General features: G+C 75.7%; 47 protein-coding genes (1 of these 47 only partly in view). 13 read left to right on the forward strand and 34 right to left on the reverse strand.

Annotated elements, in window-relative coordinates:
* Window positions 1-118 precede the first annotated feature (118 nt).
* The gene (locus ABT263_RS13665; protein WP_352290677.1) at window positions 119-1,006 is read left to right on the forward strand and encodes an NAD-dependent protein deacetylase; all 888 of its coding nucleotides are present in this window, start codon (window positions 119-121) and stop codon (window positions 1,004-1,006) included.
* A 22-nt stretch (window positions 1,007-1,028) separates the two neighbouring features.
* On the opposite strand, the gene ABT263_RS13670 is transcribed toward ABT263_RS13665, so the two are convergent.
* Both ABT263_RS13670 and ABT263_RS13675 read right to left on the reverse strand, forming a co-directional pair.
* Window positions 1,029-2,426, reverse strand: a complete 1,398-nt coding sequence (locus tag ABT263_RS13670) for a M20/M25/M40 family metallo-hydrolase (protein ID WP_352290678.1) — start codon at window positions 2,424-2,426, stop codon at window positions 1,029-1,031.
* A 220-nt stretch (window positions 2,427-2,646) separates the two neighbouring features.
* On the reverse strand, window positions 2,647-3,558 hold the full coding sequence (locus tag ABT263_RS13675) for a glutaminase (RefSeq protein ID WP_352290766.1): 912 nt from the start codon (window positions 3,556-3,558) through the stop codon (window positions 2,647-2,649).
* 111 nt (window positions 3,559-3,669) lie between these two features.
* Between ABT263_RS13675 and ABT263_RS13680 the strand changes: the two genes are divergently transcribed.
* On the forward strand, window positions 3,670-4,506 hold the full coding sequence (locus ABT263_RS13680) for a DUF1963 domain-containing protein (RefSeq protein WP_352290679.1): 837 nt from the start codon (window positions 3,670-3,672) through the stop codon (window positions 4,504-4,506).
* A gap of 40 nt (window positions 4,507-4,546) precedes the next feature.
* Here ABT263_RS13680 and ABT263_RS13685 read toward each other — a convergent pair whose 3' ends face one another.
* The 8 genes from ABT263_RS13685 to ABT263_RS13720 form a co-directional block, all read right to left on the reverse strand.
* Complete coding sequence (locus tag ABT263_RS13685; RefSeq protein WP_352290680.1) at window positions 4,547-5,554, reverse strand: LLM class flavin-dependent oxidoreductase; 1,008 nt, start codon at window positions 5,552-5,554, stop codon at window positions 4,547-4,549.
* Between the two features lie 116 nt (window positions 5,555-5,670).
* Entirely contained in the window at window positions 5,671-7,122 is a 1,452-nt protein-coding gene (locus ABT263_RS13690) for a GH1 family beta-glucosidase (RefSeq protein ID WP_352290681.1), read from the reverse strand.
* A gap of 27 nt (window positions 7,123-7,149) precedes the next feature.
* Entirely contained in the window at window positions 7,150-7,986 is an 837-nt protein-coding gene (locus ABT263_RS13695; RefSeq protein WP_352290767.1) for a carbohydrate ABC transporter permease, read from the reverse strand.
* A 5-nt stretch (window positions 7,987-7,991) separates the two neighbouring features.
* Window positions 7,992-8,933, reverse strand: coding sequence for a carbohydrate ABC transporter permease (locus ABT263_RS13700; RefSeq protein WP_352290682.1), 942 nt, complete (start codon window positions 8,931-8,933; stop codon window positions 7,992-7,994).
* A 24-nt stretch (window positions 8,934-8,957) separates the two neighbouring features.
* A complete protein-coding gene (locus tag ABT263_RS13705; protein WP_352290683.1) occupies window positions 8,958-10,244 on the reverse strand; it encodes an ABC transporter substrate-binding protein in 1,287 nt (428 codons plus the stop codon).
* Between the two features lie 343 nt (window positions 10,245-10,587).
* Window positions 10,588-11,688, reverse strand: a complete 1,101-nt coding sequence (locus ABT263_RS13710) for a LacI family DNA-binding transcriptional regulator (protein ID WP_352290684.1) — start codon at window positions 11,686-11,688, stop codon at window positions 10,588-10,590.
* 144 nt (window positions 11,689-11,832) lie between these two features.
* Window positions 11,833-13,305, reverse strand: a complete 1,473-nt coding sequence (locus ABT263_RS13715) for a glycoside hydrolase family 16 protein (RefSeq protein ID WP_352290685.1) — start codon at window positions 13,303-13,305, stop codon at window positions 11,833-11,835.
* A 92-nt stretch (window positions 13,306-13,397) separates the two neighbouring features.
* On the reverse strand, window positions 13,398-14,936 hold the full coding sequence (locus tag ABT263_RS13720) for a glycoside hydrolase family 64 protein (protein WP_352290686.1): 1,539 nt from the start codon (window positions 14,934-14,936) through the stop codon (window positions 13,398-13,400).
* A 221-nt stretch (window positions 14,937-15,157) separates the two neighbouring features.
* Between ABT263_RS13720 and ABT263_RS13725 the strand changes: the two genes are divergently transcribed.
* On the forward strand, window positions 15,158-15,520 hold the full coding sequence (locus ABT263_RS13725; protein WP_352290687.1) for a DUF1304 domain-containing protein: 363 nt from the start codon (window positions 15,158-15,160) through the stop codon (window positions 15,518-15,520).
* Complete coding sequence (locus tag ABT263_RS13730) at window positions 15,517-16,071, forward strand: TetR/AcrR family transcriptional regulator (protein ID WP_352290688.1); 555 nt, start codon at window positions 15,517-15,519, stop codon at window positions 16,069-16,071. The genes ABT263_RS13725 and ABT263_RS13730 overlap by 4 nt, the downstream gene beginning before the upstream one ends.
* Before the next feature lie 71 nt (window positions 16,072-16,142).
* Here ABT263_RS13730 and ABT263_RS13735 read toward each other — a convergent pair whose 3' ends face one another.
* The gene (locus ABT263_RS13735) at window positions 16,143-17,102 is read right to left on the reverse strand and encodes a JmjC domain-containing protein (RefSeq protein ID WP_352290689.1); all 960 of its coding nucleotides are present in this window, start codon (window positions 17,100-17,102) and stop codon (window positions 16,143-16,145) included.
* Window positions 17,103-17,242: 140 nt separating this feature from the next.
* Window positions 17,243-17,434, reverse strand: a complete 192-nt coding sequence (locus ABT263_RS13740; RefSeq protein WP_329491456.1) for a hypothetical protein — start codon at window positions 17,432-17,434, stop codon at window positions 17,243-17,245.
* Between the two features lie 275 nt (window positions 17,435-17,709).
* Here ABT263_RS13740 and ABT263_RS13745 point away from each other — a divergent pair, with 275 nt between their 5' ends.
* Window positions 17,710-19,527, forward strand: coding sequence for an AfsR/SARP family transcriptional regulator (locus tag ABT263_RS13745; RefSeq protein ID WP_352290690.1), 1,818 nt, complete (start codon window positions 17,710-17,712; stop codon window positions 19,525-19,527).
* Window positions 19,528-19,627: 100 nt separating this feature from the next.
* Here the strand turns inward: ABT263_RS13745 and ABT263_RS13750 are convergent, their stop codons facing one another.
* The 4 genes from ABT263_RS13750 to ABT263_RS13765 are packed head-to-tail and all read right to left on the reverse strand — an operon-like array spanning window position 19,628 to window position 24,579.
* Complete coding sequence (locus tag ABT263_RS13750; protein ID WP_380390319.1) at window positions 19,628-20,290, reverse strand: GAF domain-containing protein; 663 nt, start codon at window positions 20,288-20,290, stop codon at window positions 19,628-19,630.
* A 5-nt stretch (window positions 20,291-20,295) separates the two neighbouring features.
* On the reverse strand, window positions 20,296-21,222 hold the full coding sequence (locus ABT263_RS13755) for a S8 family peptidase (RefSeq protein WP_352290691.1): 927 nt from the start codon (window positions 21,220-21,222) through the stop codon (window positions 20,296-20,298).
* Window positions 21,219-24,374 carry an adenylate/guanylate cyclase domain-containing protein gene (locus ABT263_RS13760; RefSeq protein ID WP_352290692.1) on the reverse strand — a complete coding sequence of 1,052 codons (3,156 nt, stop codon included), beginning with the start codon at window positions 24,372-24,374 and terminating at the stop codon, window positions 21,219-21,221. Before ABT263_RS13760 ends, ABT263_RS13755 begins: the two co-directional genes overlap by 4 nt.
* Window positions 24,375-24,390: 16 nt before the next feature.
* Window positions 24,391-24,579, reverse strand: coding sequence for a hypothetical protein (locus ABT263_RS13765; RefSeq protein ID WP_352290693.1), 189 nt, complete (start codon window positions 24,577-24,579; stop codon window positions 24,391-24,393).
* 274 nt (window positions 24,580-24,853) lie between these two features.
* Here ABT263_RS13765 and ABT263_RS13770 point away from each other — a divergent pair, with 274 nt between their 5' ends.
* The 3 genes from ABT263_RS13770 to ABT263_RS13780 are packed head-to-tail and all read left to right on the forward strand — an operon-like array spanning window position 24,854 to window position 29,560.
* A complete protein-coding gene (locus ABT263_RS13770; RefSeq protein ID WP_352290694.1) occupies window positions 24,854-26,038 on the forward strand; it encodes a radical SAM protein in 1,185 nt (394 codons plus the stop codon).
* A 17-nt stretch (window positions 26,039-26,055) separates the two neighbouring features.
* Window positions 26,056-27,498: an MFS transporter gene (locus tag ABT263_RS13775; protein WP_352290695.1), complete on the forward strand. Its 1,443-nt coding sequence runs from the start codon at window positions 26,056-26,058 to the stop codon at window positions 27,496-27,498.
* Window positions 27,491-29,560, forward strand: coding sequence for a prolyl oligopeptidase family serine peptidase (locus tag ABT263_RS13780; protein WP_352290696.1), 2,070 nt, complete (start codon window positions 27,491-27,493; stop codon window positions 29,558-29,560). The genes ABT263_RS13775 and ABT263_RS13780 overlap by 8 nt, the downstream gene beginning before the upstream one ends.
* Before the next feature lie 380 nt (window positions 29,561-29,940).
* Here ABT263_RS13780 and ABT263_RS13785 read toward each other — a convergent pair whose 3' ends face one another.
* Together ABT263_RS13785 and ABT263_RS13790 are read right to left on the reverse strand one after the other, a co-directional pair.
* The gene (locus ABT263_RS13785; protein ID WP_329491448.1) at window positions 29,941-30,333 is read right to left on the reverse strand and encodes a guanyl-specific ribonuclease; all 393 of its coding nucleotides are present in this window, start codon (window positions 30,331-30,333) and stop codon (window positions 29,941-29,943) included.
* Between the two features lie 226 nt (window positions 30,334-30,559).
* A complete protein-coding gene (locus ABT263_RS13790) occupies window positions 30,560-31,480 on the reverse strand; it encodes a LysR family transcriptional regulator (RefSeq protein WP_352290697.1) in 921 nt (306 codons plus the stop codon).
* An 87-nt stretch (window positions 31,481-31,567) separates the two neighbouring features.
* Here ABT263_RS13790 and ABT263_RS13795 point away from each other — a divergent pair, with 87 nt between their 5' ends.
* A complete protein-coding gene (locus ABT263_RS13795; protein ID WP_352290698.1) occupies window positions 31,568-32,515 on the forward strand; it encodes an NAD-dependent epimerase/dehydratase family protein in 948 nt (315 codons plus the stop codon).
* A 1-nt stretch (window position 32,516) separates the two neighbouring features.
* Window positions 32,517-33,443 (forward strand): aldo/keto reductase, encoded by a 927-nt coding sequence (locus ABT263_RS13800; RefSeq protein WP_352290699.1) that lies wholly within the window; start codon window positions 32,517-32,519, stop codon window positions 33,441-33,443.
* A gap of 78 nt (window positions 33,444-33,521) precedes the next feature.
* Here the strand turns inward: ABT263_RS13800 and ABT263_RS13805 are convergent, their stop codons facing one another.
* The 5 genes from ABT263_RS13805 to ABT263_RS13825 form a co-directional block, all read right to left on the reverse strand.
* The gene (locus ABT263_RS13805) at window positions 33,522-35,942 is read right to left on the reverse strand and encodes a PKD domain-containing protein (RefSeq protein WP_352290700.1); all 2,421 of its coding nucleotides are present in this window, start codon (window positions 35,940-35,942) and stop codon (window positions 33,522-33,524) included.
* Between the two features lie 157 nt (window positions 35,943-36,099).
* Window positions 36,100-36,336 (reverse strand): hypothetical protein, encoded by a 237-nt coding sequence (locus tag ABT263_RS13810; RefSeq protein ID WP_352290701.1) that lies wholly within the window; start codon window positions 36,334-36,336, stop codon window positions 36,100-36,102.
* Between the two features lie 150 nt (window positions 36,337-36,486).
* Window positions 36,487-36,789, reverse strand: a complete 303-nt coding sequence (locus ABT263_RS13815; RefSeq protein WP_352290702.1) for a hypothetical protein — start codon at window positions 36,787-36,789, stop codon at window positions 36,487-36,489.
* A 47-nt stretch (window positions 36,790-36,836) separates the two neighbouring features.
* The gene (locus ABT263_RS13820) at window positions 36,837-37,724 is read right to left on the reverse strand and encodes a carbohydrate kinase family protein (RefSeq protein ID WP_352290703.1); all 888 of its coding nucleotides are present in this window, start codon (window positions 37,722-37,724) and stop codon (window positions 36,837-36,839) included.
* Window positions 37,725-37,729: 5 nt separating this feature from the next.
* A complete protein-coding gene (locus tag ABT263_RS13825; protein ID WP_352290704.1) occupies window positions 37,730-38,656 on the reverse strand; it encodes a pseudouridine-5'-phosphate glycosidase in 927 nt (308 codons plus the stop codon).
* Window positions 38,657-38,771: 115 nt separating this feature from the next.
* Here ABT263_RS13825 and ABT263_RS13830 point away from each other — a divergent pair, with 115 nt between their 5' ends.
* Both ABT263_RS13830 and ABT263_RS13835 read left to right on the forward strand, forming a co-directional pair.
* Entirely contained in the window at window positions 38,772-39,674 is a 903-nt protein-coding gene (locus ABT263_RS13830) for a LysR family transcriptional regulator (protein ID WP_352290705.1), read from the forward strand.
* Between the two features lie 241 nt (window positions 39,675-39,915).
* Window positions 39,916-40,212, forward strand: a complete 297-nt coding sequence (locus ABT263_RS13835) for a hypothetical protein (RefSeq protein WP_352290706.1) — start codon at window positions 39,916-39,918, stop codon at window positions 40,210-40,212.
* An 84-nt stretch (window positions 40,213-40,296) separates the two neighbouring features.
* On the opposite strand, the gene ABT263_RS13840 is transcribed toward ABT263_RS13835, so the two are convergent.
* A complete protein-coding gene (locus ABT263_RS13840; RefSeq protein ID WP_352290707.1) occupies window positions 40,297-41,949 on the reverse strand; it encodes a phospholipase D-like domain-containing protein in 1,653 nt (550 codons plus the stop codon).
* A 340-nt stretch (window positions 41,950-42,289) separates the two neighbouring features.
* Between ABT263_RS13840 and ABT263_RS13845 the strand changes: the two genes are divergently transcribed.
* The gene (locus ABT263_RS13845) at window positions 42,290-43,135 is read left to right on the forward strand and encodes a DMT family transporter (RefSeq protein WP_352290708.1); all 846 of its coding nucleotides are present in this window, start codon (window positions 42,290-42,292) and stop codon (window positions 43,133-43,135) included.
* 77 nt (window positions 43,136-43,212) lie between these two features.
* On the opposite strand, the gene pgm is transcribed toward ABT263_RS13845, so the two are convergent.
* The 10 genes from pgm to ABT263_RS13895 form a co-directional block, all read right to left on the reverse strand.
* A complete protein-coding gene (gene pgm, locus ABT263_RS13850; RefSeq protein WP_352290709.1) occupies window positions 43,213-44,862 on the reverse strand; it encodes a phosphoglucomutase (alpha-D-glucose-1,6-bisphosphate-dependent) in 1,650 nt (549 codons plus the stop codon).
* 250 nt (window positions 44,863-45,112) lie between these two features.
* A complete protein-coding gene (locus ABT263_RS13855; protein ID WP_352290710.1) occupies window positions 45,113-45,760 on the reverse strand; it encodes a hypothetical protein in 648 nt (215 codons plus the stop codon).
* Entirely contained in the window at window positions 45,757-47,331 is a 1,575-nt protein-coding gene (locus tag ABT263_RS13860; protein WP_352290711.1) for a DUF58 domain-containing protein, read from the reverse strand. Before ABT263_RS13860 ends, ABT263_RS13855 begins: the two co-directional genes overlap by 4 nt.
* Window positions 47,328-48,425 carry an AAA family ATPase gene (locus tag ABT263_RS13865; protein ID WP_352290712.1) on the reverse strand — a complete coding sequence of 366 codons (1,098 nt, stop codon included), beginning with the start codon at window positions 48,423-48,425 and terminating at the stop codon, window positions 47,328-47,330. Before ABT263_RS13865 ends, ABT263_RS13860 begins: the two co-directional genes overlap by 4 nt.
* A 97-nt stretch (window positions 48,426-48,522) precedes the next feature.
* Window positions 48,523-49,140, reverse strand: coding sequence for a hypothetical protein (locus ABT263_RS13870; protein WP_352290713.1), 618 nt, complete (start codon window positions 49,138-49,140; stop codon window positions 48,523-48,525).
* A complete protein-coding gene (locus tag ABT263_RS13875; RefSeq protein ID WP_352290714.1) occupies window positions 49,137-50,207 on the reverse strand; it encodes a DUF4129 domain-containing protein in 1,071 nt (356 codons plus the stop codon). Before ABT263_RS13875 ends, ABT263_RS13870 begins: the two co-directional genes overlap by 4 nt.
* 141 nt (window positions 50,208-50,348) lie before the next feature.
* Window positions 50,349-50,768 carry a GNAT family N-acetyltransferase gene (locus tag ABT263_RS13880; RefSeq protein WP_352290715.1) on the reverse strand — a complete coding sequence of 140 codons (420 nt, stop codon included), beginning with the start codon at window positions 50,766-50,768 and terminating at the stop codon, window positions 50,349-50,351.
* An 86-nt stretch (window positions 50,769-50,854) separates the two neighbouring features.
* Entirely contained in the window at window positions 50,855-51,910 is a 1,056-nt protein-coding gene (locus ABT263_RS13885) for a phosphatidylinositol-specific phospholipase C domain-containing protein (RefSeq protein ID WP_352290716.1), read from the reverse strand.
* 185 nt (window positions 51,911-52,095) lie between these two features.
* Entirely contained in the window at window positions 52,096-53,316 is a 1,221-nt protein-coding gene (locus ABT263_RS13890) for a tetratricopeptide repeat protein (protein ID WP_352290717.1), read from the reverse strand.
* A gap of 58 nt (window positions 53,317-53,374) precedes the next feature.
* A protein-coding gene (locus tag ABT263_RS13895) for a CHAT domain-containing protein (protein ID WP_352290718.1) crosses the window boundary here: on the reverse strand, window positions 53,375-56,343 show its 3' portion. The gene runs 580 nt beyond the window's last position; the window shows 2,969 of its 3,549 coding nt (coding positions 581-3,549); its start codon lies off the right edge, out of view; its stop codon occupies window positions 53,375-53,377.

Genomic DNA, 56,343 nt, shown 5'->3' on the forward strand with positions numbered 1-56,343 from the left:
GGGCGGGGCCGGCGCGCGGGGGGGGGGCCCGCCCCCCCCCGCCCCCCGGGCCGGGGCGGGGGGGGGGGGGGGGGGGGGCGCCCCCCCCCCCCCCGGGCCGCGTCGCTAGGCTGTGGGCATGCCCCTGGATCCGCTGCCCGAGCCGCCGGCGGTCGGCGCGGCCGACCCGACGGACGACGCCCTGGGCGAGGTCGCCCGGCTGCTGGCCGGCCGGGGCGTGGCGGTGCTGACCGGTGCGGGGCTGTCCACCGAGTCGGGCATCCCCGACTACCGGGGCCCGACCGGGAGCCTGCGCCGCCGGACGCCGATGACCTACCAGGAGTTCGTCGGGAGCCCCGAGGCCCGGCGCCGCTACTGGGCGCGCAGCCACGCCGGGTGGCGCTCGATCGCCGGGGCCCGCCCCAACGCCGGGCACCTGGCCGTCGAGGAGCTGCGCCGCCGCGGCCTGGTGTCGGCGGTGATCACCCAGAACGTGGACGGCCTGCACCGGGCGGCCGGCACCGTGGACGCGGTGGAACTGCACGGCGGGCTCGACCGGGTGGTCTGCCTCGGCTGCGGGCGGGGCAGCGCGCGCGAGGACCTCGACCGGCGCCTGCGCGCGCTGAACGGCGCCTTCCCGGAGGACGGCGCCCTGCGCAACGCCGACGGGGACGTCGAGCTGCCCGACGCCCTGGTGGCGTCCTTCCGCGTGGTGGCCTGCGGGGCGTGCGGCGGGATCCTCAAGCCCGATGTGGTCTTCTTCGGCGAGAGCGTGCCCGCGCCGCGCGTCCGGCACTGTTTCAACCTGGTCGACGGGGCGCGCGGGCTGCTCGTCCTCGGCTCGTCGCTGGCGGTCATGTCCGGGCTGCGCTTCGTACGGCACGCCGCCCGGGCCGGGAAGCCCGTCGCGATCGTGAACCAGGGCCCGACGCGCGGCGACGACCGCGCCGACGTCCTGGTCGACCTCCCGCTCGGACCGGCCCTGACGGCGCTGACCGAGCGGCTCGCCGCCGCGCCGCCGGCCTGAGGGACCGCCCGGGCGCCCGGCGTCAGCAGTGGCGCAGGAAGCGGTCCAGGACGCGCGTGCCGAACTCCAGGGCCTCCACCGGGACCCGTTCGTCGACCCCGTGGAACAGGGCGGCGAAGTCCAGTCCCGGGGGCAGCCGGAGCGGGGCGAAGCCGAAGGTGCGGATGCCCAGGCGCTGGAACGACTTGGCGTCGGTGGCGGCGGACAGCATGTAGGGCAGCACCCGGGAGCCCGGGTCCTCGGCCGCCAGCGACAGCGCCATGGCGTCGACCAGCCGGCCCTCGAAGGCCGTCTCGACGGCCGGCAGGCTGTTCCACTCCTGCTCGATGCCGGGCCCCAGGAGCGCGGCGACCTCGGCCCGGAAGGCCTCCTCCCGGCCCGGGATCACCCGCGCGTCGATCTCCGCGCGGGCGGTGGAGGGCACCACGTTGGCCTTGTGGCCGGCATCGAAGCGGGTGGTGTTGGCGGTGTCGCGCAGGCTGGCCCCGATCAGCCGGGCCGCGTGCCCGAACCGGGCCAGCGCCGCCTCGGGGTCGCTCTCGTCGAACGGCACCCCGGTGATCTCCGCGGCCCCTTCGAGCAGTTCGCGCACCGCGGGGGTGAGGACGACGGGGAACCGGTGCGACTCCAGCCGGGTGACGGCGGCGGCGAGCCTGGCGATCGGGTTGTCGTCGTGCAGCAGCGAGGCGTGGCCGGCCGTGCCCCGCGCCTTGAGGCGCAGCCAGACCGCCCCCTTCTCCGCCGTCCCGATCAGGTAGGCCCGCGTGGCGTCACCGAAGCTGACGGAGAATCCGCCGACCTCGCCGACCGCCTCGGTCACGCCCTCGAAGAGGTCCGGCCGGTGGTCGACCAGCCACCGGGCGCCCTGGAAGCCGCCCGCCTCCTCGTCGGAGACGAAGGCGAAGACCAGGTCGCGCGGCGGCAGGACGCCGTCGCGCCGGTGACCGCGGGCCACGGCCAGCATCATGGCCACCATGCCCTTCATGTCGACCGCGCCCCGGCCCCACAGGTAGCCGTCGGCGACCTCCCCCGAGAACGGGTGCACGCGCCATTCGGCCGGGTCCGCCGGGACGACGTCCAGGTGGCCGTGGATCAGCAGGGCGCCGCGCTCCCGGTCCGCCCCGGGCAGCCGGACGACGACGTTGCCCCGGCCCGGGGCGCCGGCCTCGACGTAGGTGACGTCGTAGCCGACCTCGGCCAGCTTGGCCGCCACGTACTCGGCCGCCGGGCGTTCGGTGCCCACCCCGCCCGCGTCCGCGGTGTTGGTGGTGTCGAACCTGATCAGGTCGCTCGCCAGGGCGACCACCTCGTCCCACGGCCGCGGCGACGAACCGCCGGGGCCGGTCGGCGCGTTCGCTGGCGGGCCGTCAGGCGCGCCGTGGGCGGGCGGCGGGGAGGGCGAGGTGGTGCGCGGCGCCATGCTGGGGCTTCCTCCCTGCTGGGCGGGCGAGCGGGCGGCCGCTCCCCCAGTGACCGGTACCCGTCGATCAGTACCACAGGACCGGGCGCTCCCGGGGGCCGATCGTTCACTCCGGCCACCGGCGCGAACGGATCCGCCGACGCGCACGGATCCGGCGACGCGGCGGGAGCCGGCGGTGCGACCGGAGCCGGCGCGCCCGGCGTGCCCGGCGTGCCCGGCGTCAGAAGACGGACCAGCCCGTGGCCGTCGTCAGCGCGTCCAGGGCCGCGACCCCCAGCACCGAGTTCCCGGCCGCGTCCAGGCCCGGGCCCCAGACGCAGACCGTGCCCCGGCCCGGCAGCACCGCCAGCACGCCGCCGCCGACCCCGCTCTTGCCCGGCAGCCCCACCCGGTAGGCGAACTCCCCTGCAGCGTCGTAGGTGCCGCAGGTGAGCAGCACCGCGTTGATCCGCTTGGCCTCGCTGCGCGACAGCAGCCGCGAGCCGTCGGCGCGGGTCCCGTGCCGGGCGAGGAAGAGCCCGGCCAGCGCGAGGTCCCGGCAGCTCGCCTCGATCGCGCAGTGCGCGTAGTAGTGCGCGAGCACGCTGTCGACCGGGTTGCGCAGATTGCCGTAGCTCGCCATGAAGTGCGCCATCGCGGCGTTGCGGTGGCCGTGCTGGGCCTCGGAGGACGCCACCGAGTCGTCCACCGCGACGGCCGGGTTGCCGGACTCCGCGCGCAGGAAGTCCCGGACCGCGCCGACGGCGTCGCCGGTCAGCTTCAGCAGCCGGTCGGTGACGACCAGCGCGCCGGCGTTGATGAAGGGGTTGCGCGGGATGCCGTTCTCGGACTCCAGCTGGACCAACGAGTTGAACGGGTTGCCGGACGGCTCGCGGCCGACCCCGCGCCACAGCTCGTCGCCGCCGTCCGCCAGGGCCAGGGCCAGGGTGAACAGCTTCGACACCGACTGGATCGAGAACGGGTGCTCCCAGTCCCCGGCGCCGAACACCGCGCCGTCCACGGTGGCGATGGCCATCCCGAAGGCCGTCGGGTCGGCCTGGGCGAGGGCCGGGATGTAGTCGGCGACCCGCCCCCGGGCGGGAGCCCGCCGGGCCGCCTCCATCGCCTCCTGGAGGAGCAGCTGGTAGTCCATGTCGTTCACGCTGCCATTGTCGGCCACCCCGCCGGCCTGGGCCGACCCGGCCCCCGGGGTCGGGGGCGGGCCCCGATCCCGGGTGTCGGCGGCTGCTTCTAGAGTGGCGCCATGACGCGCCCCAATCCTGTGACCGCCGACGACGGCCGGACGCTTCGACGGCTGATCGGCGACGCCGGCCTCGGCTCCTGGGAGGGTGAGCTGATGGGGCTGGCCGAGCACGGCATCGCCCTGGGCCCGCGCCCCGCCGGCCACCGGGGGCCGGAGCCGTTCTCCCGGTGCGGCGGCGTACCGGCCGTGCCGCCCGGCTTCGTCTGGCCGGGGGCGGAGCCGGGGCCGGACGCGCTGCCGGACTGCTTCGTCGCCCAGATCGACCTGGCGGAGGTCGCCCCGGCGGACGCCAACCACCTGCTGCCGCCCCGCGGCCTGCTCTACTTCTTCTTCCCCGGCCACGACGGCTTCGGCGGCCGGGACGCCGTCACCGTGCTGCACTTCCCGGACGCCACCGCCGACGGCACCGCGCCCTACGACGTGGCCTCCGATCCGGCGTTCGCCGATCCCGAGGCCGGCTGGGGCGCCCCGCCGTGGGAGTTCACCGGGCCGCCCGCGCCGCTGTACGCCGCCGGCAAGGCCATGCTGGCGCAGGCCGTGCGGTTCCACGACGATCCCCCGGTCGACCTCCCGGAGGAGGCGGTGGACCGGCTGTCCGCGCTGCCGTCCGCCGCCCTGGACGTCGCGCCGCGGCACGGTGCCTGGATGGTGCTGCTCGGCCCCGATCCGGAGACGGACCAGTACGTGGTGCCGCCGCGCGGCCGCGGTCCGGAGCGCATCCTGCTCGCGGCGGGCCGCCCGGAGTTCACCGGGTGCCCGCTCTACTACGTCATCCGCGACGAGGACCTGGCCGCCGCCGACTTCGGCCGGGTCGAGGCCGTCACCGTCCAGCACTGACCCGGGGCGGGGTGAGGCCGCCTCCCCGGCGGAGCGCCGGTCAGCGCGGGCGGACCGCCTCGGCGAGCAGGCGGTAGGAGTCGAACAGCGCCGCGCGGTCGTACGTGCTGGTGGTGACGAGGAACTCGTCGGCCCCGGTGCGGGCCACCAGCGCGGCGAGCTCGGCGGCGGCCTGCGGCGGGGTCCCGGCGATGTGGCCGCGCAGCGACTGCTGGTAGGCCGCGCGCTCGCGCGGGCCCATCTCCCGGCCGAGCACCTCCTCGGCGGGGGCCAGCGGCGGGAACTCGCCGTGGGTCCGGGCGTGGGCGCTCGCCCAGGCCTCGGCGACCAGCAGCCGCTCGGCCTCTGCGGCCGTTCCGGCGACCGCCACCGTGCCGGAGACCACCACGTACGGCCGGGCCGCCTGTGCGGAGGGGCGGAACCGGGCGCGGTAGCGGTCGATCGCGGCCAGCATCCGGTCCTCGCCGCGGACGGCCCCGATGACCAGCGGCAGCCCGGCCTCGGCGGCGATGTCCGCGCCCGCGCCGGTGGCCAGGACGAAGGCCGGGACGTCCAGGCCCTCGGCGGGGCGGGCGTGGACGTCCCGGTGGGTGCGCCCCGACCCGTCGAAGTAGCCGAGCAGCTCGGCCAGTTGCTCGCCGAAGCGGTCCGCGGCGTCCTTGTCCCGGCCGAGTGCCCGCCGGACGCCGTCGGTGAAGGCCACCGAGCGGCCCAGCCCCATGTCGATCCGGCCGGGGAAGAGCGCGGCGAGCACCCCGAACTGCTCGGCCACGACCAGCGGCTGGTGGTTGGGGAGCATCACGCCGCCCGTGCCGACCCGGATCCGGTCGGTGGCCGAGGCCACCGCCGCGGCGAGCACGGTGGGAGCCGACCCGGCCACGCCGGGGACGCCGTGGTGCTCCGACACCCAGAACCGGTGGTAGCCGAGCCGCTCGGCGTACCGGGCGAACGCCACCGTGTCCCGCAGCGCCCGCGCGGGCTCCTCCCCCCGTCTCGTCCGGGAACGGTCGAGCACCGAGAGGCGGATCGCAGGCGCGGCGGTAGTCACCTCAGCGGCAACCACCACCGTCCGGGACCGCATTCCCGGCGCGCCGGCGCCGGGGTCACGGCGGCCGGGTCACCGGCGCGGGGTCACGGCGGCGGGCTCAGGACGGCAGGCGGGGCTCAGGCCGGCGGGTCGGCCGCGCGGAGCTCGCCGGTGCGGACCACCTCCGCGTACCAGCGGGCGCTGTCCTTGGGCGTGCGGCGCTGGGAGGGGAAGTCCACGTGGACGATGCCGAACCGCTTGCCGTAGCCGTACGCCCACTCGAAGTTGTCCAGCAGGGACCAGAGGAAGTAGCCGCGCACGGGCGCGCCGGCGGCGATCGCGCGGTGGACTGCGGCCAGGTGGGACCGCAGGTAGGCGATCCGCTCGGGGTCGCGGACCGCGCCCGAGGGGTCGCCGTAGTCGTCGTAGGCGGCGCCGTTCTCGGTGATCAGCAGGGGCAGGCCGGGCAGCTCGTCGCGGAGCCGGGTGAGCAGCTCGTACAGGCCCTCGGCGTCGACCGGCCACCCCATCGCGGTGCGCTCCCCCTCGGCCGGCAGGAAGCGGATGCCGTGGTCGGCGGGCCAGGGGGAGCGCTCGCCGCCGTGGCCGTCCTGGCGCGGGGCCGGGTCGGCCGGGTCGTCGGCGGCGACCACCGTCGGGGTGTAGTAGTTGATGCCGAGCGCGTCGAGGGGGCGGGAGATCTCGGCGAGGTCGCCGTCGCGGACGAAGGACCAGTCGGTGACGCCGGCGGTGTCGGCGAGCACGTCGGCCGGGTAGCGGCCGTGGAACACCGGGTCGAGGAAGATCCGGTTGGCCAGCCCGTCGATCCGCCGGGCGGCCTCGCGGTCGGCCGGGTCGTCGCGGTGCGGGCGCACGGCCGCCAGGTTGAGGGTGAGCGAGACCCGGGCCGTGGCCGGGAGTTCGGCGCGCAGCGCGCCGACGGCGAGGCCGTGGGCGAGCAGCAGGTGGTGGTGGGCGGTGAGGGCGGCGGCCGGGTCGGTGCGGCCGGGGGCGTGGACGCCGCTGCCGTAGCCGAGGAAGGCGCTGCACCACGGCTCGTTCAGGGTGGTCCAGGAGTCGACGCGGTCGCCCAGCCGGGCGGCGGCCAGGGCCGCGTACTCGGCGAAGCGCCGGGCGGTCGACCGGTCGGTCCAGCCGCCGCCCGCGGCGGGGCCGCCACCGGCCGGGGTCTCCAGCTCCTGCGGCAGGTCCCAGTGGTAGAGCGTGGCCACCGGGGTGATGCCGTGCTCCAGCAGCCCGTCGACCAGCCGGTCGTAGAAGTCGAGCCCGGCCTTGTTGACCGGGCCGCTGCCGCCGGGCTGGACGCGCGGCCAGGCGATCGAGAAGCGGTAGGCGGGCAGGCCGAGTTCGGCCATCAGCGCGATGTCCTCGCGGAACCGGTGGTAGTGGTCGGTCGCGATGTCACCGGTGTCGCCGTTGCGGACCTTGCCCGGCGTCCGGCTGAAGGTGTCCCAGATGGACGGGGTGCGGCCGTCCTCCCCGGCGGCGCCCTCGATCTGGTAGGCGGCGGTGGCCGCGCCCCAGAGGAAGTCGGCGGGGAACACGAGGGGTCGGTCGTGGTCGGTCATGTCACCTTCCGGTGGTGTGGGTCGGGGTCAGCCCTTGACGGCGCCCTGCATGATGCCGCCGACGATCTGCCGGCCGAGGACGCCGAAGACCAGCAGGACGGGGAGCGTGCCGATCAGGGTGCCGGCCATGACGATCGACTGGTCGGGAACGTACCCCTGCCCCAGGGACTTCAACGCGACCTGCACGGTAGGGTTCTGCGAGCTGAGGGCGACGACCGGCCAGAAGAAGTCGTTCCAGGTGGCCATGAAGGTCAGCATGCCCAGCACCGCCATGCCCGGGCGGGCGGCCGGGAGCACGATCGAACGGAAGATCCGCAGCAGCGAGGCGCCGTCGACGCGGCCGGCCTCGACCAGTTCGTCCGGCAGCGCCTGGACCAGGTACTGCCGCATGAAGAACACCCCGAAGGCCGAGACCAGCGAGGGCAGAATCACCGACGGCAGGGTGTTCTGCAGGTCGAGCCGGACGATCACCATGAACAGCGGGATCACGCCGAGCTGCGGCGGGATCATCATGGTGGCGACGGTGACCGCCAGCAGCAGGCCGCGGCCGCGGAAGCGCAGTTTGGCGAAGGCGAAGCCGGCCAGCGTCGAGGAGAGCACCACCCCGGCCGTGACGGTGGCCGCGACGATCAGCGAGTTCAGCAGCGCGTCGCCGATCGCCGCCTGCTCCAGCGCCGCGCCGATGTTGTGCAGCAGGTTCGGTCCGGGGGTCAGCGCCGGTGAGGCCGAGCTGAGTTCGGCGTTGGAGCGGCTGGCGGCCACCAGCGTCCAGAAGAAGGGGAAGGCGAACACCAGGGTGGCGGTGATCAGCACCACGTGGACGAGCGGGCCGCCGTGCAGCGGGGAGCGCGGGTTCGGTCGCATGCGGGTCACCGGTCCGTACGGTTGCGCCGGGCGGCGATCGCCGCGTTCAGCAGGGCGAGGACGACGATCAGCAGGAACATCACCCAGGCCACCGCGGCCGCGCGCCCGAGGTGGAAGAAGCTCCAGCCCTGCTCGTAGAGGTAGAGGCCGAGGGTCTGGTACTGGTGGGAGATCCCGCCGCCGGCGTTCCCCTCGTAGAGCAGCGGTTCGCCGAACAGCTGGGTGGCGCCGATGGTCGACACGACCACGGTGAAGACGATGGTGGGGCGCAGGCCGGGGACGGTGACGTGGCGGAACTGCTGCCACCGGGAGGCCCCGTCGACCGCCGCCGACTCGTAGAGCTCGCCGGGGATCGCCTGCATGCCGGCCAGGTAGATCAGCGCGTTGTACCCCGTCCACCGCCAGGTGACGATCGCGGAGACGCCGAACTGCGAGGCCCAGGTGCCCGCCTGCCAGTCCACCGGGCTCAGGCCGGCCTGGCCCAGCACCCAGTTGATCAGGCCGTAGTCCCGCCCGAAGAGCTGGGCGAAGACCAGCGTGGCGGCCGCCACCGAGGTCGCGTACGGCATCAGCATCGCGACCCGGTAGAAGGACCGGCCGCGCAGCCGGTAGTTGAGCAGGTGGGCCAGGCCCAGCGCCATCAGCAGCTGGGGCACGGTGGAGAGCACCCCGATGGTGAAGGTGTTGCGCAGCGCGTTCCAGAAGAACGGGTCCGCCAGCAGGCGGGTGTAGTTCTGCGCGCCGACCCAGTCCATCCGGTCGGTGGTCTGCAACTCGACCCGGTGGAGCGAGACATAGGCGGTGTAGAGCAGCGGGAAGAGCCCGAAGGCGGCGAACAGGACGAAGAACGGGGCGAGGAAGCCGTAGGGCGCGAGCCGGCCGGCCCGGCGGGCCCGGGGCTTCGCCGGGTCGGCCGCGGGCAGGCGGGCGGCGGAGGTGATGGCCATCGTGGGTGATCTGCCGATGCCGCGTCAGTTTCCGTTGGCCTTGGCGATGTTGTCCATCGCGTGCTTCCAGGCCGCGTCCGGGGCGGTGCCGGTCCGCTCGACCTCGCCCAGGGCGTCGGTGAAGGCCTTGCCGATCACGCCGTCGTCCACGCCGAGCACCTGGGCCGGCATGGCGGCCGCCGACTCGCTGAAGATCCGGCCGATCGGCGCGTTGTTGAAGTACGGGTCGGTCACGTCCTTGATGGCGGCCTGCGCGCCGGTGGACGACGGGAAGGAGCCCTGCTTCGTGAAGAGGGTGGTCTGCTGCTCCTTGGCGGTCAGCCAGGCGATCAGCGCGGCGGCCTCCTTGGGGTGCTTGGCCGTCCTGGGCACGGTGAGGTAGGAGCCGCCCCAGTTGCCCGTCCGGCCGGGGCCGGGGGCGACGTCCCAGCTGCCCGAACCGGCCTCGCCCGCCTGGCCCTTGATGTAGCCGAGCATCCAGGCGGGGCAGCTCAGGGTGGCGAACTTCCCGGTGCTGAAGGCCTTGTTCCACTCCGGGGTCCACTGCGGGAGCTTCGCGCTCAGCCCGTCCGCGACCAGCCGGCCGGCGTCGGCCCAGGCGGTCCGCACGGCCTGGCTGCTCTCGAAGACCGGCTTGCCGCTCTCGTCGGCGTAGCGCACCTTCTGCTGGCCGACCTCGGCGGTGAAGAGCCCGGCCGCACTGTCCGTCCAGGTGTTGCCGGCGCCGGCCGTGGCCACGTACTGCTTGCCGAGGTCCAGGTAGCCCTGCCAGGTCGACCAGCGCTGGGCCAGCTCGGTGCGGTCGGTGGGCAGGCCGGCCGCCTTGAACAGGTCGGTGCGGTAGCAGATCGCCTCCGGGCCGATGTCGGTACCGGCCCCGAGGACCCGGCCGTCGGCGGTCTTCACCGCGGCGCCCTTCCAGGGCACCAGTTCGTCGTTGACCGAGCCGAGCCCGAGGGTCTTCAGGTCGGTGAACTTGTCGGCCTGCTTCTGCAGCACGCTCGCCACCCGGCCGACCTCCAGCCCCTGGATGTCGGCCAGGCCGCCGCCGCCCGCGAGCTTGGTCTGCAGGGCCTGCCAGTACTGGCCCTCGTCCTGGGTGTCGGTCTGCTTGACCGTGACGGCGGGGTGCAGCTTCATGTACTCCTCGTAGAGGCCGCTCTCCTTGAAGCCGAAGGTGCCGAAAAGGTCGACGGTGATGGTCACCTTGCCGGCGGCGGCGTCGGCCGATCCGGCGGAGCTGCCGCAGGCGGTGAGCAGGAGGGTGGCGGCGAGGGCGGTGCTGCCGAGCACGGCGGCGGAGCGGCGCATGAGGACTCCCTGGCGGGGCGGGTGGGGTGCGGTTCGGGCGGCGCGGGGCGAGCGGGGGGTGTGGGGATGCGCGGACGAGAGGCGCTGGGCGGTGCGTCGAACAGGATCTGAGAGCGCTCTTGAGAGCGCTCTCAGTGCGTTGAGAGGAGAGTGCCGTGCGGCGGCGCGGTGGTCAAGAGGCCGAAACCCGAACGTAATCTCCGGGATACCGTCGACCGGCGTTCAGGCCTTGAACGCGGGGGCGGCAAGGGCTACTCCGGCGGGACGGCGAAGCGCCCGACCGCCCGAGCCCCGGCCGGTCAGGTGCCCGCCGGTCAGGTCCAGCCCGTCAGGCCGAGACCGGTCAGGCCGAGGCGCGCAGGACCAGCCGGGTGGGGGTGATCACGGAGGTGGGGCCCCCGGGGCGCAGACCCGACGGGAGGCCGCCCGCCGCTCCCCCGGCCGCCCCGGGCCGCGCACCGGCACCGGCACCGGCACCGGCACCCGCGAGCCGGCGCAGCAGCAGCCCGGCCATCAAGCGGCCCATCTCCTCGATGTCCTGGCGCACCGTCGTCAGCGGCGGCTCCGTCCAGGCCGCGATCGACTCGACGTCGTCGAAGCCCACCACGGCGACGTCCTCCGGCACCCGGCGTCCGGCCTCGCGCAGCACCCGCAGCGCACCCGAGGCCATCGCGTCGGAGGCCGCGAACACCGCGTCCAGGTGGGGCCGGCGGGCCAGCAGTTCGGCCATCGCCCGGCCGCCGCCGTCGGGGGTGAAGTCCCCCTCGGCGATCAGCGCCGGGTCCCCGTCGGGCAGCACGTCCCGGTAGCCGTCCAGCCGGTCCATGGAGGAGGTCTGGTCGAGCGGGCCGGTGACGGTGGCGATGGCCGTGCGCCCGAGGGCCCGCAGGTGGCCCACCGCCAGTCGGGCGCCGCCCCGGTTGTCGCTGTCCACGTAGACCAGGTCGTGGTCGGACTCGGCGCCCGGCCAGCCCGGCCGCCCGCCCACCACGAAGGGCAGCCCGACCTTGCGCGCCATGTCGGGCAGCGGGTCCGGCTGGTGCAGCGAGAACAGCAGCGCGCCGTCCACGTGCCCGCCGGCCAGGTAGCGGCCGACCCGCTCGTAGTCGTGCTGGTCCTCGACCATCATCAGGACCATCTGGTGGTCGGCGGCCGACAGCTCGCGGCCGATGCCGCGCAGCTGCTGGGCGAAGAACGGGTCGGAGAAGAGCCGGCTGCCGGGCTCGGCCACCACCACGGCGACCGCCCGGTTGTGCCGGGTGACCAGCGTCCGGGCGGCCGGGTTCGGGACGTAGCCGAGTTCGTCGACGGCCCGTCGGACCTTCTCCCGCAGGGCCTCGCGGACGCCCTCCCCGCCGTTCACCACCCGCGACGCCGTGGCCCGGGAGACCCCGGCCCGTTCGGCGACCGACTCCAGCGTCGGACGCGGCGACTGCTCCGGCACCGTGGGCTCCTCTCGCGCGTGAACGCTTCGTCCCCAGAGCCTAGCGGGTCGGCCGCCCGTCGCTGAGAGCGCTCCCAGAAGACCCGGGCGGGCACGCCGGAGCGGTGGCGGGCGACTGCCGTCCGCCACCGCCCGGTACCCCGGTCAGGTGGTGCTGAACGTGAACCAGTTGACGTTGACGAAGTCGGCCGGCTGCCCGCTGGTGAAGGTCAGGTAGACGTCGTGCCTGCCGGTGGTCGCGGCGATGTTCGCCGGGACGGTCGTCCAGCTCTGCCAGCCACCCGTGTTGGCCACGGCGAAGGAGCCGATCGGCGCGGCGGTCCGGCTGTCGAGGCGGACCTCGACCAGTCCGCTGACGCCGCCCGCCGCACCCGAGGCCACCCGCGCCTTGAACTGCCGGGCCTGGGCCGTCCCGAAGTCGACGCCCGGGTACAGCGCCCAGTCGCCGTTGGCGAGCGCGGCGAGGTTCTGGCCGCCGCCGCTGTCGGTGGTGGCCTCCCGGGCCGTCCCCGACTGCCCGCCGTAGGCCTCGGCCTGGATGGTGCCGTACGCGCTCCCGGTGCCGCCGGGGGGCGGCGTGGTCGACGGTGTGGTGGTCGGCGGCGCGGTGGTCGGCGGGGGCGTGGTCGGCGGCGTGGTACCGCCGCCCGAGCGGTAGACCGCGACGTAGTCGACCAGCATCGGCACCCCGGAGGCGGTCGCGGCGGTGGGCGTCCGGTGACCCGCCACCGGGTCGGGGAAGGCCCCGCCCATCGCGACGTTCAGCAGGATGAAGTGCCCGTGCGCGGTGGCCGCGTCCCAGGTGGCGGCGTCCATCTGGGCCGAGGTGACGGAGTGGAACTGCACGCCGTCGACGTACCAGCGCAGCTGCTGCGGGCTGACGCTGCGGTCCCACTCCAGCGCGTAGGTGTGGAAGTTGCCCTGGCAGGCCGAGCCCGGGCAGGCGTGCACGGCGCCGAGGCCGGTGGTCTCGTTGCACGGGCCGCCCGGGTTGCCGCCGCAGTGCAGGGTCCCCCAGACCTGGTTGACGCCGTTGACGTTCTCCATCAGGTCGAACTCGCCGATGGTCGGCCAGTTCCAGTAGTTGCCGCGGTACGGCGCGCCCAGCGTCCAGAAGGCCGGCCAGTAGCCGTCGGCGGCCGGGCCGGTCACGTTCGGCATCTGGATCCGGGACTCGATCCGCAGCTTCCCGCCGGCGGGCGGTTCGAAGTCGCTGCGCCTGGTCTCGATCCGGCCGGAGGTCCAGTTGCCGACGGCGTCCCGGATCGGGGTGATGCGCAGGTTCCCGGTGCCGTCCTGGCGGAGGTTGGCGGTGTTCGCGGTGTAGCTCTGGACCTCGCCGGTGCCCCAGTTGGCGGCGCCGCCGGGGTAGCTCGTGCCGGTGTCGACGATCCAGTCGGCGGCCGCCGGCAGGGTGTCGGCGGCGCCGCCGAAGTCGTCGCTCCAGACGGTGGTCCAGCCGGCGGGCGCGGGCGGGACGGCGGCCGTGGCGGTGCCGAGCAGCGCCGCGCAGAGCGCGGTGGCCGCGCCGGCGGCGGTCAGCACGGTGGCCAGTGCGCGGCGCGGGCGCCGTCTGCGGGTGGCGGTGGTCGCGGGTGGGGTGTTCGTTCCGGACACGGTGGTGCACCTCCGTGGGGGGACGGTCGTGGGGGTGACGGTGCGGTGGGAGCGCCGGGGCGGGGCCGCGCGGCCCCGCCCGCCGCCCCGGACTACCAGCCGATACCGAGGGTCAGCCCGGTGGGCGGAGCCGCGTTGCCGAGGATCTGGACGGACGACTGGTCGTTGATGTCGTCGTAGGGGAAGGCGTAGGAGCGGCCGCCGAGGCTGATGCCGTGCAGGTACCCCGCGTAGTCGTTCGCGGCGTCGGCGCCGCGGTAGTAGGCCGCGGGCCGGTACCAGTCGTCCGGGGTGAGCGCCACGCCTCGCTGGAAGGCCGCGCACAGCTCCGCGCCGAGCTGCTTCTCGGTGTCGTCGCCCGCGGCGAGCGGGCCCGCGCAGGCCATCACGTCCGGCGAGGCGGGCTTGGCCAGGTGGAACGGTCCGGCCCCGTTCTTGGTGAAGGTCAGGGTGTCGCCGGTGACCCGCCCGGTGAACGTCTCGCCGAGCCGGGTGAGGGTGAACTGCCGTGCGCTGAAGGCCGACCAGAACCGGTCGATGGCCGGCTGGAGGTAGCCCTGCTGCGCGCCGCCCGCCTGGAACTGGGCGGACGACCGCGGGGCGGTGATGCGGTAGGTGCCCTGCAGCGCGCGGAAGGCGGGCCCGACGGCCGCCGCGTAGCCGGCCATCACCTCGGCGCGCGTGCGGGTGATGCCCTCGGTGGAGTCGTAGCCGCTGGCGGTCTGCCGCAGCCGGGCGGTCATCGGGAAGCCGAACCCGTCCACCTGGGTGGTGTTGCCGCCGAACGGGACCTCGCCGTGGACGTAGGTGTACTCGTACCAGTCGTAGTAGACGTCGTTGTTCGGGTCGGCGGGGTTGCGCGGGTCCGGCCCGCCCCAGCCCTGGTCGTCGGGCGAGACGGGGATGTACAGCGGCGAGCCGAGCGAGATGTAGACGCGGCCGCCGCGGATGGCGGCCGGGGAGGGGACGGTTGCGGCCCGGTCGAGCGTGAAGGACATGTTCGGGTAGTCGACGCCGTTCTTGGTCAGGTGCCCCGGGGCCTGCGCGGCGCGGTGGTCGATGTGCGCCGTCGTGCCGTCGGGCCGCAGGTAGGACCACTGGCCGGGGGTGACCATGCCGAGCACGGTCACGTAGACCTGGGCGTCACTGAAGGCTCCCCGGGTGTTGTTCACGAAGGTGAGCGGGAAGCTGCCCGTCCCCCCGCCGCCGGTCGAGCCGCCGGCGCCGACGGTCACCGTGAAGTGCGGGGTGTCGTAGAGCGGTCCGGCCTTCTCGTAGGTGAACCAGTACTCCAGGACGGTCCCGGCCGCCAGGCCGGTGGCGGTCGTCTCCCACCGGCTCGCGCCCGCCGTCATCCGGACGTTCTGCTGGCCGTCGGCGGCGGGCCGGTAGTGGACGTCGACCAGGGCAGCGGGTGTGGCCGGGGTGAAGGCGAAGAGGACCGAGCCGGGGGCGACCGTGACCGCCGACTGGGTGTAGTCGGTGGCCGCCCGCGCGCCGGCCGCCGTCCACAGACCGGCGAGCAGCAGGGCGAGCACGGTGAGGACCGCGACGGCGCCGCGGCGGCGGGGTGCTCGATGGCGGGGCGCGGCTCCGCGGGCGGGGCCGGGCAGGGGTGGGGTGGCCGTCATGGGGGATGCCTTTCCCTCGGCGGTGGCAAGGCGGCGGAACTGCGTGAGAGCGCTCTCAAGCGTCGACACACTGTCCCGCCCCGTCGGACGGCGGTCAAGAGACGAAGCGGTGGAACTTCCTTGTGGGCTTTGTGACTTCACCTTATGAAGGGAAGGCCTGCGGCGAATTCCTGGACATGTGTCTATGATTGCTGGACAATAGTCCAGAAAGGGGCCCCGTCATGGGCGTCGTCGCGAGCACACTGGTGGGCCTGGTGGCCGCACTGCACGGATACATCCTGGTGCTGGAGATGTTCCTCTGGGAGCGGGCTCCCGGGCGGAAGCTCTCCGGCTTCGACCCGGAGATGGCCCGGGCCACCGCGCCGCTGGCCGCCAACCAGGGCCTCTACAACGGCTTCCTGGCCGCCGGCCTGGTCTGGGGCCTGATCGCGGCGGACCCGACCGGCTTCCGCGTCCAGGTCTTCTTCCTGTCCTGCGTGGTGGTCGCGGGCCTGTACGGGGCGGCGACCGCCAACCGCCGGATCCTGTTCGCCCAGGCCCTGCCCGGCGCGCTCGCGCTGACCGCGGTGCTGGTCGCCGGATGACCGACGCACGGGCCGACCGCACCCGCGCCCGGCTGCGCGAGGCCCTGCTCGCCGAGTGCGCCGAGCGCCCGCTGACCGAGGTCGGCGTGGCCGCCGTGGTCCGGCGCGCGGGCATCGGCCGGGCGACCTTCTACCTCCACTTCGAGGACCTGCGGGCGCTCGCGGTGGACGCCTGCGCGGAGGTCGTCCGGGACGCCGTGGACGCCCTGCACGCCTGGCGCGGCATCCCGGACCCGGCCGCACCGCCGCCCGCCCTCGGCGCGTTCCTCACGGAGGTCGAGCGGCACGCGGCGGTCTACCGCGCGCTGCTGCTGCCCGGCGGTGCCGGACCGCTGGGCGAGCTGCTCCACCGCGAACTCCGGGAACGCAGCCGCACCGAGCGGGAGCTGGCCGGCGCGCCGTACGCCGAGCTGGTCGCCACCGCCGTCGCCGCGACCTTCACGGCGCTGCTCGCGGACTGGCTGCACGCCCTGGTGCCCGCCACCGCCGACGAACTCGCCGCGCACAGCTGGCGCCTGCTGATCTCGCTGCACCGCACCCCGTTCGGCTGACCGGCCGGCGGGCGGTGCGGGCGCCGGCTCCGCGGTGGCGGGCCGAGACCGGCGGGCGGTGCGGGCGCCGGTCAGGCGGCCGGCGGGGGCTCGGCGGCCTCGGGCGCCGGCTCCGCGGCGGCGGGCCGGCGCAGCGAGGCCGCCAGACTGCCCGGGGCGGGCGCGGCCGGGGGCTGCTCGGCCCGCAGGCCGTCCAGCGAGATCCGGGACCAGTCGGCGTCCGCCAGGTGCTTCGCCAGCAGCTCGACGCGCTCGCGGTACAGGGCCTCCCGGTCGAGGTCCGAGAAGGCCGGCGGCAGCACCTCGCGCAGCGGCTCGAACCGCTCCCCCGCCCCGGCCAGCAGGCTGCGCAGGACCCGCTCCCAGGTGACGCCGCGCAGGCCGATCGACAGGTGCAGCGACGGCTCGTCCGTGGTGTCGCCGACGTGCACGAAGCCGCGCGGCAGGTAGAGGCACTCGCCCTCCTTGAGGACGACGTCGAGCACCGGTTCGCCGACCTCGGACGGGGCCACCGGGCGGGCCCGGCTCGGCAGCCGCCGCACGGGGGCGCTCACCCGCCAGCGCTTGGAGCCGTGGAGCTGCCGCAGGAAGATGCCCACCAGGTCGAAGTGCGGCGCCGCGCCCCGGGCCCGAGGCGGCGTCAGGAAGGCGGTGCAGTCGGCCTCGTAGCCGGTCTCGCGGGCCACCTCGGCGGCGAAGCGCGCCACCTCCGGGCTGTGGTTCTGGAGCTCCTCCAGGGTCAGGGTCGCGCCGCCGGCCACCTGCTCGGCGACCTTGGTGCCGTCGGCGAGCTTCTCGCGGCTCCGCGGGTTGCTCCCCCGGTTGCGCAGGACGAGCTCCGGTGGGACCAGCTTGCCGTCACGGAAGAGCCGTACCGCGCTCATCGGCAGGCTGCTGTGGATCAGCCGCTCGGCGGCCTCCAGGGAGAACACGTCACCGAGGTCGCCCAGCCCGGTGCTGACGAACGGCTCGCGCTCCCAGGCGGTTTCGAGCGTCGGCAGGTCGTCCACGAGCCGGAGCAGACTGTCCACGGAGGCCTCACAGGGTGGTCGGGTGCCAGGCGGGAAGGCGACGGCCGGCCTGCGCGGTTGCACCCGCACAGACCGGCCCGGCCTCGTCCCGCCGGGGTGGTCCGGCCCGGCGGCGAGTCGGCCGATGACGAAGCGTCGGGCTAGACGCCGGCGGGGCCGTCCGCGGCGCTGGCGTTGAACTGGATCCCGCAGCCCGCCAGGTCCTCGTCGTCCTCGCCCACGCTGTGGGCCTGGACCTCGTCGTCCACGGCACTGGCGTTGAACTGGATCCCGCAGCCCGCCAGGTCCTCGTCGTCGCCGCCCACGCTGTGTGCCTGCACCTCGTCGGACATCGGAACTCCTCTCGCTCGCGCTCGGACGTCGGCCGACGTCACAGTGCGACGCTAGGAGCGGGCGGTTGAACTCCGGTATGTGCGTGGCTTCCTGGCAGCTTGTCCTGTCCCTCTCGACCCCCGGGCACCGCTGTTCACCAATCGCTCACCACGTCCTTGCCAGACATCCTCTTCTCGGCGAAGCTACCCGTCGGAGTACAGACGAAGGCGACCGGCCCCGATCGGGCCGGCCCGACCTGTGCCCATCGCGTGGCGCGCTCTGGGGGAGGGGCCATATGACCGGGAACACCGGTGCGGAAAGAACGCTGCGTTTCACGATGCTCGGGCCGCTACAGGTCCGGTCCGGCGACGACCTGCTCGAACTCGGCCCGTACAAACAGCGATTACTCCTGGCCGCGCTGCTGTGCCGGGCGAACACCGTGCTGTCGGTCGACCAGCTCATCGACGCGCTCTGGGACGGCGACCAGCCCCGGACGGCGCGCAAGAACCTCCAGGTGTACGTCTCCGCCCTGCGCAAGGTCCTGCGGGACCGGATCGGCCACGTGCCGTACGGCTACACCCTGACGGTGACCTCCGAGGAGTCGGACCTGCTGCGGTTCGACGAACTCGCGGCGGCCGGGCGGCAGGCGCAGCGGGCGGGCCACCCGGCCGGCGCGTCGGCGCTGTTCGGCGAGGCGGTACGGCTCTGGCAGGACCGGCCCCTGGTCGACCTGCTCGGCAGCCCGTTCGCGGCCCGCGAGTCGGAGCGCCTCTCCGACCGCTTCCTCGCGGTGTACGAGGACTGGGCCGAGCTGGAGGTGGAGGCCGGCCGGGCGCTCGGACTGCTGGACCGGCTGGCCGAGTTGACCGCCCGGCATCCGTTCCGCGAGCGGCTGATCGTGCTGCACATGACGGCGCTCGACCAGGTCGGCGGGCGGCGGCAGGCGCTCGCCTGCTTCGAGCAGCACCGGCAGTACATCGCCCGGGAGCTCGGCCTCGACCCCAGCCCCGTGCTGCGGCAGACCTACCGGGCGATCCTGGCCGGCGGGGGATCGGCCCGGCCGGACCGCGACCGGCCGCGCGAGCACGCCAGGCCCTCCCAACTCCCGCGCGACCTGGCGGACTTCGTCGGCCGCCGGGGCGAGGTCGAGGCGGCGGTGGCGGCCCTCACCGGCGGGGCCCGATGTACCGACGTCACGGCGGTGTCGGGCCCGCCGGGCGTCGGCACCACGGCGCTGGCTGTCCACGTCGGCCACCGGATCGCCGACCGCTTCGCGGACGGCCAGGTCTTCGTCCCGCTGGGACACCCCGACGGAACCCCGCGCGACTGGCACGAGGTGCTGACCGAGCTGCTGCGGAGCACCGGTCTCGACCTCACGCCGCCCCGGGAGGAGACCGCGGCGCTGGCCCTGTGGCGGTCCTGGATCGCCGACCGGCAGGTCCTCCTCGTCCTCGACGGCGCGACCGGCGAGTCCCAGGTCCGCCGCCTGCTTCCGGGCCGCGGGCCGACCCGCACGCTGGTCACCTCGGCCCGCCGGCTCAGCGGCCTGGAGTGCGTCCACCGCATCGAACTCGACGAGTTCACCCCCGGCGAGGCCCGCGAGCTCCTGGCGCGCGTGCTCGACGAGCGACGGCTCGTGGACGCGGACCGGACGCTGCGCCGCCTTCAAGAGGTGTACGGGCTCTCCCCGCTGGTCGTCCGCGCGCTGGCCGCCAAGCTCACCACGCTGCGGCACCTCTCGCTGTCCGAGTACGCCGAGCAGCTGGGCCGGCTGCCCGCCGGACCCCATGAGCTCTCGGTCGGGGGCTGCTCCGTCCAGGACGGCTACCGCCGGTTCCACCGGGGGCTGGATCCGCAGCAGCGGGCGGCGCTCGGCGCGCTCGGCGCCCTGCCGGGGCCGGCCTTCGACCAGGCGGTGCTGCTGGCGGCGCTGGGCGGCCTCGCGGAGCCGGCCGAGCGGATCGTGGAGGAGCTCATCGAGGCCCACCTGGTCACGGTGGCCGAGGACGACGAGGTGCGGGCGCACGCCGTCCGCTACCGCATGCCGAGGCTGGCCCACCGGTACGCCGCCGCCCTGCACCGCGGCCCGGGTCCGCTGCCGGGCGGCTGCTGACACCTGGACGTGACCGGGTGGCGGGCCGGTGCCGCTGACCGGGACGGCATCGCCGCCCGGTCAGCGCGCCGCCCCGCCGCCCCGCGACCCCGCCGCCCGGTCAGCGCGCCATCGCGGCGAGCACCTCGTGCAGGGACTCGACCAGCCGCAGCCCGCTGGCCCGCTGCTCGGGCGCCAGCGCGCCGAGGACCTGGACGATGCCGGCCAGCCGCTCGAACTCCGCACCGCCGAGGGCCAGCGCGCTGCGGGCCGCCCGGCTGCGGACCAGGCCGTGCAGGGCGAGCCCGGCCTGGCCGGCGAAGGCCACCAGCAGGTCCAGGTCGGCCAGGCTGGAGCGGGACTGCGGGTGCGGGTCGAGCACCTGGATGACGCCGAGGATCTCGTCCCGGTGGACGACCGGGGCCGCCATGATCGCGTCCGGCACGTAGCGGGTCCGCTCCGCGAGGTCCTGGGCGAAGATCGCGCTGCCGCGCAGGTCGTCGACCGTCACCGGCTCCCCGGTGTCGGCGACCCAGCCGGCGATCCCCCGGTGCGCCGGGAACCTGGTGCCGACCAGGAAGTCCTCGCCCTCCCCGGAGACGGCCTCGAAGACCAGCTGGTCCTCCTCCCGGTCGAACAGGAAGATCGAGCTGGCGGCGGCGCCGAAGATCGAACGCGCCACCCGCACGATGGAGGACAGCAGTTCGCGGTCGTCCGGGCCGGGATCGGCCAGGGCGCCCGAGATCGCCGCGATCATCGCCGTGGAGTCCGCCGACTGGTCCATGGATCTCACACTCCCCGCACGTTGGCTGCCGTCAGGTAGAGGATCGTCTTCAGCTCGAAGCTCGTCAGACGAGGGTGCTTGCCGAGGATGAGCGCGCTCAGTCCGGTGACGTGCGGCGCCGCGAAGCTGTTGCCGGTGTTGCGGGTGGTGCTGCCGTTCGGCCCGGCGACCTGCACCGCCTGCCCCCGGGCGAAGAACTCCACCGGCGGGTCCGGGTTGTAGAGCACGAGGTCCGAGTCGTCCTCGGCGTGGCTGCCGACCGAGATCACCGAGGAGAACCGCCAGGGGAAGCTCTCGATCCGGGAGTTGTGCGCCGAGGCAACGATCACCGAGCGGTTGAAGTAGGCGTCGTCGGCCATCTCCCGCAGCACCTGGCTGAACTGCGGGCGCGAGGTCGACAGGCTCAGGTTGATCACGTCGAAGCGCTGCTCGATGGCCCAGCTCAGCCCGGCGAGCAGGGCGGCCCCCGTGCCGCCGCCGTTCTCGCCGAGGATCCGGACGCTGTGCAGTTCGCAGCCGGGGGCCACCCGCCGGACGATGCTGGCGCAGGCCGTGCCGTGGCCGCAGGTGTCCATCGGCTCCACCCGCTCCACCGTCAGGCCGCCGTCGCGCCCGACCACGGCGTGCGAGGCGACCACCTCGCCGACCAGCGGATGGCCCGCCTCGACTCCGCTGTCGACGACGCAGACCCGGACGCCGCTGCCGTCCGCGCCGCCGTACGCCCAGTCGGGCGTGACGGGCACGGTCTCGGAGGCGGCGACGGGGATGTCGGCGGGGCGGCGGTCGAGCAGGTTCCAGGTCAGCGCGGTGGCCCGGTCGGCGGTGTTGGCCCGGTCGGCGCTACCGGTCCGGTCGGTGACGGTGCCGGTCCGGCCGGTGGCGGCGGTCCGGCCGGCGGTGCCCGGGGCGGAACCGGTCTCGGTGGCGGTCATCGGCCGCTCCCCCCTTCCGCCGGCCCGTCCGCCCCGCCCGGCCCGCGGTCCTGCTCCCGGCCGGGTTCCCGGGCCAGGCCGAGCTCCTCCGCCAGCAGCCCGGTCCGGGCCGCGCCGACCAGGTGCCCCTTCGCCTCGAAGCGGCGCCGCGCGGCCAGCAGCGCCGCCCGGGCCTGCTTCGGCCGGCCGACCAGGGCACGGGTGTACGCGAGGTCGAGGCATGCGGTCGCCTGGTCGGCCGGCGAGTCGGTGCGGTGGGCGAGCAGCACGGCCCGCCGGGCCAGCGCGAGGGCCTGCGGATGCTCGCCGCCGAGCGCCCGGATCCTGGCCTGGACGCCGTACCGGTTGGCCTGCACCACCGGGTGCGCGTCGGCGACCGTCAGGTCCTCCACCAGCTCGGCGGCCCGGCGCCACTGCCCCGCCGCGAGCTGGGCGCGGGCCAGTTCGAGCGCGGTGGTGCGGACCAGGCCGCCCGCGTTGAGGGCCCGGGCCGCGTCCAGCGCCTCGCGCAGGGCCGCCTGCGCCTGCTCCGGCCGGTCCGCCAGCGCGGCGAGCGTGCCGTCGAGCAGCGGCCCGAACACCGCGCCCTCGCCGTAGGCGAGCGCCGCCATCGCGCGCCGGACGTCGGCCAGGCACTCGGCGGTCCGGTCGGCCCGGCCCTGGAGGGCGTGCAGCACGGTGAGCGGGAACCCGAGCGTGACCTGCACGGCCAGCCGGTCGGCGCCGTGCGTGGCCAGCAGGTCCTCGCACCGGGCCGCGGCGGACGGTGCCGGCTCCGGGCCGTGCCAGAGCGAGAGCCCCGTCGCGCCCAGGGTGTTGGCGAGCTCCCGGTCGGCCGCCGCGGCGAGCGAGTGGGTGAGGGCGTGGCCGAGCGCCGCCACCGCCTCGCCGTGCTGCCCGCGCCGCTGGCAGGACCCGGCGAGCACCAGGCGGCTCCGGGCCATCCCGAGTTCGTCGCCGCAGGCCCGGAAGACCGTCAGGCCGTCGACGGCCGCCCGTTCCAGCGCGGCGTCGTCGTGTTCGCACGCGGCGAGGTGCAGCCGAGCGTGGGCGGCCGTTCCCGCCGCGCCGTGCTCGCCGGCCTCCGCCACGGCGCGGACCAGCACCTCGCGCGCCTCGTCGGAGCGGCCGAGTGCCAGCAGCACCTCGCCCAGCCGTTGCAGCACCTCGGGCCGGCCCTGGTCGCCCGGGTCGGCGAGGTCGGCGGCCCGCTGGAGGAGGGTGAGCGCCCACGGCAGGTCGACCCGGCCGAGCGCGCCGACGCCGGCCCGGGCCAGGTGGCGCAGCGCCCGCCGGCGCAGCAGCGGATTGCGCTCGGTGCGGCGGCCGACCGCGCTGCGGTACCGGTAGGCCTGCTCCAGATGGGTGCCGACCAGCGCGTCCGGGCGCCCGGCGCGCAGCAGGTACTCGGCGTAGCGCTCGTGGAGTTCGCCGCGCCGGACCTTGGTGAGCCCCTCATAGGCGACCCGCTGGGTCACACCGTTGACGAAGCAGTAGGCGGCGCCGGCACCGAACGGCCGGCGCATCGGCTTCACCAGGCCGCGCCGGGTCAGGGTGCGCAGCACCGCCGTGCTCACGGCCGGCAGCCCGGGCTCGCCGGCCAGGGCGCCGAGGTCCTCGGCGTCGAACTCGCGTCCCACCACCGAGGCCTGGCGCAGCACGGTCCGGTCCGCCTCGTCCAGCCGGTCGATCCGGGCGGCGAGCAGCGCGTGCAGGTTGGGCGGCAGGCCCTCGGTGCCGCCCGCCTCCTCGACCGTCGCGGCGAGCTGTTCCAGGTAGAGCGGGTTGCCGTCGGCCTGGGCCACGATCTGCTCGGTGGCCGCCGGGCTGTGCAGGGCGAGGTCGACCAGGTGGGCGGCGAGGACGGCGGAGTCCGCCGGGGAGAGGCCGGTGACGGTCACCGTGGTCGAGTTCGCCCGGCCCGTTCCCCAGCCGGGGCAGGAGTCCATCAGCTCGGGGCGGGCCAGGCAGAGCACCAGGATGGGCAGCCGGCGCAGGTCCTCGACCAGCCGGTCGAGCAGGGCGAGGAAGGGCTGGTCCGCCCAGTGCAGGTCGTCGACGACGAGCAGCATCGGGTGGTCGCCGGTGCGCACCGTGAGCACGTGGGCGACCGCGGCGCAGGTGTCGTCCTCGGAGGGGGCCGGGGTGCCGTCCAGCAGCAGCCCGGTGCGCAGCAGGGCCAGCGCGGCGGCGGTGGCCGAGCCGTCGAGCGCGTGCCGCCCGGCCTCCTCGGCCAGCGGGGCGACGCACTCGGCGAGCGCGTGCAGCGAGCCGCCGGTGCCGGCCGCCCGGCAGCGGCCGGTGCCGACCGCCTCCGCGGCGGGGGCCGAGCGGCGCAGCCATTCGTCGACCAGGCGGGTCTTCCCGATGCCCGCCTCCCCGAGCAGGGTGAGGACGTGGACGTCGCTCTCCTCGGCCACCCGCCGCCAGGCCAGGTCGAGTTCGCTGAGGTAGCGTTCGCGGCCGACGAAGGGCACGTCGGAGCGGGGCGCGCGCTCGGGCTCGGAGAGGCCCAGCAGGCGGCCGGCCTCGATCGGCCCGGCCACGCCCTTCAGCTCGACCGGGCCGACCTCGGCGACGGTCAGCCCGGAACCACAGGCCCGCCAGGTCTGCGCGCTGAGCAGGATCTCGCCGGGGCCGGCGGCCTGCTCCAGCCGGGCGGCGACGTTGACCACCTCGCCGGAGACCAGCGCCTGCCGCCTGGCCGGATCGGCCGTGGTGACCACCTCACCGGTGTGCACGCCGATCCTGACTCCGAGCCGGACCCGGTGGTCGCGCTCCAGCTGGGTGTTGAGGCCGTCGAGGGCGGTCAGCATGTCCGCCGCCGTCTCCAGCGCCCGGCGCGCGTCGTCCTCCTGCGTCGCGGTGAGGCCGAAGACGGCCATCACGGCGTCGCCGATGAACTTCTCCACGATCCCGCCACGGGAATCGATCTGACGTTCCATCAATTCGTAGTAGCGCAGCAGGATCGACCGGAGCACCTCGACGTCGAGCTTGCCGGACAGCTCGGTCGATCCGACGAGGTCGCAGAACAGCACGGTGACGACCCGGCGTTCCTCGGCCGCCGGGGTCGGGGGGGTGACCGGGGTGCCGCACCGGGCGCAGAATCGCGCGTCCGCGGGGAGTTCCGTGGCGCAGGACGGGCAGCTCATCGGTGGGGCCCTCCGGTCAGTACGCCGTCATGTTGCCTATGCACCAGGGGGCTTCGCCGTCGTCCACGTCCGCGGAGTGCAGGACGACCTCCGGTTCGTCGTCGGCCGGCGCGGCGCCCGGGAGGGTGTCGGGCAGGTCCGACAGGTCGTCGAGCAGGGCGTCCGAGAGGTCGGGGGGCAGGTCGGCGGGGGTCGGCTCGGGCACGTCGATCAGCCCTCTTCCATGACGTCGAGGTCAGGCGTTCTGGTCGTCGCCATGAGCCTAGGAGCGGCCAGTTGGGGTTCGGTTTACGTCCGGTATGCCCCCGTCGGCGCCCCGGCCGCCCCACCCGGGCCGGACGGTGGATGCCCCGACCGTCCGGCCCGGCCGGAAGCTGCCCGTCAACCTGTCGCATACCGGCGGCAAACCACGGCTGCCTAGCCTCGCGCTGTCAGGGCCCGCCGACGGCGGCCGTTTCCCGCCGACCCCAGGGAGAGCAATGATCGGCACCCGGCTGGACGAGGTGGACGCGCCCCGCCTGATCAGGAGCGACCGCGGCTGGTGGTTCATCGGCAACCGGACGTGGACCCTGCTCAAACCGGAGCACGTCGCGGCCGACGGCCGGGTGCGGCCGGACATCGACGAGTTCCTGCGCGACGCGGGCGCGTACCGGGAGCGCACCGCGAAGTCCTTCGCGCTGACGGTGCTGACCAGCACGGCCTGCAACCTCGGCTGCGGCTACTGCTTCCAGAACACCGGCCAGGACCCGAAGGGCGGCCACCGCCCGCCCCGGATCAACCTGCGCCGGCTGAACACCCGGACCATCGACCGGATCGTGGACTTCACCGCCGAGCGGATGGCGCAGGCCGGCCTGGACCGGCTCTACCTGCTGCTGTTCGGCGGCGAGCCGCTGCTCAACCCGCGCGGCTGCGTGGAGTTGCTGGAGCGCTGCACGCCCCTGGGGCTCGCCACCGCCGCCATGACCACCAACGGCGTGCTGCTGACCGGGCGGCGGGCCGTCCAGCTCGGCGCCGCCGGGCTGCGCGCGGTGCAGATCACCTTCGACGGCAGCCGGGAGGACCACGACGCGACCCGGGTCACGCACGCCGGCGGGGGCACCTTCGACACCATCGTCGCCAACGTGGCGGCGGCCACCGAGGCCACCCGGCTCTCCTGGAACTTCCGGGTGAACGTCTCCCACCACAACGTGGACCGGATCGGCGCGCTCTTCGGCCAGCTCGACGGCAAGGTCGACCCGAGCCGGTGCACGTTCACCTACGCCTGGGTCGGCGACTCCGGGATCGGGTACCGCAACGACCTCGCGCGGGCCCGGCAGGTGGAGGACCGCTTCGTCGAGTGGGCGGTCGAGGCGCTCGAACGCGGCTACCGCTTCGCCAAGCCGAGCATGCGGACCACCTGCCAGATCTGCTCCGAACCCGGCGGCCGCGAGGGCGCCGTGATCAACGCCGACGGCACCCTGTTCAGCAGCTGGCAGTCGGCCGGCAAGCCGGGCTTCGAGGTCGGACACGTCGACCACGGCTACCTGGAGACCGGCTCGGTGGCCGACCGCTGGGTGACCTGCGGCTACGAGTACGAGCAGGCCGACACCGAGGTCATGACGCGCTTCCAGGACAACGTCGACGCGCGGATCCTCGACCACCTGCACGCCACCGGCCGGCTGTAGCCGGGGAGGGGGCGGCCATGCTGGCTGGCGTGCTGCGCACCAACCGCGACTTCCGGCGGTCCTTCCTCGCCGACCTCACGTCGAACCTGGGCTCGGCGATGTCGACGATCGCCTACCCGCTGCTGGTGCTGAGCCTGGGCGGCAACGCGGCGCAGGCCGGGGCGGTCGCCACCGTCGCCCTGGTCACCAGGCTCGGCTTCCGCCTCCCGGCGGGCGGTCTGGTGGACCGGTGGAACCGGCGCCGGGTCATGCTGACGACCGACCTGGTGCGTCTGGTGGCGGTGGCCACCATCCCGCTGGTCGCCCTCTGGGGCTCCCCGTCCTACGCCCAACTGCTGCTGGTGGCCGCGGTGGAGGGCATCGCCACCGCGATGTTCGGGCCCGCCAACACCGTGCTCACCCGGGACGTCGTCGCCAAGGAGGACCTCGCCGACGCGCTGGGCATGGGCCAGGCCCTCCAGGCCGCCGTCAGCCTGGCCGGGCCGGCGCTGGGCGGCGTCCTCTACGCCGCCGACCGGATGCTGCCGTTCGCCGTGGACGCGCTCTCCTACGCCGTGTCGGCCGCCCTGATCTGGCGGATCACCGTCCGCCCCACGGCCGCGGAGCCCCGCGCCGAGGACCGCGGGCTGACGGCGGGCATCCGCTGGCTGGTCCGCCGGCGCGAGCTGTTCGTCATCCTGGTGTACGCGGCCGCCATCAATCTGGTCGCGGCCGCCATCGATGTGATCGTCATCCTGGAGCTGCGGGCGAACGGGGCCTCCGGCTGGGTGATCGGACCCGTGCTGTCCTGCGCGGGCGTCGGCGGGATCGTCGGCTCCCTGCTGGCGCCGTGGTTCGTCAAGCGGCTGAGCGTGCCGACCATCCTGCTCGGCATCGGGGTGGGCTGGACGGCGGTGCTGGCGGTGTTCACGCTGACCTTCGCGCCCGGGGTGGTCGCCGCCCTGCTGACGCTGCTGATGATGCTCTCGCCGGCCGCCGGCGTGGTGGTCGGGCACGCCCTGTTCGGGCAGACCCCCCGGCACCTGATCGGCCGGGTCAGCGCCGCCACCGGCCTGCTGCTCAGCGGCCTGGCCGCGCTGGGCCCGGTCGCGGCCGGCGCGCTGCTGCAGGGCCTCGGCGGGGCGGGCACCTGGGCGGTGATGGCGGTGCTGACGGCGGCGGTCACCGCGGGCGGCTGGATTCCGCTGCGGACCACCCAACGGCTCGCCGCCGGGCCGGCGGCCGACGGGGACGCTCAGCCGGCGCCCGGGCCACCGGCCACCCCGGACCTCGACGCGCAGGCCGGACCGGCCCCGGGCACCCGGGCGGCTCCGGCCCCGGAGGCGGACCCGGAGCAGCCGGCGGAACCCGCCGTCGTCGCGCACGCGGCGCCGCCCGCCCCCGGCCGCGCCCCCGCGCCCGGCACCGGACCCACCGCCGCACCAGCTGGCGCCGACCCCGGGAGGAGCTCGGATGACTGACGGCCCGCCGCCGCCCGACCCGTACCGCTGGCTGGAGGACGCCGACGACCCGGCCGTCCAGGAGTGGACGGAGAAGCAGGACGCCCGCTACCGCGCCGCCGCCGACGGCTGGCGGGCGCGCGCGAGTGCCGAGGCCCGGCTCACCGAGCTGTCCGAACGCCTCGGTGCCCGCTCCGCCCCCCGCCCGGCCGGCGCGCGGCTGTTCCTCACCCGCTCGCTCCCCGGCGCCGAACACCCCGAGCTGGTCGTCGTCGAACCCTCCGGCGCCGTCCGGGTCCTGGTGGATCCGGCGCTGCTCGACCCGACCGGCGGCACCACCCTGGAGGAGTGGGAGCCGTCCTGGGACGGCCGCCGGCTCGCCTACCAGGTGGCGTCCGGCGGCACCGAGAACGCCGCCCTCTTCGTCCTGGACGTCGACACCGGCCGCGTCCTGGACGGCCCGATCGACCGGGTCCGCCGCAGCACCGTCGCCTGGCTGCCCGACGCCGACGGCTTCTACTACGTCCGCCGGCTGCACCCCGCGCTCCACCCGGGCGAGGGCCAGTACCACCGACGGGTCCAGCTGCACCTGATCGGCACCGACCCCGAGCAGGACGCGGTGGTCTTCGGCACCGGCCGGGCGAAGACCCAGCACTACACCGTGCGGACCAGCGCGGACGGCCGCTGGCTGGTCGTCGGCGCCGCCGCCGGCGCGGTGCCCCGCCGGGACCTCTGGATCGCCGACCTGACCGAGGACCGGCCGGACCGGCCCCGGCTGCGCCCGCTCCAGGAGGGCCTCGACGCGCGGTCCCAGCCGCACCTGCGCCCCGGCACCGCGCCGGACGGCCGCTGCTGGCTCACCACCGACCTGCACGCGCCCCGGGGCCGGGTCGTGGTCACCACCCCGGGCGCTCCCACGCCGGACACCTGGACCGAACTGATCCCGGAGGACCCGCAGGCCGTCCTGGAGGACTTCGCGATCCTCGACGGTCCCGATCCGGACCGCCCGCTCGCCCTGGTGGTCCGCACCCGGCACGCCGTCGGCGAGGTCACCCTGCACGACCTGGCCGACGGCCGGCCGCTCGGCCCGGTGCCCGTCCCCCCGCTGGGCACCGTCGGCAAGGTCCGGGTCGCCGCCACCGACGCCCACCGGGCCTGGTTCGTCCACACCGACTTCGCCACTCCCCCGGCCGTGCTCTGCTACGACACCCGCACCGGTGCGGTGACGCCCTGGCCCGTCCCCGGGGCCGCCGTGGCCGAGCCCGCCGACGACCCGGCCGACGGCCTCGAAACCCGCCGACTCGCCTTCACCTCCCGGGACGGCACCACCGTCCGGATGTTCCTGCTCGCCCGGCGCGGCGGCCCGGACCGCCCCCGGCCGGCGATCCTCACCGGCTACGGCGGCTTCGGACAGTCGCTGACGCCCGGGTACGCGCCGGAGGCACTCGCCTGGGTCCGGGCCGGCGGGGTCTACGCCGTCGCCAACGTGCGCGGTGGCGGCGAGGAGGGCGAGCAGTGGCACCGCGACGGGATGCTCGACCGGAAGCAGAACACCTTCGACGACTTCCACGCCGCCGCCGACCACCTGGTGGCGACCGGCTGGACCACCCCCGGACAGCTCGGCATCTGGGGCGCCTCCAACGGCGGCCTGCTGGTGGGCGCCGCCCTGACCCAGCGGCCCGCGAGCTTCGGGGCGGTGGTCTGCATGGCCCCCCTGCTCGACATGGCGCGCTACGAACTCTCCGGCCTCGGGCCGAGCTGGACGGGCGAGTACGGCACGGCCGCCGATCCGGCGCAGCTCGCCCGGCTGCTCTCCTACTCCCCGTACCACCACGTCCGCGCCGGCACCCGCTACCCCGCCGTCCTGTTCGCCGTCTTCGACGGCGACAGCCGGGTGGACCCGCTGCACGCCCGCAAGATGACGGCCGCCCTCCAGGCCGCGACCGGCAGCGGGCAGCCGGTCCTGTTCCGTCTGGAACGCGGCGCGGGCCACGGCGCCCGCGCCGCCTCCCGCCGCACCGCGCTCTTCGCCGACCTCCTCGCCTTCTTCGCCGACCGCCTCGGCCTTCCGGCGGGCTTCTGACCCGGGGGCCGCAGCGCGGCTCACCCCGGGCGTCACTCCCGCGACGACGGACCCGTCCGCGGCAGCAGGAGCTTCGCCCCGGCCGGCTACGGGACCGACCCGCGCGGGACCACCACCGGCGGCCACGACGACACGACCGCGCGTACGGTCGCCGTCCGCGAGGGCGAGGAGTCCGACGAGCCCGCTCTCGGGGCGGTGTTCCGGCGGATCATCGCCGACGACCGGGCCGGCGGCCGGCGTGTGCCGGAGCGCGGTGGCTGGCCGGGCGCGCCCACCGGGCCGGCCCCCGACGGGTCCGTCGGGGGCCGGGCAGGGCGGGCGGAGCGGGGTCAGGGGCCGGCAGCAGGGTGAGCAGGTCAGCAGGTCAGCAGGTCAGCAGGTCAGCAGGTGAACTTGATCAGCCGGAACGTCGCGTAGTGGTCGCCGGTGTAGTAGTCCTCCCGGTACGCCTGGCCGGTGACGATGCGGCGGGCGCCGCGGGTGGGCGAGCCGGGGGTCACCACGGTGTACTCGTGGTAGTAGCCGGTGGACCTGCTCGGCAGGACGCGCTCGCGGTTCTGGAAGACGACGCCGTCCTGGGAGTACGGGAACGGGCCGTTGCTCGCGATGAGGTCGAGGGTGTGGTCGGCCTCGGCCGGCAGCGCGGAGAGGCACACCGAGCCGCTCACGGTGGCGTGGGCCTCGGTGGCGGTCACGGCGGGGGCGAGGGTCAGCAGGGCGACGACGGTGACGGCGGCGGCGCGCGTCTTCCACGCGCGTAGAGTGCGGGTCATGACAACAGTGTGACCAGGCACGGAGCGGCACCGGAAGGCCTGATCCAACTCTTCACCTGGGGGTAAGTCGCCGGACGGACGGGCGACTTGAACCGTACTCGGGCGGCCGGACACCCGGCGCACGGACGCCCGCGCGCCGAACGCGCGCCCGGGCCGTCCGGACAGCTCCGAACGGCCCGGTCGGCCCGGTCGGCCCCGACCAGCCCCGTCAGCCCCATCCGGTCGGTCAGCCCCGGGCCCCGCGCCCGCCCGCCGCGGCCCCCTCCCGGAGCAGCGCGGCCAGCGACTCGGCGTACGGCGACGGCCGCCGGCCCCGGGCGACGGCGATCCCGAAGTGCCGGGCGGGGCGGGGCGCCACCACCGGCACCACCCGGGTGCCGGACAGCGCCGGGTCGAGCGCGACGGACGGGACCAGCGAGACGCCGACCCCGGCCGCGACCAGGGTGCGGGCGAAGAAGTAGTCGGTCGTGGAACCCGCCACCCGCAGTTCGAAGCCGGCCACGGCCGCGTACCGGCGCAGGAAGGTCTCGGTCTTCAGGCAGCCCAGCACCCAGCGTTCCTCGGCGAGTTCGGCGAGGTCCAGGGCCTCGCGGCCGGCCAGCCGGTGCCCGTCGGGCAGCACCACCGAGAACGGATCGTCCATCAGCGGGGTCCAGTCCAGGCCGGAGCGGTCTCCGGGGAGCACCGGCAGGGGGCCGTCGAAGTGGTAGGCGAGCGCGAGGTCGGCCACCCCCTCGCGCACCATCGGCAGGCTGTCCTCGGGCTCCCGTTCCAGGATGCGCAGTTCGACCTCCGGGTGGTCGGCGGCGAACCGGGTCAGCGCCGCCGGCAGGAGGTGCCGCCCGCCGCTGGTGAAGGTGGCGAGGGTGAGCCGGGGCCGGGCCGCGCCCAGCCGGCCGATCTGCTCCTGCGCGTGGCGCAGTTCGGCGGCGACCGCGGCGGCCGCCTCCACCAGCAGCTGCCCGGCCTCGGTGAGCCGCACACCCCGGGTGGAACGCTCCACGACCGCCGTGCCCAGGCCCCGCTCCAGCGCGGCGACCTGCTGGGACACCGCGGACGGCGTGAGGCGCAGGGCGGTGGCCGCCCGGTTGAAGCTCCCGTGCTCGGCGACCGCCCGCAGCACGCCGAGCCTCCGTACGTCGATCATCGCGCTCCCTCGGTCGACAGTTCTGCTGATGACTCGTTCAGCAGGTCGGTAGTTCCGCTGATGACGGTACGGCAGCAGAGTGGGGGCATGCGAAACGTCTGCGTCATCGGCGGAAGCCGGTACTTCGGCCTGCACCTGGTCACCCTGCTGCGGGACTCCGGTACCCGCGTCACCCTCGTCAACCGCGGCTCGACCCCGCCGCCGCCCGGGGTCGACCACGTCCGCGCCGACCGGTCCGACGAGACCGGGCTGGCCGCCGCACTCGGCGGCCGCGACTTCGACGCGGTGATCGACCAGGTGCTCTACACCCCCGTCCAGGCGGCCGTCGCCCGCCGGGTGTTCGCCGGCCGTACCGGCCGGTACGTGATGACCTCGACGATGGAGGTGTACGACCCGGCCACCTCGCCCCTGGTGCGCACCACCGAGGGTGTTCCGGTGCCCGAGTCCGCCGTCGACCCGCTCCGGGCCGTCCCGTCGGAGCTGCCGTGGCACGATCCGGCGGCGCTCGCCCGGCGCACCGACGAGGCGACCGGGTACGCCGAGGGGAAGCGGCAGGCCGAGGCGGTGCTCGCGCAGGATCCGCCGTTCTCCTGGGCGAGCGTGCGCAGCGCCCACGTCCTGGGCGGCGGGGCGCGGGACTTCACCGGCCGGCTGGCGCACTACACGGAGCTGATCGCGGCCGGGCGGCCGGTCGCGGTGCACGCGAGGCCGCGGCCCACGTCCTTCGTCCACCACGAGGAGATCGCCGCCGCGCTGGTGCGGTCGGCGGCCTCCGACGACGCCGGTCCGGTGAACGCGTGCTCGCCGGACGCGCTCGACGTGGTCCGGCTCTGCGAGCTGATCGCCGACCGGCTGGGGACCACCGCCCGCTACCGGGTGACGGCCGGCGAGGACGCCTCGCCGTTCTCCTTCGACCGCTGGTACCCGATGGACGACCGGCGCGCCGTCGCGCTCGGCCTGCGGTTCTCCCCGCTGGCCGACTGGCTGCCGGACGCCGTGGCGGAGGCCGCCGCCCTCTCCCCGCGGGAGGCGTGACGTGCGACAGCGCACCATCGGCGCCGCGGCCGTCGGCGCGATCGGACTGGGCGCGATGCCGCTCTCCGTCGAGGGCCGCCCGGACGAGGCCTCCGCCCTGGCCACCCTGCACAGCGCGCTCGACGCCGGGGTCACCCTGATCGACACCGCCGACTCCTACCACTGGCACGCCGGCGAACTCGGCCACAACGAACGGCTGGTGGCCCGCGCGCTGGCGAGCCGGACCGCCGCCGACCGCGCCGCCGTGCTGGTCGCCACCAAGGGCGGGCGCGGCCGGCCCGGTGACGGCTCCTGGACGGTCGACAGCCGCCCGGACCGGCTGCGGCAGGCCTGCGAGGGCTCGCTGCGGCGCCTGGGCGTGGCGGCGATCGACCTCTACCAGCTGCACAAGCCCGACCCCCGGGTGCCGTGGGCCGAGTCGGTGGGCGCCCTGCGCGACCTGCTGGATGCCGGGAAGATCCGGGCCGCGGGGATCTCCAACGTCGACGAGGGGCAGATCCTGGTCGCGCGGGACATCCTGGGCGCCGGCCTGGTCTCGGTCCAGAACCGCTACTCCCCCGCCGTCCGCTCCGCCGAGCCGGAGCTGCGGCTCTGCGAGCGCCTGGGGCTGGCCTTCCTGCCGTGGAGTCCGCTCGGCGGGCTGTCGCGCAGTGTCCTCGACGGCCCCGACGACGTCGCCGTCACGTCCGGCGCGTTCCACCGGATCGCCGCCGAGCGGGGCGTCTCGCCCCAGCGGATCGGCCTGGCCTGGCTGCTCGCGCTGTCCCCCGCCGTCGTCCCGATCCCGGGCGCCCGCCGGTCCGCCAGCATCCTCGACTCCGCCGCGGCCGCCGACCTCACCCTCACCCCGGCCGAACTCACCGAACTCTCCGAACTCGGCTCACCCGCCGCACCGTTCGGCCCGGCGCAGCCCGGGCCCACCGGGTGAGGCGCCGGCCGTCGAAACGGCGGAGGGCCGGGGCACGCAGTCGCTGCGCGCCCCGGCCCTCCGCCGGCACTGCCCGGATCAGCCGTAGATCGTGAACACCGAGTCGCTCTGCCCACCGTAGGCGTTGCTCAGGGCGAAGACGTGGCTGCTCGGACGGAAGATCCCGAAGGTCGTCCGGCCCCGGCCCAGCCAGTCGCCGACCACCGGAAGGTCACCCTTGACGCCGTAGGCGGCGGTGGAGACGCTGCCGTCGTCGTGCCGCAGGATGAACAGGTTCGGGTCGCCCTCGTTCCGCCCGGGGCGGAAGACGCCGAACTGGGCGTGGTGCACGCCGTCCCAGTCACCCACCACCGGGAGGTCGCCCTGGTCGCCGAAGCGCATGGTGGAGACGCTGCCGTTGTCGTGGCGCACCGCGAGGGTGCTGGTGCTCGGACGGAAGATGGCCAGCTGGTCGTGGTTGTCGCGGTCCCAGGCACCGACGACCGGGAGGTCGCCCGGCTCCCCGAACTGGACCGTGGAGACGGACTTGTCGGAGTGCTGCAGGGCGAAGGTGCCGGTGCTCGGACGGTAGATGCCGGACTGGCACTGGCAGGTGTTGTCCCAGGCGCCGACCACCGGAACATCCCCCGGGTCCCCGAGGCTCCAGACCAGGTTCGCCTGGCCGGAGGCCTTCTGGTAGGAGAGCGCCCAACGGCCCTTGTCGAAGAGCCCGACGTGGCTGGTGGGGCCGCCGAAGTAGCCGGCGAACGGCACGCCGGCCTGCGGACCGGCGACGTACAGCTGGGTCCCGGTGCTGCCGGTCCGGCCGTGGTCGTCGACGACGGTCTCGGTGACGGTGTACGTGCCGGCCACGCCGTAGTCGTGGATGACACCGCTCGGCGGGGTCGGTCCCTCGCTGACGGCCGGGGCCGTGCCGTCACCGAAGTCGATGACGTAGCGGGCCACCGGCCAGGGGCTGACGGTCCGGTCCGTGACGGTGACCCGGGCGACGGTGCGATCGGGCTGGTACACCCCGAAGGACGGGCGGAGCTCGCCCACCGGGGCCAGCTTCACCGTCCCGGTGGAGGTGCGGACCAGGCCGGTCTCGCTGGTCGCGGTGAGCGTCAGCGTGTAACTGCCGCCGGCCGGGTAGTCGTGGTCGACGGTGATGTTGCCCGAGGTCACCGGGACCGGCGCGGTGCCGTCACCGAAGTCCAGGGTGGCGCCGACCGGTGCCCAGCCGGGGGTGTACCAGACCGTGGCCCGGGCGTTCAGCGGGTGCCCGGTGGTCGAGTAGGGCAGCGCCGACACCATGACGCTCATGGTGTCCTGCAGTTCCACGGCGCCGCGGTCCTGGTAGCCGTTGCCGGTACCGGTGTTGGCGATCTTCGGGTGGTCGGCGCGCGGGTCGCCGTAGAGGTCGGTGTCCAGGGCGCCGGGCGCCGAGGCGTCGGCGGCGTCCGTCAGACCCTCGACCGCGATCGGCCGGTAGTCCGAGGTCGACTGGGAGAAGCCCGGGTCGGCCCCGTTGTCGTGGGCGCCCTGGCCGGTGGCCCGGAAGGCCGCCGCCGTGGCGTAGGAGGTGCCGCCCCACGCGTAGGCGGCCGCGCCCGGCGCGGGCTGGACGCTGTTGTAGTCGACCTTGGTGCCCTGGGTCGAGCCCGCCGACACCGTCAGCGCGACCGAGGAGACCGGTACGCCGCCGCACCAGTCCGCCGGGCGCTTCGCCAGCACGTTGTTCTCGACGGTCGCGCCGGAGGAGTTGCCCGCGAACTCGATGTCGCTCAGGCAGTTACGGCCGAAGGTGTTGCCGACCACGACGGTGCCGGGGGCGTCGGTGACCAGCACGCCCCGGCCGTCCGTCTCGGTCACCAGGTTGGTGGTGAGGACGGTGCCCGTCACCCCGGCCTCGACCGCCACGCCGATCGGGCCGGCCGAGGCGATCTGGCTGCGGCTCACCGTGACGCCGGCGCTGTGGCCGGTGATCCGGACGGCCGGGCCCGGCTGGGCCGCGCCGCCGCTTCCCGCGCCCACGATGGTGCGGTCCAGGACGATCCGCTCGGAGTCCTTGACGAGCACGCCCTCCTGCGGGGCCGTGATCTGCAGGCCCGTCACGGTGACGTCGTGCACGCCCGAGATGAGGAAGCCGTAGCCGGGGACGTCGGGCCCGTCCTGCTGACCGACCTCGACGCCCGTCGCCGGGACCCTGTAGGGAATGTCGGCCTTGAAGACGATCGGCTTGCCGGGCAGGCCCGAGCGCCTGACCGTGATCATGCCCTGGTAGGTGCGGTTCGGGGCGATCTGGACGGTCTGCCCCGGCTGGGCCGCGTCCGCGGCGGCCTGGATGCCGCAGTACGGCTGGGCCTGGGTGCCGGCCCCGGCGTCCGAGCAGTGCGCGGTGGTGCTGTTGTCCACGTAGAGCACGGCGGTCTCGGCCTGCGCGACCGAAGGCAGCGCGGTTCCCGCGCCGGCCGAGCAGGCGACGGCGATGGCTATGCCAACGCGACGGTGGAACGACAAAGTTGATCCCCCTGGTGTGACGTTCTGGTGGCGCGCCGGTCCAGGGGACGCCGAGAGACCCAGGGCGTCCCTCCTGCGCGGCGATCAGTATCCACGACGTCGCCGCAGCTCCGCACCCCGGTATCGGAGCTGCGGCGGCGGGCCCCGGGCCGGGGGGTCAGGACAGGTCGTCGGCCGGGGTCTTCTCGGGCTGGACGGCGCAGACCGCGTTGACGCCGCCCGGGCCGAACAGCAGGGATCCGCCGACCAGGGTGCCCACCACGCCGCGGCAGACGGCGGCCTCCTGGGGCGTCTTCGGGCCTTCGGCGGCCGCCGGGTGGGCGGCCAGCAGCGGAGCGGCGAGCAGCAGGACGGCACCGGCCGCGCGGGCGGCGTGGCGGAGCGGCTTCGGCATCGGGCTGAGCGGGAGCATGGGTCGGCCTTTCGGATGGGCGGGGGACGAGCCATCGCGGATCGGCGATGGACGAGCCATCCCTATCGGACCGGCCGTGCGCGGCGCCGGACTCTGCGCCGTCCGTGGGCGTGTCAGCCCGTGCCCGTCCGCTCAGCGCTCGTCCGGGTAGCCCCACTCGACGGCCGGGCGGGCGTGCGGCGCGACCTTCCCGACGGCCTCGGTGACGGCGCGCTCGAACGCCGGCCGCCAGGCGTAGAAGCGGGTGATGACCAGCGGGTACTCGCTCTCGCCCGAGACGATGAACTCCCCGTCCAGCTCGCCCACGCCGATCCCCACCTCGTCGTCGATCCGCTCGTCCCGCAGCACGGCGGCGAGGGCGTGCACCACCTCCCACGCCTGCTCCCGGCCGGTGAGGCCGTCGACGAAGAGGGCGAGTTCTATGTTGACCGACACGGAGGGAATGGTATCCGGGCCGCCCCCGCCGACCGGCGGCGGGCGGGTCAGCGGGGGCCGAAGGACGCCCCGGGTGAGGCCAGCACCCTGGCGGCGCAGCGGTGGCCGCGCGCGGTGGCCTCGCGCAGGCCGACCTCGGCCAGGAAGCCGGCCAGGAAGCCCGCGGCGAACGCGTCGCCGGCGCCGGTGAGGTCGCGGACCTCGCCGACCGGCGGGACGGGCACCGCGAAGGGGGCCCGCCCGGGCGCGTCCACGGTGGTCGCCGCCGCACCGGCCTTGGTGACCACCGTGGTGCCCGCCAGCCGGGCCCGCTCCGGGCCGGGCCGGCCCTCCACCAGGAGCCCGAGGAAAGCGGCCTCCTCCTGGTTGGCGAACAGCAGGGTGGGCGTCAACTCGGCGGCCAGGGCGAGGAAGCGCTCCCGGCCGAAGCCGGCGAGCATGCCGGTCGAGGAGGCGTCGAGCGAGGTGGTGCCGCCCGCCCGGCGCACCCGCCGCAGGGCGTCGGCCGCCGCGCTCCCGACCGGCTCCCCGTCGAAGGAGTAGGCGGGCACGTGCAGGTGGGTCAGACCGGCGAGCCACTCGTCCGGCACGGTGTCCAGCAGGGTGGCCGCGCCCCGGTCGGGGAGCATCGTCCGCTCCCCGGCGTCGTCGACGAGGACGACGATGCTGCCCGTCTGCCCCCGCCTGACGACCCGTACGTCGACGCCGTGGCCCGTCAGTTCGGCGACCAGAGCGTCCCCCGCCGGGTCGTCGCCGACACAGCCGAGGAACCGTGCGGGCCACCGCCCGGCGGCGAATCCCGCGACGTTCGCCGCGCTGCCGCCGCGCCGCCGGAAGACCCTGGCCGTGGAGTCGGTGCCGTGCCGCAGCGGCCCGTCGACCCAGACGACGACGTCCTCGACGAGGTCGCCGAGTACCCCGAGTACCTCGATCACCGGCGCTACTCCCCGCCCCGCAGCGCCGCCAGTGCGGTGGCGATCCGGCCGCCGAGGCGGACGTTGCCCCGGTAGACCGCGACGTTGACGTCCAGGCTGCGGCCCTGCGTGTCGCGCTGGATGAAGTCGAGCAGGAACGGCGTCGAGGCGTTGCCGGTGATGCCCCGGCGCTCGGCCTCGGCCCAGGCCCTGGTCAGCAGCGCGTCGAGCTCCCGGGGCGGCAGCTGCTCGGCCGGGTCCACCGGGTTGGCGATCAGCACGGCCTGGGGCAGCTCCAGCCCGTCCCGGGCCGCGATGATCCGCGCGGCCTCCTCCGGGGAGTCCACCCGGTAGGCGATCTCGTGCCCGGAGTCGGTGACGTAGAAGCCGGGGTACCGGCGCGTCCGGTAGCCGATGACGGGGATGTTGAGCGTCTCGAAGCGCTCCAGGGTGGCCCGGATGTCCAGGATCGACTTCACGCCCGCGCTGATCACGGTGACGGGCGTGGCGGCCAGCGTGGTGAGGTCGGCGGACTCGTCGAAGCTCTCGGCCGCGCCGAAGTGCACGCCGCCCAGCCCGCCGGTGGAGAAGACCCGGATCCCCGCCCGGTGGGCGAGGAAGGCGGTGGCCGCGACGGTCGTCCCGCCGTGCCGGCCCAGCGCGGCGACCACCGGCAGGTCGCGCAGGCTCGCCTTGTCCAGGTCGTCCGACTCGGACAGTTCCTTGATCTGGTCCGTGCCGAGTCCCACGGTGGGCACCCCGGCGAAGACGCCGATCGTCGCCGGGACGACCCCGGCGGCTCGCAACCGCTCCTCCGCCTCCAGCGCGACCTCCAGGTTGCGGGGCCGCGGAAGGCCGTGCGTGAAGATGGTCGACTCCAGGGCGACGACGGGCGCGCCGTCGGCGACGGCCCGGGCGACGTCGTCGGAGATCCGGATGGGCAGTCCGCTCATGGGAGGCACGAACTCTCTCTGGGGTGCCACCACGCCGTGGCAGTTCCGGTCAGCCTAGGGACGGTTCGCATCGGGATCCAGAAGGAGTACCGGGCCTTCCCATAGGGTTTCGACTATGGGATTCACCTTGCGTCAGCTCGAAGTCTTCCTCGCGGTCGCCGACGGTCTGCACTTCGGCCGCGCCGCCGAGCGCCTGCACATCTCGCAGCCGACGGTCAGTCAGGAGGTCGCCCGGCTGGAGCGGGCGGTCGGCGTCGAGCTCTTCGACCGCAGCCGCCGGGCCGTCGCCCTCACCCCGGCGGGCGAGGTGATGGCCGACGAGAGCGCCCGGCTCCTCGGCCAGGCCGCCGCCCTGCTCGCCCGCGTCCGGCTGCACGAGGAGGCGCGGACGGGCACCGCCCGGATCGTCGCCTCCCCCAGCGTGATGAACCGGCTGCTGCCCGCCGTGGTCAGCCGGGCCGAGCGCGAACTACCCGCGCTGGACACCGCGGAGCTCGCCGTCGACACCGGCCGCGTCTCCTCGACGCTGGCCGCCGAGCTGGCAGACATCGGCCTGGGCCGCTTCCTGGACGAGGTGCCCGGCTACCGGCGGGAGGCCCTCGCCGACGAGCCCGTCCGGGTCGCGCTGGGCCGCGACCACCCGCTGGCCGGGCGCGACGCCGTCCGGCTGTCCGAGCTGCGGGACCTCCCGCTGCTGCTCTGGCCCCGCGAGCAGCACCCGCGCTACTACGACCACGTCCTCGGACTCTGCTCCGAGCACGGCGTGGAGCCGCCGGTCCTGGTGAGCCCGCCGCGCATCGTCGGCTCACGGCTCTACCTGCTCTCCCAGAACCGGGCGTTCTCGCTCGTCCCCCGCTCGATGACCGGTCACCTCACCGAGGAGGTGGTCACCGTCCCGCTCGCCGGCCGGGCCACCCTGCCGCTGGAGATGCAGTGGCGGCTCGACGACGGCCGGCCCCGGCTGGCGGCGCTGCGCGAGCTGATCCGCCAGGAGGCGGGCACGCTCCAGGGCGACTGACCACCAAGGCGGCTGAGCTCCGGGACAACTGACCTCCAGGGCGGCTGACTACCAGGACGGCTGAGCTCCAGGACGGCGGATGCGAGCCGCCGGCCGCCGCTCGCGCCACCGTCGCGCCAGCGCACGCGCCACCGCGTGCGCCACGGCGGGCCGGGTACGGGGGAGGCGCGTGCCGAATCGTTCGCCACCAGGGAGGGGAAACCGGCCAGAACCGGCCGGGTGGCCGGAATGTTGCACCCATGTGAACCGGTTCCGCAGACTCTCGCACCATGCCGCCCACCGCACCGCCCTGACCTGTACCGCTCTGGTGCACGGGGTCCGAGCCCTGGCCGCGGCCATCGAACACCTCGACCGCCGGGCCATCGCCCTGCTGCTCGGGCTGGTCCACCCGGTCACCGCCCGGCTGACCGCCCGGCTGCGCCGCGTGGTGGCCGCCAACTGCGGCGACGCGCTGAACCGGCACCTCCCCTGCCGCGACCGGGAGCCCGTCCAGGACCGGTGGACCGAGGGCGCGCCCGGGCGCCGGGACGCCGGCTGACCGCCCGGGACCGGGGCCACCCGCCGGCGGGGCGGGGCGGGCAGGCGCGAACCGACCGTCAGGTGAGGCCCTGGGGCCCGAGGATCAAGCCCGGCAGAGCCCGGTCGTCCAGTCGACGGTCGCGGCGGCCTGCGAGTGCGTCCACTCCGGCGCCAGCAGGTCGCGGTCCAGCTGCGCCGCCGCTCCCTTGTCCTCGACCACGTAGCCGAAGTCCTGCAGCCAGGCCGGGTAGAGGTTCTTCGACCCGATGTAGAAGGCCGAGCCGTCGACCGCGACCAGCTTGTGGTGCAGCGCGTACGGGTGCCCGTCCGCCCAGGTGGCGGTCGGCGCGGCGCGGAAGGACGCGAGCTGGAGGTTGCCGCAGAGCGCGGCGCCCGCCTTCGCCGGGTCGCCGGTCAGCCGGGTCAGCCGGGCCCGCAGCACGTCGGAGACCTCGGAGAGCGACTTGATCTGCGAGTAGCCCCCGCTGCCGACCGTGCCCCGGTTCGCCGGGTCGCTGACCACGATCCGCACCTTGACCCCGGCCACCAGCTTGGCGGCCAGCAGGTCGTAGAGCCGGGCGTCGTAGCGCGGCAGCGGCGGGCAGGTGCCGTTCATGTCCTGCTGGGAGATCTCGATGTGGCTGCTCGCACTGCCGACGAGCGCGCGCAGGGCGTTCTCCTCGGGATTGACCGTCTCGTAGTCGCGGTCGGCGTTGGTGTTGTCGTGCAGGGCCAGCGGACCGCACTGGGTCTCGGAGGCCCCGGCGACCGGTGCGGGCCGGTAGGCCGAGGCGGGGTCCGCGGCCTTGACCCCGACCCCCAGGCCGCCGACGGCGATCACCGGGACGCTGCCGGTGGCGGGCGCGGCGGGGTTGGTGTCCCGCTCCATCGAGGGCCGGCAGGCGCCGCCGTCGGAGGAGGCGAACCACGCGTTGTCGAACAGGCCGGTGCGGCCGCAGGTCCACGCCCAGAGGGTGTCCAGGTAGCGCGCGGCCGAGGTGGCGGCCGGGCCGGTCAGGGCGAGGTCGACGTCCGAGACGGGGTGCGCGGTGTCCAGGTAGTCGTCCTTCCACCCGTTGATGCCACCGGCGATCACGCTCCGGCCGTCGACCACCAGCAGCTTGGAGTGGTTCCAGGAGAACGCCGTGCGGGAGGTGGTCATCGAGGCGACGTTCAGCGTCACCGAGCCGGCTGCGGGGCCGAGCCTGGCCAGCAGCTCGTCGCGGTAGCGGGAGGGGAGGACGTTGGCGTTGTAGAGCGGCGCCGCGCCCACCAGGATCCGCACCTGGGGGCGGTGACCGGCCGCGACCGAGGCCTTGAGCCCCGCCACCAGTGCGTCCTGGAAGCCGCCGTTGGGGAACGGCGCGAGGGTGGAGACGTCGACCGTCCGGGTGGCCGAGGCGACGTCCGCCTGCATCCTGGCCAGCAGCGCACGGGTGCCCCGGCGGTCGGCGCAGCCGGCGTCACCCCAGCAGCCGGGCGTCTGGAGCAGCCAGCCGGCCGGATCGTCGGCGGTGCCGGCCAGCGCGTTGCCCTCGGTGCGCTCCCAGACCGAGCCCTCCAGACCGGGCGACACCTCGCGCAGCGCACGCTCGACGGCGTCGAGGTGGGCCGTCCCGCCGTCGGCGGTGGCACCCTCGGCGGGGGCCGCGAGGGCCGACGGGGGCGGGACGGCGGCGAACAGGGTGGTGGCTGCGGCGACGGCCAGGGCCGAGCGGACGAGGCGGCCGGACCGGCGGGACCAAGGGAGGTGCACGTGAGGTTCCTTCAGCAAGCGGCGGGTGGTTCACCCGTGGGACACCCTGAGATTACCGAAAAGTAACTTGCTGTCGAATCTGCGCATGACAACCAGTCACCGGGCCGGAAACAGACCCGCCGGTCGACCCCCGCCGATCGGCGACGCATCGTCAGAAGCATGCATGACGATGCGTCAATCAGCGGTGTCACCCCGTCGGCCGCGCTCGCGGGACGCGTCGGGCCGACCGCCCGTACCGGTCACGCCGGGGCACGTCCGGGCGGGTGACGGCGGCGGCGATCCGGACCCCGCGACCGGCGAGCCGGGCGCCCGCCCGGCCCCGGATCCGTAGCGTCGGCCCATGCTCCTCGGCCTGCTGGCGGCGCTCCTGGCCGCCCTCCTCACCGGCTCGGCCACCGTCCTCCAGGCGGTGGGCGCGCGCCGCGCCGCGGTGGGCCACCATGCGGGCGAGGCCGCCGCGCTCGCCGGGGCGTTCCGCCAGTGGCCGTTCCTGGTGGGTGTCGGAATGGACATGCTCGGGTTCGCCGCCGAGCTGGTCGCGCTGGAGCGGCTGCCGCTCTACGAGGTCGAGGCCGCCCTGGCCTCCGCCCTCGCCGTCACCGCCGTGGGGGCGTCCCGGGTGCTGCGGATCCGGCTGCGGCGCAGCGAGTGGATCGGGGTGGCCTCGGTCTGCGCCGGGCTCTGCGTCCTCGCGCTCACCGCCGGACACGACGGCCGCGGGTCCGGCGACCAGCCGCTGCGCCTCGGCGTGCTGCTCGTCTCGGTCGCCCTGACGGCCGTGGGGTGGGCGGTGGTCCGCCTGGCCGGGGCGCGGCGCGCCCCGCTGCTCGGCCTGGTGGCCGGCCTGCAGTTCGGGGTGGTGGGCGTCGCGGTCCGGGTCCTGCCGGGGGCACGGCTGCCGGAGCTGTTCGGCGAACCCTCGGCGTACGCGATCGCCGTCGCCGGGCTGGGCGGCTTCACCGCGCTCACCTGGGCCATGCAGAGCGGGTCGGTCACCGCCGCGACGGCGGCGATGGTGCTCGGCGAGACCCTGGGCCCCGCGATCGTCGGGGTGCTGCTGCTCGGCGACCACACCCGTCACGACGCCACGCCGCTCGCCGTCGCCGGGTTCGCCGCCGCGGTCCTGGGCGCGCTGACCCTGGCGCGCTTCGGTGACGCCGAGCAACCCGCCACCGCCGGGACCTGAGCCCCGGACGGCCGCCGGCTCCCCGCGGCGCCGGGCCGGGGCCCGGCGCCGCGAAGCGGCAGGTGCGGAGCGGGAGGTCAGGCCGCCGGGCCCGCGAGGACCTCGTTGACCAGTTCGCGCGCCTCGGCCTGGACCCGGGCGAGGTGGTCGGCGCCGTGGAAGGACTCGGCGTAGATCTTGTAGACGTCCTCGGTGCCCGAGGGGCGGGCCGCGAACCAGGCGTTCTCGGTGCAGACCTTGATCCCGCCGATCGCGGCGCCGTTGCCGGGCGCCTCGGTGAGGACGGCGGTGACCGCCTCGCCCGCCAGGTCGCCGGCGCGGACCTGCGCCGGCGACAGCCGGGCCAGCAGCGCCTTCTGCTCGCGGTCGGCCGGGGCGTCCACCCGGGCGTAGGCGGGGGCGCCGAATCGGTCGGTGAGGTCGCGGTAGTACTCGCTGGGCGTGCGGCCGGTCACCGCGGTGATCTCCGAGGCCAGCAGGGCCAGCAGGATGCCGTCCTTGTCGGTGGTCCACACCCCGCCGTCGCGGCGCAGGAACGACGCCCCGGCCGACTCCTCGCCGCCGAACGCGATCGAGCCCTCCAGCAGCCCGTCGACGAACCACTTGAAGCCGACCGGCACCTCGACGAGGTCCCGCTTGAGGTCGGCGGCGACCCGGTCCAGCATCGAGGAGGACACCAGCGTCTTGCCCACCGCCGCGTCCACCGGCCAGTCGGCGCGGTGGCGGTACAGGTAGTCGACGGCGACGGCCAGGTAGTGGTTCGGGTTCATCAGGCCGCCGTCCGGCGTCACGATGCCGTGGCGGTCGGCGTCCGCGTCGTTGCCGGTGGCGATCGCGAACCGGTCCCGGCGCTCGATCAGCGAGGCCATCGCGGCCGGCGAGGAGCAGTCCATCCGGATCTTGCCGTCCCAGTCCAGCGTCATGAACCGCCAGGTCGGGTCGGTGACCGGGTTGACGACGGTCAGGTCCAGCCGGTGCGTCTCGGCGATCCGGCCCCAGTAGGCGACCGACGCCCCGCCCAGCGGGTCGGCGCCGATCCGCAGGCCCGCCGCCCGCACCGCGTCGAGGTCCAGCACCGAGACCAGGTCCTCGGTGTAGGCGGTGAGGTAGTCGTGGCGGCCGGTGGTCGCGGCGGCCAGGGCACGGGCGTAGGGCACCCGCTTGACGCCCCGCAGGCCGTCCCGGATCAGGGCGTTGGCGCGGTCCTGGATCCAGCCGGTGGCCTCCGAACCGGCCGGACCGCCGCTCGGCGGGTTGTACTTGAACCCGCCGTCGCGCGGCGGGTTGTGGGAGGGCGTCACCACGATGCCGTCGGCCAGCGCCTGCGGGTGGCGCCGGTTGTGGGCCAGGATCGCGTGCGAGACGGCCGGGGTGGGGGTGTAGCCGTCGGAGCTGTCCAGCAGGACGGTGACGCCGTTGGCCGCCAGCACCTCGACGGCGGTCGCCCGGGCCGGCTCGGACAGGGCGTGGGTGTCCGCGCCGAGGAACAGCGGGCCGGTGGTCCCCTGGGCCACCCGGTACTCGCAGATCGCCTGCGTGGTGGCGGCGATGTGGTCCTCGTTGAACGCGGCGTCCAGCGAGGAGCCGCGGTGCCCCGAGGTGCCGAACGCCACCCGCTGGCCCGGCTCCTCCGGGTCCGGGTGCAGCGTGTAGTACGCCGTCACCAACCGTGCCACGTCCACCAGGTCGTCCGGCTGCGCCTGCTGCCCGGCCCGTGCGTGTGCCATCGTCTCTCCCACAGTGTTCCTCGCCGTGCGCCGGCCGCGCGGCCCGGCGCATCCTTCTGCCCCGTGCTCACCGATCGTAGCCAGCGCGCGACCTTCGGCCCACACGGGGCGACCCCCGGGGACCGGAGCGTCCGGCACCAGCGGCGCCCGGCGGGGCGAGCCGGGGGGCGCACGACCGGGGCGCGCACGGGCGACGGCGGAACACCCCGGCGCCGGGCCGACCGGCGACCCGGCGCGGGCCCGCGGGCGCTCAGTCGCCGGGGTGTGGCTCCGCCGGCCGTGCCCGGGGGCCGGGCCGGGGTCGGAGCGCCCGGGTGACGCCCCAGGCCGCGGCCGCCAGGCCGGCCAGGGCGATCGGGCGCGACCACTCCCCCGCGCCGGTCGACGCGAGGGCCACGGACAGGACCAGGCCGGACGCGGCGAGGGCGGCCAGTGCGTGCACGGGCCGGACGCGGTCGCGCTGCGGGCCGAGGACGTCGACCAGCAGCAGGTGGCCGATCAGGAGCGCGGCCACCGCCGCGATCCGGCCGAACGGGGGCTCGCCCAGCGCGGCCAGCAGCACGCTCCCGGCCGCCAGCACGGTGCTGCGCGACGCGGCGAGCCGACCGGGCCAGCTGTGCGGGCGGCGCGGCGGCTCGTCGAGCGGCGGGGCGGCCCAGAAGGCGAAGGCCGCGGCGGCTACCGCGGCGACCGGGCCGAACCGGTCCACCGCGCCGTCGACGGTGCCGCCGACCCCGGCGGCGGTGAGCGCCAGCGCGACGCCGGTGCAGCGCAGCGCGGACCGCTCGGCCCACCCGACCCACCGGGCGGCGGGCGCGATCCCAGGCTCGGCAGCGACCGCATCAGCGACCGAGGCGGCGGTCGGGGCGGCGGTCGGGGTGTCGTCGACGGTGGTCATCGGGCTCCTCCCCCGATCCGGCGGCGCAGCAGTGGCGCGAGCGCCAGGTCGAGCGCCTCGCCCGGGGTGTAGCGGGCCACCGGGATGCCGCGGGCGCGCAGCGCCGAGCGCATCGCCTCGCGTTCGGCGTGCCAGAGCCGCAGGGCCACCGCGCCGATCTCGTCACCGGGCTCCACCACCGGTTCGCCGGCCGGGACCTCCACCACGACCAGCGGGTTGCCGCGGTCGCGGACCTGGCCGAGCACGTCCAGGATGCGCTGGTCGGCGAGCGAGGTGAAGGCGTACACCAGCGCGTGGCCGGGCAGCGCCGCCGCCGGGAGCCGGGGCACCAGGGGCCCCCGGTGGCCCCGGTCCTGGCGGACCTCCAGCACGCTCTCCACCATCCGGTAGAAGTGCCGGTCCCCGCTGCCCGCGGCGAGCCAGCGCAGCTTCCCGCCAACCGCGATCAGGCCGACCCGGTCGTGCCGGCGCAGGTAGGCGCGGGTCAGGCCGCCGGCCGCGCGCAACGTCTCGTCGAGGCTGGACCGGCCGGTGGCCGCGTCCAGGAAGTCGGCCAGCGTGTCCAGCAGGACGACCGCGTCGGCGGCCCGCTCCGCCGCGAACTGGTTGATCTGGACGGCGTCGCGGCGGGTGGTCGACGGCCAGTGGATGCGCCGCTGGCGCTCACCGGGCACGTGCGGGCGCACGCCGACGACCTCGACGCCGGTGCCCTCGTGCGCGGTGGTGTGCTCGCCGAGGCGTTCGGGCAGCCGTACCGAGATCGGGGTGAGGCGAGCCGCGCTCGGTACCGGGAAGACGTCCACCGTGCCGAGGTCGGTGCGCACCGTCCGGCGGGCCAGACCGCCGGCGTCGTAGACGTCGATGTCGACGCTGCCCAGGGTCCAGCGGCCCCAGCGTTCGGCCCGGAGCACCAGGTCGACCTCGGTGGCGCCGACGGTCACCGCCGTCAGGGCGACGCCGGGGCCGAGGGCGACGGCCGGGTCGAGCCGGCCGATCCGTCCGTCGTGGCGGACGGTGATCCGTACGGTGATCGGCTCGCCCTCCAGGCAGCGGCTCGGCTCGACGCTGTTCTCGGCGGCCAGCCGGGACGGCCGGCCGGTGCCCGGGGCCGCCAGGGCGAGCAGGACGGCCGGGCCGGCGGCCAGCGCGAGCAGCCAGGCGTGGCCGGTGGCCAGCGCGGCGACGGCCGCGACGGTGGCCACGGTGAGCAGGCGCAGGGTGCGCTCGCCGGGGCGCCAGTGCGGGGAGGGCGGGGTGCTCGGCAGGCCGGCCGCGGTGGCCCGGGCGCTGCGGGCGACCAGGCGCGCGACGGCCTGCTCCGGGCCCCGGGTGGCCGTCCGCCGGGCGGTGCCCGGGCCGGTGCGCGGGCCGGTGCTCGGGCCGGACCGCGTACCGGTCGGCCCTCCGGTCCGGGCGGTCCGGGCCGGGCGGCCGCGGGCGGGGCGCGGACCGGGGCCGGCGGCCGGGCCGGCGAGCCGGCGTACCGGGCGTCCGCCGGGTGCCGCGCTCTGGGCGGCGAGCCGGCGGGCCTGCTGCCCGGGCCGGTCGGCGGCGGAGGGCTCGGGGTTCACCGGGCGGCGTCCGGGGCGTCCACCGGGCCGCTCCCCGGCCCGCCGGCCGCGCGCGGCAGGGTCTGCGGCGCCGGGACGGCGGCGACCAGGCGCGCCAGCACGTCGTCCGCCTCGACCTGGCGCACCCACAACTCCGGGGTCAGGGTGATGCGGTGGGCCAGGGCCGGGACGGCGAGCGCCTTGACGTCCTCCGGGGTCAGGTAGTCGCGGCCCTCCAGCATCGCTCGGGCCCGGGCCAGCTGGACCAGCGCGAGACCGCCCCGGGGCGAGGCGCCGACCTGGATCTGCGGGTCGTTGCGGGTGGCGTGGACCAGCGCGATCACATAGTCGACCAGGTCGTCGTCGACCTCGACCCGCTCCAACGCCGCCCGCATGGCGAGGAGTTCGGCCGGACTGCTGACCGTCTCCAGGACCGGCTCCGGTACCGCGCGGTCCAGCCGGGCCCGGAGCATGGAGGCCTCCAGACCGGTGCTGAGGTAGCCCATCCGCACCCGGAGCAGGAAGCGGTCGAGCTGCGCCTCCGGCAGCGAGTAGGTGCCCTCGTACTCGATCGGGTTGGCGGTGGCGATCACCACGAACGGCTGCGGCAGCCGGCGGGTGGCGCCGTCGACGGAGACCTGGCCCTCGGCCATCGCCTCCAGCAGCGCGGCCTGGGTCTTCGGCGGGGTGCGGTTGATCTCGTCGGCCAGCAGGAGCTGGGTGAAGAGCGGCCCGGGGCGGAAGACCATCTCGCCGCTGCGCCGGTCGTAGAACGGCGCGCCGGTGACGTCCGAGGGCAGCAGGTCGGGGGTGAACTGGATCCGGCGGAAGTCCAGGCCGAGGGTGGTGGCGAAGGAGCGGGCCAGCAGGGTCTTGCCGAGCCCGGGCAGGTCCTCGATCAGCACGTGGCCGCCGGCCAGCACCCCCAGCATCACCAGCCGGAGGGCCTCGGGCTTGCCGACCACGGCGCGTTCGATCTCCTCGACCACCGCGCGGGCGCGGCGGCCGGCCTCCTGCGGCGTCAGCACCTGGGCCTCGGCCGGACGCCCCGGGGACTGCTCGGCCACCGGGGCGTGCTCGGTGTCCGGGACGGGGGCCTGGGGAACGGCGGTCATGGTTCTCCTGAAGGGCGGCGTCGGCCGGCCAACTACCGGGACCGGCGGGGGTGCGGGGGAACGGCGGGTGCTGGGCGTCCCTCGGGGACGGTGCCGGCTACCCGGACTTCGACGGCCTGGGGCCGGGCGGCTGGAGGGATTCGAGCCGGTCGACGAGGGCGAGCAGGACGGGGCCCGGGAGGGCCGCGTCCGGGTCCGCGGCGTCCGGGTCGATCCACGGCCACAGCCGGGGACCGATCAGTTCGGCGGCCCGGGCGCGGTCGGTGTCGAGCGAGACGCCGTGGGTCTCGGACAGGCGCGCCGCGAAGAGCCGCCGGAGCCGGCCGCGCAACGGCCGGGCGTCGCCGTTCGGGTCGAGGCCCTGACGGACGGTCCAGCGCCAGTCGCCGAGGCCCGGCTCCCGGGAGTCCATCACGCGCTGCCGGTCGCGCAGGCCGATGTCGAGGAAGCCCGCACCGGCCACGTACCGGCCGGCGACCAGCCCGGTGGCGGTCAGCAGGACGGCTCCGGCGGCGGCCGCGGGCGCGCCGCCGACCAGCGCGAACAGGACCTCGGCCAGTACGGCGGCCACTGTCAGCTCGATCAGGCTGTGCCGGACCGAGCCGGGTGCGGCGAGCTCGCCACCGGCCCGGCCCTTCGGGTCCACGGCTGCGGGGGCGGGGGCGGCGGAGGAGACGGCGCGGTCGGCCTGTCGCCCCTGCCGGCGGGCGCTCATCGGTGGCCTCCGGTACCGGCCGACCCGGCTGCCCCGGCTGCCCCGGCCGACCCGGCTGCCCCCGCCGTCGCGGGCTCCGGCGGTGGCCCGGCCCGGTCCGCCAGTCGCTCGGCGAGCGCGTCGAGGGCCGACCGCGCCCGGCGCACATGGGTCTCGTCCATCGGGTGGGTGGAGTACCGGGCCTCCCGGAACAGCGCGGTGAGCGCCCACGCGTGGACGGGGTCGACGCGGTCGTCGGTCACCGCACGCTCCAGCAGTTCGGTCGGGCTCTCGGGAGCCCGGCGGGACAGTCCGGAGGCCGCCAGCGAGGCCTCCATCGCGGCGTAGCAGGCGATCACCGCCGCCCGCGCGTCGGCGCCGGTGAGGGCGCGCCGGGCGGTGTCGACCGCGGCGGCCAGGGCGTCCTCACCTCGGGCCGGCGCGGCGGGCAGTCGCGCCGGCGGCCGCCGCCGGGCGATCCGCAGCCGCCGCAGCAGCAGGACGGCGACCACCACCACGGCGACCACCAGGGCGACGGCGAGCGCGCCGAACACCACGGGGATCACCGTCGAGAGCAAGCTCTTGCCGGACACCGGGTCGGGCCAGACCGGCGGCGGCGACGCCGGGGGCGGGCTGAAGTCCGGCACCGGGGGCAGCGACGGCGGATCGACCGAGTCCTTGACCGCCCGCCCGTGGAAGACGAACAGCAGCACCGGCACCGCGGCGGCGGCCCCGGGCAGCAGGACCGCGGTGGCCTCCCGCAGGCGCTCCGCCCACGGCGTCGGCCCGTCGAGGTGGCGGACCTCCGCGCGGAAGCGCAGCGCGAAGCGGCCGATGACGAACAGCCAGCCGAGCGCGAGCAGCAGGACGAGTCCGAGGGCCTCCACCGGCACCGTGGCGGCGGGCGCACCGAGCAGACCGCCGTCCGGCCGCAGGGCCGAGGCCGCGAGCAGCAGGCCCACGAGGGCGACCAGGACGCCCACGGTCCGGCCGGCCGACCCGCCGGCGCGGTCGGTGTCGCCCGCGCGGTCGTCCGGGCCGTTTCGCCCGTCGTGGCGGGGCCCGCTGGGCTGCAGTTCGTCGTCCACGCGGCCGTCCCCCGGTTCCCCCGCAGCGCGGTCGGCTCCGCGCGAGGGTGCAGCGTCGCACACCAACTGTCGTATTGTCACCCCGCGTCGCGGGCCGCCGAGGCCTCCGCACCCGGGCGGCCGCCGACCCCGGGAACGGGCTCAGACCAAGCGGTGCATGCCCACCGAGTGCGGGGCGGTCTCCCGGAAGCCGTACCGGGCGTAGAGCCGGTGGGCGTCACCGTCGGCGATCAGCGAGACGTAGGCGCCCGCCGGGGCCCGGCTCTCCAGTTCGGCGGTCAGCAGGGCCATGATCCGCCCGCCGAGGCCGCGGCCCTGGTGCTCGGGCAGGACGCAGACGTCGGCGATCTGGAAGACCGACCCGCCGTCGCCCACGATCCGGCCCATCCCGACCACCCGGCCGTCCAGGTGCACCGTCACCCCGTGCCAGGTGTGGGGGAGCCCGGCCGCCACCGCCGCGGCGGGCCGGTCGCTCATCCCCGCACCGGTCCGCAGCCGTCGGAAGGTGTCCACGTCCGGCACACCGGCCCGCAGCTCGTAATGGTCACTTACGCTAGTCATGCATTACAGGATAAGCCACCGCCGCCCCTCCCGGCGGAACGCGCGGGTCGGGACGGCGGGCGGGACGGCGGTGGCGGGACGGGCCGTCAGCCCCGCGTCAGGGCGAGCGACTGCACGGCGGGGAGCTTGCGCCAGTCGCTGGAGACGATGCTCGCGTGCGCCCGGGCGAGCTGCTCGGTACGGCCGCGGGCCTGGTCGGCGGTGGGGTCGGTGGCGCTGATCGCGGGTGCGACGTTCTGCGCGTCGGTCATCGTCAGCAGGTAGTGCCGGCTGTCGTACCAGGCGGTGTCGATGCCGCCCAGGTAGGCGGCGGCGTCACCGTCGAAGACCACGAACCAGGGACGGATCGCCGTCTCCGGGTACTTGGCGCGGGGATCGCCGGCCGCGGCGCCGTGCACGGCCGGGAACACCTGGGCGTCGCCGATCCGCCCGGCCGCGGCCAGGTCGCGCAGGTGACGCCCGTACTCGACGTCGGTGTGCAGGGTGTCGAAGGGGTTGCCCTCCTCCAGCGATCCGGGGATCACGTACACCAGCACCCGCCCGGCGAGCGAGGCCCTGGTCGGCCAGTTGCCGGCCCGGACCGCGTCGTCCGCCGTGGCGTACGAACCGCCGCCCGGCCTGGTGAGCAGGTCGGCCGGGCGCAGCACGGCGGAGCCCAGGTGGCCGGCGATCAGGGAGTCGAGCTGAGCGGGGCCCATGCCGCGGTTGGCGGCGAACCCGGCCTTGAGCTCCAGCTTGACCACCAGCGGGCCGGCGCCGGGGTGGGCGCCGAGCCAGACCCGGACGTCGTCCAGGCAGGTCTCCAGGTTCTTGTTGGCACCGCCGGTGTAGAGCTGGGCGGGCGTGCTCGCGCTGACGCAGTTGTTGGCGTTGCCGAGCGGGTTGGAGTGGCTGACCTTCCACTCCTTGGTCACGGTGTCCGTCCAGGCGTCCAGCTCGATCATGCCGGTGCCGGTGTCCAGGCCCTGGGCGAGGTAGCCGAACGCGGCCGGGTCGTAGGTGTTGTGCAGCCCGACGGTGGTGGCCGAGCCGAACGGGAGCTCACCGGGGCCGCTCGCGGCGGCCGACTGCACCGGGAGGAGGGCGGCGGCGGCGAGCAGACCGGTGGCGATGGTGCCGGCGAGGGCGCGGCGTGCGGTCACGATGACTTGTCCCCTTGTCAGAACGCGGTCGGCGGTCGCTTCCGCCGTTCGGAAGGATGCCGCGGCTGAGCATCCCTCATGTGAAGGGGACACAACAACACCATGACGGGGGCGGGACGATCCCGCGGCGCCGCCGACGGTGACCGGTGACCGGCGGTCAGCGGGCGGCGGTCAGCGGTCAGCGGTCAGCGCGGGTTCTCGCGCAACCAGTCCAGCTGCTCCCGGACCACCTGCACCCGGGGGTGGCCCGGGCCGTGGATCCGGCTGTAGTCGGCGGCGCAGCGCGTCAGCAGGCCGGCCGCCTCGGCGTGGAGGCCCGCGTCGATCAGGACGTTGGCCAGGTTCTCCCGGGAGCTCACCGTGACGGGGTGGCCGTCCCCGTGCAGGGCGATCCGCCGGGCCAGGATGTCCCGCAGGAGGGGGACGGCCTCCTGGTAGCGCGCCATGCCGTGCAGAACGGCGGCCAGGTTGTTGCGGGCGGAGAGGGTGTCGTCGGCGTTCGGCCCGGCGAGCGACTCCCAGGAGGCCGCCACCGCCCGCAGCTGCGGCTCCGCCTCGGCATGGCGGCCCAGCCGCACCAGGGCGGCGGCGAGGTTGCTGCGGGCCGCCACGGTGCGCTCGTGGTCACGCCCGTAGCGCTGTTCGAGCCGGGGCACCAGGGACCGCAGGGACCGCTCGGCCGCCCGGTGGCGGCCGCTGTTGATCAGGGCGGCCGCGTGCCGGTTGACGGCGGACAGCACCTCGGGGTGGTCCGCGCCCAGCAGCCTGGTCCGGCGGTCCAGCGTGTCGCGCAGCAGCGGTTCGGCCTCCGCGGAGCGGCTCAGGGACTCCAGGGCGGCGGCCAGCCCGTCGGCGCTGTGCAGGGTGTCCGGGTGGTCCCGGCCGAGGGTCTTTGCCCTGGCGCGGAAGTTCGCCTGCCAGAGCGACTCCGCCTGCTGGACCCGGCCGAGGTGGTGCAGCAGGTCCGCCAGCTCCGCGTCGGTCCGCAGGGTCTCCTCGTGGCGGGCCCCGAGTCTCGCGCGCTGGGTGCCCGCGACGTACTCGTAGAGCTCGACCGCGCGGTCGCCGCCGCCCGGGGTGTGCGCCAGGACCCGGGCGTACTCCCGCAGGAGGATCAGGGTCTCGGGGTGGTCGGCGCCCAGCTTCTCGATGGCCGCGTTCGCCCGCCACTCGGCCACCTCCACCGGCTGGACGCGGACCCGGGCGATCTCCTGCTCCGGCCGGCCCTCCGTCACCTCGGTGACGGTGACGGTGGCCCCGGGCGGCTGCCAGCGCGGCTCCCGGAGCCCGTCGGCGGCGGCCGGCCCGTCCTCGGCGCCCTCGCCGGGCGGTCCCGACGGCGCGGGGCCGCCCGTGCCGTCGGCCCGCGCGGCACGCTCGGCCCGCCTGCGCCACCATCCGCTCATCGGTGGTCCTCCTTCGTCGTCTCGTCGTCTCGTCGTCTCGTCGTCGCGGTCCGGCCGGTCAGGCGCCGGCGTGCACATGGGCGGCCCAGAGGCCGGGACTGGTGGCGAACGCCGTCCGGCACTGCCGGACGGCGTGGTGGAGCGCCTCGGCCGTCCGGTCGGTGTCCAGCCCCGGTGCCCCGGCGGGCCGGCCGGCCCGCAGGCCCTGGTAGAGCAGCCTGGTCATCCGCAGCGCCAGCAGGTCGTGCACCGGCCAGAGGGTGCCGACGGCATGGGCGTACCCGGCGAGCTGGAAGGCGGAGGTGATGTGGATCGCCTCGTCGGCCAGGTCCGCGGCGCCCCGGGCCGTCTCGCAGGCCGAGAGGACGGCGAGCCGGGCCGCGGGCAGGTCCAGCCGGGCGATCCGGCGGACCGTCAGCGCCGCCGTCCGGTGGTCGTGGACGAGGAGGCGGGCGTTGGACGGGTCGCGCGGCTCGCTGACGCCGTGGCAGGCGAAGTGCACGTGGGAGTGGCGGGGCAGCGCTTCGAGGACGCGTGCCAGGGTGGCCTCCTCGCCGATCAGCAGCTCGGTGGGCAGCAGCCCGCGGAGCAGCTCGACCTCGCGCCGGGCGCCGGTGAGCGGGCGGGCACCCGGGGTCTCGGGCAGCGCCACCGCGAGCAGGCCGTCGGCGGCCGGGGGGTCGCCGGGCGCGGACCCGCCTGCCGACGGCCCGCCCACCGCCGCCTCGCCCACCGACGGTCCGGTCGGTTCCGGTCCGGTCTCCCGGGTGCGGGCGTACGCGAGCGCGCGGACGGTCGGGGTGTAGGAGGAGACCACCCGGTCGAGCACGGTGCGGGGCCTCCCACCGGGCGCCCCGTCGTGGGCGCCCGGAGCATCGTGGCCCGTGGCGTCCCCGTGGTGGCCCGCCGCGTGCAGCGGCAGGGCGGAGAGCGCGCCGCCCGGCGACCACCAGACCCGGGGCCACCGGCCGTCCGCCGCCGCCCCGGACAGGCCGAGCCGGTCGAGAACCGGTCCGGTGACGTGGTCCCAGGTCCAGCGGAGCACCTCGCCGATCGCCACCTGGGCCGCCCGGTCGGTCGCCGGGTCGGCCGCCGCCGCCAGCGCCGCCTCCAGCCGGCGGACCTGCTCGTCCACCGCCTCCGGAGTGGCCCCGGGCAGCGGGACCAGCAGGACCTGACCCGACCACAGGACCAGTGCGTCGCTGCGGTACCCGCTGCAGTAGGCGAGCACCACCGGCCCGCGCCGGGAGACCGCCGCCAGGAGGTCCGGGGAGGGCGGGGAGAAGAAGTCCGCGAAGCCCGGCAGGGCGCGGATCTCCGTCACCAGCTGCTCGAACCGCGCCGCCAGGGTGTGCCGCAGGTGGCTGCCGGTGGTGCCGGGCAGCCCCGGCGCCCCGTCGGCCGGGCCGGCGGCGTCCCGTGCGTCGGGGGCCTCGAGGGCGTCCCGTGCGTCGGGGGCGTCAGGGGCGTCGGCGTCGGCGGCGTCGATCCGCTCGATCCGCTCGCTCAGCTCACGGAACCGCTCGGCGGCCGCCGGATGGGCGCGGCGCAGCCGGCCCAGGCCGTCGCGGGTGGCGATGGTGCGGCCCAGCAGGACGCCCCGGCCCTGTTCCAGCAGCTGGACGGCGAGGACGAGGTCCCCCGCCTGAACGGCGCAGGCGGCGGCCTCGGCGGCCAGCCCATGCACCCGGGAGAGGCTGCGCTCCTGGTCACCGCGGGCCAGCCGGCCCGAGGCGGCGAACGGCAGCAGCCGTACGGCCAGTTCGTAGCCGTGCAGGGCCTCCTCCCACCGTTCGCCGGTCGCCGCCGCGGCGCCCCACTCCCAGGCGGCCAGGACCCGGCCGTGGGCCGGCATCGCCTCGGTCCGCGCGGCCCGCCGGTAGGCGTCCTCGGCGGCCCGCAGCACGCCCGGGTCGCCGTCCCGGTGGTGGAGGATCAGCAGGGTGTCGGCGTAGTACCGCAGGTAGCCGCCGTGCGCCGCGGTGCCCTCGGCGTCGGCCCAGACGGCCCGGCCGAGGTCGCTCACCGCCGCTTCCAGCGCCGCCCCGTCCCCGGTCGTGCGGTACTGGTCGAGCCGGGCGTTGCCGAGGTTGGAGAGCACCAGGGCGAGCCGGGGGTCGCCGTACGGGCTCTCCTCGACGGCGCGTTCCAGCAGGGCGACGGCCTCGTCCAGGTCCGCCCGGTCGCCGGTCGCGTCGAACCGGGCCCGCAGCGCGTTGGCGAGGTGGTTCAGCCGGTCGCCCAGGGCCGGGCTGCCGGACCGGGTCAGCGCGAGGGCCTCGCGGGCCGTCGCGATCGCCTCGTCGGCCACCGCCGGCTCGCCGGTCGCACCGTGCCGGCTCTGCAGCACCACACCGAGGTTGGCCAGCCGGTCGACCCGGTCGGCGGGCCGGACCGGTCCCTCGTCGACGGCCCGGCGGGCAAGCTCGGCCGCCTCCCGGAAGGCCTGCGGGTCGTCGGTCTGGAACCCGCGCTCCCGCAGGGTGACGGCGAGGTTGGCGAGGATCTCGCCGAAGGTCTTCGTGCCGGGCCGCTCCCCGGCGAGCGCCTCGCGCTGCACCTCGACGGCCTCGTCGAGGAGTTCCACGTCACCGGTCCACTGCGCCAGCCGGTGCAGCGCGTTGCCGAGGCTGTTCAGCCGGTGCGGGCGCCGGGTGGCGTCGCGTTCCGGAACGGCCGCGGCGCGGCGCAGCAGGTCGACGGACTCCCGCAGCACCGCCAGGTCGCCGGTGGCCTCGGCGGCCAGCCGCAGGGCCACCCCGAGCCCGGCCAGGCAGCCGCCGTGGCCCGGCTGCCCGGCCGGCGTCGCGGCCAGCGAGGCCCGGTTCACCCGGAGCATCTCCTCGCGGTCGCCCGGGTCGCCGGTGAGGGCGTACCAGGTCCGCAGGCCCTGGGCCAGGTTGTGCAGCGCCGGCAGCCGGGCTCCGTGGCCCGCCGGGACCACGGCCGGCACCTCGCGCCACAGCCCCAGCGCCTCCTCCAACGCCTCGGTGTCGCCGGTGAGTTCGTAGCCGGCGTGCAGCACCT

Origin of the sequence: Kitasatospora sp. NPDC001603 (assembly GCF_040298365.1) — a bacterium.
Taxonomy (GTDB): domain Bacteria; phylum Actinomycetota; class Actinomycetes; order Streptomycetales; family Streptomycetaceae; genus Kitasatospora.

What these genes read in the sequence shown, in the direction of transcription:
- ABT263_RS13665 (WP_352290677.1), top strand. Translation starts at nt 119, where the DNA reads ATGCCCCTGGATCCGCTGCCCGAGCCGCCGGCGGTCGGCGCGGCCGAC.
- ABT263_RS13880 (WP_352290715.1), bottom strand. Translation starts at nt 50,768, where the DNA reads ATGACTAGCGTAAGTGACCATTACGAGCTGCGGGCCGGTGTGCCGGAC.
- ABT263_RS13775 (WP_352290695.1), top strand. Translation starts at nt 26,056, where the DNA reads ATGCTGGCTGGCGTGCTGCGCACCAACCGCGACTTCCGGCGGTCCTTC.
- ABT263_RS13675 (WP_352290766.1), bottom strand. Translation starts at nt 3,558, where the DNA reads ATGGACTACCAGCTGCTCCTCCAGGAGGCGATGGAGGCGGCCCGGCGG.
- ABT263_RS13795 (WP_352290698.1), top strand. Translation starts at nt 31,568, where the DNA reads ATGCGAAACGTCTGCGTCATCGGCGGAAGCCGGTACTTCGGCCTGCAC.
- ABT263_RS13730 (WP_352290688.1), top strand. Translation starts at nt 15,517, where the DNA reads ATGACCGACGCACGGGCCGACCGCACCCGCGCCCGGCTGCGCGAGGCC.
- ABT263_RS13810 (WP_352290701.1), bottom strand. Translation starts at nt 36,336, where the DNA reads ATGCCGAAGCCGCTCCGCCACGCCGCCCGCGCGGCCGGTGCCGTCCTG.
- ABT263_RS13745 (WP_352290690.1), top strand. Translation starts at nt 17,710, where the DNA reads ATGACCGGGAACACCGGTGCGGAAAGAACGCTGCGTTTCACGATGCTC.
- ABT263_RS13890 (WP_352290717.1), bottom strand. Translation starts at nt 53,316, where the DNA reads ATGAGCGGATGGTGGCGCAGGCGGGCCGAGCGTGCCGCGCGGGCCGAC.
- ABT263_RS13870 (WP_352290713.1), bottom strand. Translation starts at nt 49,140, where the DNA reads ATGAGCGCCCGCCGGCAGGGGCGACAGGCCGACCGCGCCGTCTCCTCC.
- ABT263_RS13695 (WP_352290767.1), bottom strand. Translation starts at nt 7,986, where the DNA reads ATGCGACCGAACCCGCGCTCCCCGCTGCACGGCGGCCCGCTCGTCCAC.
- ABT263_RS13720 (WP_352290686.1), bottom strand. Translation starts at nt 14,936, where the DNA reads ATGACGGCCACCCCACCCCTGCCCGGCCCCGCCCGCGGAGCCGCGCCC.
- ABT263_RS13855 (WP_352290710.1), bottom strand. Translation starts at nt 45,760, where the DNA reads ATGACCACCGTCGACGACACCCCGACCGCCGCCCCGACCGCCGCCTCG.
- ABT263_RS13700 (WP_352290682.1), bottom strand. Translation starts at nt 8,933, where the DNA reads ATGGCCATCACCTCCGCCGCCCGCCTGCCCGCGGCCGACCCGGCGAAG.
- ABT263_RS13725 (WP_352290687.1), top strand. Translation starts at nt 15,158, where the DNA reads ATGGGCGTCGTCGCGAGCACACTGGTGGGCCTGGTGGCCGCACTGCAC.
- ABT263_RS13680 (WP_352290679.1), top strand. Translation starts at nt 3,670, where the DNA reads ATGACGCGCCCCAATCCTGTGACCGCCGACGACGGCCGGACGCTTCGA.
- ABT263_RS13760 (WP_352290692.1), bottom strand. Translation starts at nt 24,374, where the DNA reads ATGAGCTGCCCGTCCTGCGCCACGGAACTCCCCGCGGACGCGCGATTC.
- ABT263_RS13785 (WP_329491448.1), bottom strand. Translation starts at nt 30,333, where the DNA reads ATGACCCGCACTCTACGCGCGTGGAAGACGCGCGCCGCCGCCGTCACC.
- ABT263_RS13830 (WP_352290705.1), top strand. Translation starts at nt 38,772, where the DNA reads ATGGGATTCACCTTGCGTCAGCTCGAAGTCTTCCTCGCGGTCGCCGAC.
- ABT263_RS13740 (WP_329491456.1), bottom strand. Translation starts at nt 17,434, where the DNA reads ATGTCCGACGAGGTGCAGGCACACAGCGTGGGCGGCGACGACGAGGAC.
- ABT263_RS13670 (WP_352290678.1), bottom strand. Translation starts at nt 2,426, where the DNA reads ATGGCGCCGCGCACCACCTCGCCCTCCCCGCCGCCCGCCCACGGCGCG.
- ABT263_RS13690 (WP_352290681.1), bottom strand. Translation starts at nt 7,122, where the DNA reads ATGACCGACCACGACCGACCCCTCGTGTTCCCCGCCGACTTCCTCTGG.
- ABT263_RS13705 (WP_352290683.1), bottom strand. Translation starts at nt 10,244, where the DNA reads ATGCGCCGCTCCGCCGCCGTGCTCGGCAGCACCGCCCTCGCCGCCACC.
- pgm (WP_352290709.1), bottom strand. Translation starts at nt 44,862, where the DNA reads ATGGCACACGCACGGGCCGGGCAGCAGGCGCAGCCGGACGACCTGGTG.
- ABT263_RS13755 (WP_352290691.1), bottom strand. Translation starts at nt 21,222, where the DNA reads ATGACCGCCACCGAGACCGGTTCCGCCCCGGGCACCGCCGGCCGGACC.
- ABT263_RS13790 (WP_352290697.1), bottom strand. Translation starts at nt 31,480, where the DNA reads ATGATCGACGTACGGAGGCTCGGCGTGCTGCGGGCGGTCGCCGAGCAC.
- ABT263_RS13845 (WP_352290708.1), top strand. Translation starts at nt 42,290, where the DNA reads ATGCTCCTCGGCCTGCTGGCGGCGCTCCTGGCCGCCCTCCTCACCGGC.
- ABT263_RS13750 (WP_380390319.1), bottom strand. Translation starts at nt 20,290, where the DNA reads ATGGACCAGTCGGCGGACTCCACGGCGATGATCGCGGCGATCTCGGGC.
- ABT263_RS13770 (WP_352290694.1), top strand. Translation starts at nt 24,854, where the DNA reads ATGATCGGCACCCGGCTGGACGAGGTGGACGCGCCCCGCCTGATCAGG.
- ABT263_RS13825 (WP_352290704.1), bottom strand. Translation starts at nt 38,656, where the DNA reads ATGAGCGGACTGCCCATCCGGATCTCCGACGACGTCGCCCGGGCCGTC.
- ABT263_RS13780 (WP_352290696.1), top strand. Translation starts at nt 27,491, where the DNA reads ATGACTGACGGCCCGCCGCCGCCCGACCCGTACCGCTGGCTGGAGGAC.
- ABT263_RS13865 (WP_352290712.1), bottom strand. Translation starts at nt 48,425, where the DNA reads ATGACCGCCGTTCCCCAGGCCCCCGTCCCGGACACCGAGCACGCCCCG.